The organism is Bacteroides sp. MSK.20.12, assembly GCF_019052435.1.
GTDB lineage: Bacteria > Bacteroidota > Bacteroidia > Bacteroidales > Bacteroidaceae > Bacteroides > Bacteroides xylanisolvens.
Map to the genome: position 1 here is coordinate 230,685 of NZ_JAHQVH010000002.1, position 57,671 is coordinate 288,355.

The 57,671-nt window shown below is 42.1% G+C and carries 35 protein-coding genes (1 of these 35 only partly in view); 24 read left to right on the plus strand and 11 right to left on the minus strand.

The genetic code is table 11. The features are described from left to right. Positions 1-45 precede the first annotated feature (45 nt). Positions 46-480: a hypothetical protein gene (locus tag KTR06_RS02015; protein ID WP_074556730.1), complete on the plus strand. Its 435-nt coding sequence runs from the start codon at positions 46-48 to the stop codon at positions 478-480. A gap of 177 nt (positions 481-657) precedes the next feature. Here the strand turns inward: KTR06_RS02015 and KTR06_RS02020 are convergent, their stop codons facing one another. Beyond that, positions 658-858: a DUF2007-related protein gene (locus KTR06_RS02020; protein WP_004299812.1), complete on the minus strand. Its 201-nt coding sequence runs from the start codon at positions 856-858 to the stop codon at positions 658-660. A gap of 167 nt (positions 859-1,025) precedes the next feature. Then, the gene (locus tag KTR06_RS02025; protein ID WP_074556731.1) at positions 1,026-2,666 is read right to left on the minus strand and encodes a pectate lyase; all 1,641 of its coding nucleotides are present in this window, start codon (positions 2,664-2,666) and stop codon (positions 1,026-1,028) included. A gap of 282 nt (positions 2,667-2,948) precedes the next feature. On the opposite strand from KTR06_RS02025, the gene KTR06_RS02030 reads away from it, so the two are divergent. The 6 genes from KTR06_RS02030 to KTR06_RS02055 all read left to right on the plus strand — a co-directional run bounded on the left by KTR06_RS02030 (position 2,949) and on the right by KTR06_RS02055 (position 15,547). Continuing rightward, positions 2,949-4,568, plus strand: a complete 1,620-nt coding sequence (locus KTR06_RS02030) for a pectinesterase family protein (protein WP_074556732.1) — start codon at positions 2,949-2,951, stop codon at positions 4,566-4,568. A gap of 21 nt (positions 4,569-4,589) precedes the next feature. Then, positions 4,590-7,070, plus strand: coding sequence for a glycoside hydrolase N-terminal domain-containing protein (locus tag KTR06_RS02035; protein WP_074556733.1), 2,481 nt, complete (start codon positions 4,590-4,592; stop codon positions 7,068-7,070). Between the two features lie 111 nt (positions 7,071-7,181). Further along, positions 7,182-10,433, plus strand: coding sequence for a TonB-dependent receptor (locus KTR06_RS02040; protein WP_074556761.1), 3,252 nt, complete (start codon positions 7,182-7,184; stop codon positions 10,431-10,433). Between the two features lie 10 nt (positions 10,434-10,443). Next, positions 10,444-12,519 (plus strand): RagB/SusD family nutrient uptake outer membrane protein, encoded by a 2,076-nt coding sequence (locus KTR06_RS02045; RefSeq protein WP_074556734.1) that lies wholly within the window; start codon positions 10,444-10,446, stop codon positions 12,517-12,519. 16 nt (positions 12,520-12,535) lie between these two features. Continuing rightward, positions 12,536-14,209, plus strand: a complete 1,674-nt coding sequence (locus KTR06_RS02050; protein ID WP_074556735.1) for a DUF5123 domain-containing protein — start codon at positions 12,536-12,538, stop codon at positions 14,207-14,209. A 33-nt stretch (positions 14,210-14,242) separates the two neighbouring features. Next, entirely contained in the window at positions 14,243-15,547 is a 1,305-nt protein-coding gene (locus KTR06_RS02055) for a pectinesterase family protein (RefSeq protein WP_074556736.1), read from the plus strand. 36 nt (positions 15,548-15,583) lie between these two features. Here the strand turns inward: KTR06_RS02055 and KTR06_RS02060 are convergent, their stop codons facing one another. Then, positions 15,584-19,945: a two-component regulator propeller domain-containing protein gene (locus KTR06_RS02060; protein WP_074556737.1), complete on the minus strand. Its 4,362-nt coding sequence runs from the start codon at positions 19,943-19,945 to the stop codon at positions 15,584-15,586. A gap of 212 nt (positions 19,946-20,157) precedes the next feature. Here KTR06_RS02060 and KTR06_RS02065 point away from each other — a divergent pair, with 212 nt between their 5' ends. Beyond that, complete coding sequence (locus KTR06_RS02065; RefSeq protein WP_074556738.1) at positions 20,158-21,699, plus strand: glycoside hydrolase family 28 protein; 1,542 nt, start codon at positions 20,158-20,160, stop codon at positions 21,697-21,699. A 111-nt stretch (positions 21,700-21,810) separates the two neighbouring features. Here the strand turns inward: KTR06_RS02065 and KTR06_RS02070 are convergent, their stop codons facing one another. From KTR06_RS02070 to KTR06_RS02105, 8 genes are all read right to left on the minus strand, one after another. Continuing rightward, positions 21,811-23,466 carry an AMP-binding protein gene (locus KTR06_RS02070; RefSeq protein WP_074556739.1) on the minus strand — a complete coding sequence of 552 codons (1,656 nt, stop codon included), beginning with the start codon at positions 23,464-23,466 and terminating at the stop codon, positions 21,811-21,813. Between the two features lie 7 nt (positions 23,467-23,473). Further along, positions 23,474-24,028, minus strand: a complete 555-nt coding sequence (locus KTR06_RS02075) for a helix-turn-helix domain-containing protein (protein WP_074556740.1) — start codon at positions 24,026-24,028, stop codon at positions 23,474-23,476. 40 nt (positions 24,029-24,068) lie between these two features. Next, a complete protein-coding gene (gene proC / locus KTR06_RS02080) occupies positions 24,069-24,842 on the minus strand; it encodes a pyrroline-5-carboxylate reductase (protein WP_074556741.1) in 774 nt (257 codons plus the stop codon). A 136-nt stretch (positions 24,843-24,978) separates the two neighbouring features. Then, positions 24,979-26,100, minus strand: a complete 1,122-nt coding sequence (locus KTR06_RS02085) for an aspartate aminotransferase family protein (protein WP_074556742.1) — start codon at positions 26,098-26,100, stop codon at positions 24,979-24,981. Between the two features lie 13 nt (positions 26,101-26,113). Beyond that, complete coding sequence (gene argC, locus KTR06_RS02090; RefSeq protein WP_074556743.1) at positions 26,114-27,082, minus strand: N-acetyl-gamma-glutamyl-phosphate reductase; 969 nt, start codon at positions 27,080-27,082, stop codon at positions 26,114-26,116. Further along, positions 27,079-28,287, minus strand: a complete 1,209-nt coding sequence (locus KTR06_RS02095; protein WP_074638841.1) for an argininosuccinate synthase — start codon at positions 28,285-28,287, stop codon at positions 27,079-27,081. Before KTR06_RS02095 ends, argC begins: the two co-directional genes overlap by 4 nt. A gap of 13 nt (positions 28,288-28,300) precedes the next feature. After that, positions 28,301-28,879: a GNAT family N-acetyltransferase gene (locus KTR06_RS02100; protein WP_008762698.1), complete on the minus strand. Its 579-nt coding sequence runs from the start codon at positions 28,877-28,879 to the stop codon at positions 28,301-28,303. Between the two features lie 27 nt (positions 28,880-28,906). Then, on the minus strand, positions 28,907-29,380 hold the full coding sequence (locus KTR06_RS02105) for an arginine repressor (protein ID WP_004310466.1): 474 nt from the start codon (positions 29,378-29,380) through the stop codon (positions 28,907-28,909). Between the two features lie 235 nt (positions 29,381-29,615). Here KTR06_RS02105 and rhaB point away from each other — a divergent pair, with 235 nt between their 5' ends. From rhaB to KTR06_RS02185, 16 genes are all read left to right on the plus strand, one after another. Then, positions 29,616-31,076, plus strand: a complete 1,461-nt coding sequence (gene rhaB / locus KTR06_RS02110; RefSeq protein ID WP_074638842.1) for a rhamnulokinase — start codon at positions 29,616-29,618, stop codon at positions 31,074-31,076. A gap of 46 nt (positions 31,077-31,122) precedes the next feature. Then, positions 31,123-32,379 carry an L-rhamnose isomerase gene (locus KTR06_RS02115; RefSeq protein WP_074638843.1) on the plus strand — a complete coding sequence of 419 codons (1,257 nt, stop codon included), beginning with the start codon at positions 31,123-31,125 and terminating at the stop codon, positions 32,377-32,379. A 3-nt stretch (positions 32,380-32,382) separates the two neighbouring features. Beyond that, positions 32,383-33,402 carry an L-rhamnose/proton symporter RhaT gene (gene rhaT, locus KTR06_RS02120; protein ID WP_004304992.1) on the plus strand — a complete coding sequence of 340 codons (1,020 nt, stop codon included), beginning with the start codon at positions 32,383-32,385 and terminating at the stop codon, positions 33,400-33,402. A 93-nt stretch (positions 33,403-33,495) separates the two neighbouring features. After that, the gene (gene rhaD, locus KTR06_RS02125) at positions 33,496-34,305 is read left to right on the plus strand and encodes a rhamnulose-1-phosphate aldolase (RefSeq protein ID WP_008997894.1); all 810 of its coding nucleotides are present in this window, start codon (positions 33,496-33,498) and stop codon (positions 34,303-34,305) included. Between the two features lie 19 nt (positions 34,306-34,324). Then, positions 34,325-35,479, plus strand: coding sequence for a lactaldehyde reductase (fucO, locus tag KTR06_RS02130; protein WP_120067080.1), 1,155 nt, complete (start codon positions 34,325-34,327; stop codon positions 35,477-35,479). 175 nt (positions 35,480-35,654) lie between these two features. Further along, positions 35,655-36,554, plus strand: coding sequence for an AraC family transcriptional regulator (locus KTR06_RS02135; protein WP_004310460.1), 900 nt, complete (start codon positions 35,655-35,657; stop codon positions 36,552-36,554). Positions 36,555-36,662: 108 nt separating this feature from the next. Further along, a complete protein-coding gene (locus tag KTR06_RS02140) occupies positions 36,663-40,688 on the plus strand; it encodes a two-component regulator propeller domain-containing protein (protein ID WP_217289907.1) in 4,026 nt (1,341 codons plus the stop codon). 335 nt (positions 40,689-41,023) lie between these two features. Continuing rightward, entirely contained in the window at positions 41,024-44,161 is a 3,138-nt protein-coding gene (locus KTR06_RS02145) for a TonB-dependent receptor (protein WP_008018357.1), read from the plus strand. Positions 44,162-44,174: 13 nt separating this feature from the next. Then, entirely contained in the window at positions 44,175-45,644 is a 1,470-nt protein-coding gene (locus KTR06_RS02150) for a RagB/SusD family nutrient uptake outer membrane protein (protein ID WP_120067078.1), read from the plus strand. A 13-nt stretch (positions 45,645-45,657) separates the two neighbouring features. Next, on the plus strand, positions 45,658-46,269 hold the full coding sequence (locus KTR06_RS02155; protein ID WP_004310456.1) for a fasciclin domain-containing protein: 612 nt from the start codon (positions 45,658-45,660) through the stop codon (positions 46,267-46,269). A 28-nt stretch (positions 46,270-46,297) separates the two neighbouring features. Then, positions 46,298-47,836, plus strand: coding sequence for a hypothetical protein (locus KTR06_RS02160; protein ID WP_120067077.1), 1,539 nt, complete (start codon positions 46,298-46,300; stop codon positions 47,834-47,836). A gap of 388 nt (positions 47,837-48,224) precedes the next feature. Beyond that, entirely contained in the window at positions 48,225-49,781 is a 1,557-nt protein-coding gene (locus KTR06_RS02165; protein ID WP_217289908.1) for a hypothetical protein, read from the plus strand. Positions 49,782-49,838: 57 nt separating this feature from the next. After that, positions 49,839-50,852, plus strand: coding sequence for a DUF6528 family protein (locus KTR06_RS02170; RefSeq protein ID WP_217289909.1), 1,014 nt, complete (start codon positions 49,839-49,841; stop codon positions 50,850-50,852). Positions 50,853-50,908: 56 nt separating this feature from the next. Beyond that, the gene (locus tag KTR06_RS02175) at positions 50,909-52,702 is read left to right on the plus strand and encodes a glycoside hydrolase family 71/99-like protein (RefSeq protein WP_217289910.1); all 1,794 of its coding nucleotides are present in this window, start codon (positions 50,909-50,911) and stop codon (positions 52,700-52,702) included. An 8-nt stretch (positions 52,703-52,710) separates the two neighbouring features. Continuing rightward, entirely contained in the window at positions 52,711-55,068 is a 2,358-nt protein-coding gene (locus KTR06_RS02180) for a TIM-barrel domain-containing protein (protein WP_217289911.1), read from the plus strand. Positions 55,069-55,087: 19 nt separating this feature from the next. Continuing rightward, positions 55,088-57,671 carry the 5' portion of a glycoside hydrolase family 2 TIM barrel-domain containing protein gene (locus tag KTR06_RS02185; RefSeq protein WP_217289912.1) on the plus strand. Its footprint extends 92 nt past the window's final position, so 2,584 of the gene's 2,676 nt are visible here — the first part of the coding sequence; the start codon lies at positions 55,088-55,090; the stop codon falls past the right edge of the window.

Here is a 57,671-nt window from a genome sequence, read left to right on the forward strand (position 1 = left end):
AGCACTATTTATTCCTTGTTGTATAACAAATTAAAAACAAACACTATGTCACAATGGATTAGCATAGAAGCGGCAGCCGAGAAATACCGACTCGAAAAAGAGTATATCTGGCTCTGGGTGGAAATGAAAAAAATCACAGTGTCTTATGAGAACGATACAGTTTCCATAGATGATGATAGTATCCAGCAATTCATAAAACGGACTAAGCTGGGAATTACGTCTGAATATATCGATGAGTTAGAGCAACTTTGCATGGAAAAAAACAAAACCAGCAGATTGTATGCTTCACTCTTGAATATGCGGGATCAGGAATTAATGGCAATTAGAGGACAAAGTTCGCGACTGGACGGTTTATGGAAAATGGTGGAGGAACAATACGAAAGACTGCGATCCTTCGAGAAGAATTCTATGTCGGACAACGCTATTTGTAGCAAGTGCTGGATCAGAAAGATATGCAGGAGATTGAAACGAATTCTATAATTCTGCTGTGAATTTAATCTATTAAATAACAGGCTGACAATAAAAGTACGATCTTTTTATTGTCAGCCTATTGTCATAGCTTATTGTCAGGGTGCAATGAGTTGCTAATCACCGTATTATCCAGCCAAAACTCCTGCTGACAATAAGAACCCTCCAATTTATATGTAAACCTAAAACCTATGAAACTTTTCTGTTATTAATTACACGCATGGCCGCAGTATAGTATTCGCAAGGAACAGAAATCAAAATACTGTTTAAACCATTGTCTTTCGTTGACACTTGAATATAAGCTGCATTCAACAAACTCTTTACGCTGGCTACCTCCCAAGGACTACCAGCAAAAACTTTGACTTGAGAAATCTTTCTACTTGTAATCATGATCTTTATAGTGTGTTTTTGTTTTTACTGCGACAAAGATAAGAGAGAAAAGCAACATAGAGGTGCAATATTGTTTCATATATAGTATACAAATGATTCATTGAATCAGGATTTGTATTAATTGACCAGTTTTTTGCGTTAATAAGAGTTGTTTTCCCTCACATCATTCATTTCTTATTTTGCGTATTTGTTATTGTTTCTACAAGGCTATTGATATAAACCTCTATATTATCATAGGCAGTACTTAGATTTCTTCCGTTTGCATCATATTTGTTGGGGTTCAATCCGTTGGCGGTTTCCCATTCGTCAGGCATGCCGTCATTGTCAGAATCGGTAACTTGTGGCAATGATTTTAATGTTGGCCATGCGCTCCAGTCGCTACCAGCTCCGGAAGGCTTTAGGTCTTTCTGACTATCGATAAGTCCGCCCTTAGGATAATTCTGACTTTTCCAATGGATGATACCTTTGTCGCAATGTTCACAAGGACCGTTCGGGCAGGGGGCATCTCCTAATCCGTTGTGTTCGTTCTTTCCGATGAATTGTGCCGTTCCTGTGCGTGTCTCTTCAACGATACGAGTATCTATATCATCTCGTTTGAGACTGCAACCCGCATATTTCAACACCAGTTCGTAAGCTTTTTGTGCCGTGTGGGTAGTTACCGCATCTACTTCTACCGGAGTATCCCGTTTCAGTTCATCGAGAGAGTGACCGGTGTTGTTACGGATACCAGTCCAGTTGTCTTTGTTCACTTTTGCGGCGGCTGCTTCTGTCAGTTGGTTTCCCGCCTCGAAGTAATTCCGGCTGATATGATACTGTCCCAATACCCCTTTGATTGGTGCAAAATCTCCATCAGAAGAGCTGATGTCGATAGCCATCACACGGTTGGCCACTTTGGCATCCGTAGCGGGTCCGGGTTTGTAGTAGTTGTCCACAATGTTAATACCCATTGCTGCGCCGCCATAACATCCGTTACCGCTCCAGTTATAAATAACATTATTACGCATATCAGTACGTTCCTGACCTTGATATTTTACTCCGGAACCGAAACGTGGTGTACGACTGTCATGGTGGGCCATCAGATTATGATGATAGGAAGCGTTGACTCCTCCCCAAATACCGCCATATCCATGAGGGCCTTTGGTATGTCCCGATAAGCGGAGACTTTCTGAAATAATACACCATTGCATGGTAAAGTTAGTATTATCATAGAATGAAGCACATTCGTCAGTGCTCCAACTGATGGAACAATGGTCAATCATGATATTGTTTTTCTGGCGTCCTCCCAGAGCATCTGCACCGTCGGAAGCCGAAGAACCCAGCAAATCCGTATCTCCCATCCGGAAACGCAGGTATCGTAGAATTACATTATCGGCCGATACATTTACTGGAAAGTGAGCCAGGCAGATACCGTCTCCGGGAGCTGTCTGTCCGGCTATCGTGACATCACCGTTCCGAATGTCCAGTGTCGATTTTAGATAAATGGTGCCGGATATACAGAAGACAATTATACGAGGCTCCTTTTGTTCGATGGCATACCGGAGGGTACCCGGTGCTTTGGAGTCTTCCAGGGATCTGACAATATATACCTTTCCACCTCTTCCTCCTGTAGTGTTCATTCCTCCTCCTTCAGCTCCGGGAAAGGCATATGCTGTTTCTTCCACTGGTGGAGATACGGAGGGAGAATCCGGTGGAGTCTCCTGTTCTTTATTATCTTCATTGACTGAAGATGTGGAACAGGAGGAGAACGATTCTACTTGTGTGGCAAACAGTAGTGCCACGAAAATGAATTTTACCTTGTTGTTTTTCATATCTTACCTGATTTTTTATAAAATGTGATGATAGTGATACTGATACAAATGTAAGCGGATAGAATTTGATAGACAACTGGTTGCATAGATAGTGCACCAGATTGCACAAAAAGTCCGCAACTTTTGAATGATATTAAAAAAGTCCACGCAAACAAACAAATAGTGAGAAAGTATTCATGTTGTTCCGTATACTTTTGTAACGTGAAATAGTAACTGCTCAAGGCAGGACGACCAAATAATAATGGAATAAGAATCTATCATTAAGAATATAACAAATAATTTATGAAAGCACATTTATTTTCAAAGATGTCCCAAGGACTATTGTTGTTATCAGCTTTGCTGGCAACAAGTTGCAAGGAAAGTAGCAATAACTTTTTTGTTCCCGACCATGAAGCCCCTTCTTTGGTGTCTGTAACTCCTGCAAATGGTGAAACGGCCGAAGAAAACAATACGATTCTGCTTACTTTTAACGAGTATGTGAAAGCGGGAGAAGGGAAAGCGAATTTTAATGGCGAAGAAGTGGAGTTGACTTTCAAAGGTAAAACAGCGTCTTACGCTTATACTGCTTTGGACTATAATCAGGTCTGTCAGTTCAGCCTCCCCAAAGGTGCAGTCATAGACTTTCAGGGAAATGTATTCGAAGGTGTCAGTATTCAGTTTACAATCAGAGAACGTCCTCAACCGGAAGCACGCATATTTGATGCGGTGGTCAGTCCTGACGGAAAAGGAAACTATACCAGTATACAGAAAGCAATAGATAATGTCCCCTCGAAAAGAACAGAACCCTGGCTCATTTTCGTGGCGAACGGAACGTATGAAGAACAAATTATTATTCCTGAAGACAAACCGTATATTCATCTCATCGGACAGGATGTGGACAAGACAATTGTCAAGTTACGAATTAACAGCTCAACCGAAGCCAGTGCGACTGATCCGGATGTGTGGAAGTACTCTTATAAGAACTTAGGAAAAACGGAAGCCGCTATGGTATCAGTGAAAGCTACGGATTTTTACGCAGAGAATATATCTTTTGTAAACGGATATGGCAAAGAATTACAGAAAGGTCCTATGGCATTGGCAATGTATACCCAGAATGACCGCAACTCATTCAATAATTGCAAATTCCTCTCGTACCAAGACACTTGGCAGACTGGGCCTAAATCGGATAACGGCAGACTGTATGCACAGAATTGCTGGATTGAAGGAGCCGTTGATTACTTTTATGGAAATGGAAATTGCTTTCTCGAACATTGCACCTTTTATAATATGAGGGATGGCGCAATTATTGTTGCTCCTTCTCATAAAGTAGGAACACGTTGGGGATATGTGTTGAATAATTGCATAGTGGATGGAAATGAATTGGCTGATACAGAAAGAGTCAAGTTGGGACGTCCCTGGCATAATTCTCCGATAGCTGTATATCTCAATACGATTTTTAATATAAAGATAGCTCCGGAAGGATGGACGGATATGGGAGCTATTCCTCAAATGTTTGCTGAATATAACAGTAAGGATAAGGAGGGGAATACTGTAGATTTAAGCCAGCGTAAAACGCAATATACCTATCAGGATGAACAAGAGAATCCGGTGACAGGCATTTGTCAGGCTGTCCTTACGGCAGGTGAAGCAGCTCGGTATACGTATGAAAACGTTGTTCGTGAGGGCGATAATTGGGACCCGAAGAAATATATGGAACAAATATCCGCACCGGAAAATCTGAAAAGAGAAAACGGTATATTAAGTTGGGATGCTTCAAAATATGCAATTTGTTATTTGGTAATTGCGAACGATGAAACTGTACAAATAACCAAGGAAACGTCTTGTAATGTTGAGGAAGGAAAGACATATCAGGTGAAGGCCGTTAGTGAGTATGGGTCTTTGAGTGAACCTTTAAAAGAGTGATGACAATTAAAACTTTAAAATATGAAAATGATAAGTAAAGTATTCAGTTGTATGTTGGCTTTTTCTTCTCTGTTGGGGAATGTGGAAGGACAAAACATCTATAGAATATGGTATGACAAACCCGCTTCTTATTGGGAAGAGGCACTCCCGGTTGGTAATGGACGGATTGCGGCAATGGTGTTCGGTGATCCTCAACTGGAACAAATACAGTTGAACGAAGAAACAGTGTCAGCGGGCTCTCCTTACCAGAACTATAATGAAGAAGCAAAAACGGCTTTGCCGGAAATGCGCCGGTTGATTTTTGAAGGAAAGTACGAAGAAGCGCAGAACATGGCGGCAACGAAGATTCTTTCACAAGTGGGGAATGAAATGCCTTACCAGACAGTGGGTCGTCTGAATATCCGTTATCAAGATCACAAAAAAGTAAATAATTACTATCGTGATCTGGATATAAGCAATGCAGTAGCTGTGACTCGCTACGAAGTAGACGGAGTGGAATTTACCGAAGAAACATTTGCATCATTTACCGATCAACTGGTTATCAGGCATATCAAAGCATCCAAACCGGGAACAATCAATTGCGAATTGTTTTTTAATACCCCGATGAGAGATCCGAAACGTAGTATTTATGGAAAGAAAGGTTTGCGGCTGGAAGGTATTACGCATGGCAGCCGTTATTTTCCGGGTAAAGTGCACTATTGTGCCGATTTGGATGTGAAACATAAAGGTGGGAAAGTGATAACTGCCAATGACACGTTGCTTAGCGTTCAAGGAGCCAGTGAACTTACATTGTATATCTCGATGGCGACTAACTTTGTCAACTATAAAGATATATCGGGCGATCCGTATCAACGGAATAAAGCTTATTTGAAAAATGCAGCGAAAGATTATAGTAAAGCGAAAGCCGCTCATATTGCTGCTTATCAGAAACAATTCAATCGTGTAACTTTGGATTTGGGTGAAACTTCCCAAGCCAATAAGCCGATGGATGTACGTATCAAGGAATTTTCTTCATCCTATGATCCGGCATTGATAGCATTGTATTTCCAGTATGGACGTTACTTATTGATTTCATCTTCACAGCCCGGATGCCAGCCCGCCAACTTGCAGGGCAAATGGAATCATAACCCGGGACCTCCCTGGAGCTGCAATTATACAACGAATATTAATGCTGAAATGAATTACTGGCCGGCGGAAATCACCAACTTGGCCGAACTTCATAAACCATTCATCCAGATGGTACGTGAATTGAGCGAGAATGGGCGTGAAGCTGCCAGTCGAATGTATGGTTGTCGTGGCTGGGTGTTGCATCATAATACGGATTTGTGGCGTATGACGGGTGCAGTGGACCGTCCTTATTGTGGGACATGGCCTGTGGCTAATGCATGGCTTTGCCAGCATTTATGGGACCGTTATTTGTTTTCCGGTGATAAGAAGTATTTGGAGGAAGTATATCCGATGATGAAAAGTGCTTCGGAATTCTTTGTCGACTTTCTGGTACGCGACCCGAACACGGGTTATCTGGTTGTCACTCCTTCCAACTCACCCGAGAATTCTCCGCACTGGATAAAGAAGAAAAGTAATCTTTTTGCAGGAATCACGATGGATAATCAGTTGGTTTTTGATTTATTTTCAAATACATGCGAAGCTGCCAAAGTGCTGAACGCAGATACCGATTTTTGTGATACATTGAAGAATATGCGCCGGCAGTTACCTCCGATGCAGGTAGGGCAGTACGGACAATTGCAGGAATGGTTTGAAGACTGGGATCATCCTAATGATCGTCACCGGCACATCTCTCATCTTTGGGGGCTATATCCCGGTTATCAGATTTCTCCTTATCGTTCTCCGGTACTCTTTGAAGCGGCAAAAAACACATTGATACAACGGGGAGATCCTTCTACCGGTTGGTCAATGGGATGGAAAGTTTGTTTCTGGGCCCGTATGCTTGATGGAGACCATGCTTATCAGTTGATAAAGAATCAGCTGACTTATGTCAGCCCTGAAATACAAAAAGGACAGGGAGGCGGAACGTATCCTAATTTATTCGACGCGCATCCACCTTTCCAAATAGATGGTAACTTCGGTTGCACGGCTGGTATTGCCGAAATGCTGGTGCAAAGTCATGATGGTGCGATTCATCTGTTGCCTTCGTTGCCTTCGGAATGGAAGAGCGGGACAGTGAAAGGGTTGCGTGCCCGGGGAGGTTTTTTGATTGATGAACTGACCTGGAAGGACGGTAAGCTGGTAAAAGCTGTGTTACGTTCGGAAATCGGAGGCAATCTGCGTCTGCGTTCTTACTGGAAATTGGCTGCTGAAGGAGCATCGTTGAAACAGAAGAAGGAAGAAGAAGCGAATCCGAACGCATTATTTAAAGTACAGCAAATCTCACGCCCGATGATTAGTGAGAAAGCACCTTTAAAAGGAGTGGCATTACGTGATACTTATTTGTATGATGTGGATACACGTGAAGGAGAGGTGATAATTATTACAGTAAAATAAGGCATTCTATATAAAAAGTCCACGCTTTTGCATAAATAATGAGTGGAAAACAGATGTAAAAGTGTGACTTTTGTAACATCAAAAATGAAACAAATTAATCAAGATAATACTATGGATGTACAAAGACATTTATTTTTGAGAAGATGCTTTGCGTATATATGTTGCTTGCTCTTGTGCTTTATAACGGCGACAACAGTATATGCACAGAAGGTATCTGTGAAAGGAACGGTGGTGGATACCAACGGCGATGCTATTATTGGTGCTAGTGTGAAGGTGTTGAAAAAGTCCTCCGTCGGTACAATTACCGACTTGGATGGAAATTTCACTTTGTCTGTTCCCGAAGATGCAACAAAGTTGGAAATTAGTTTTGTAGGAATGAAATCAGTTGTTGCGACTGTGAAACCGGGCAAACATCTGAAAGTTGTGTTGGAAGAAGACAATCAGACTTTGGACGAAGTGGTAGTGGTAGGATACGGAACCTCACGTCGCGGAGATTTGACCGGTGCAATTTCTTCAGTGAGTGAGAAGGTTTTGAAGGATATTCCGATAACTTCTGCGGCTGCGGCTATTACAGGAAAACTGGCAGGTGTGAATGTAGTGGCTACTGATGGATCGCCCGATGCAACAATCCAGATTACAGTGCGTGGTGGTGGTTCTATTACCCAGGACAATTCACCGTTATATATTGTTGACGGTTTTCAGGTGAGTAATATCAATGATATTCCTCCCGGTGATATTCAAAGCATTGATGTTTTGAAAGATGCTTCTTCTACCGCCATCTATGGAGCTAAAGGTGCGAACGGCGTTATTCTTGTTACTACAAAAAGCGGTAAGGCGGGAAAAACAGAAATCTCATTCAATGCTCACTGGGGTGTCAGTAATGTGTATAATCTGACGGGGGTACTTTCACCTTACGAATACTACTGTTATCAGAAAGAACTTGATCCGGGCACCTCTCTGACCAGTAGCATTAATTCGATGTATGGACGTTGGGACGATCGCAATATTTATCGTTCGGTAGAAGGCAAGAACTGGCAGGATAAAGTATATGGAAACACCGGATTCAAACAAAGCTATAATGTTGGTATAACAGGAGGAACGGATGCTACATTGCGTTATAATTTGAGTTATACGCGGGATGATGAGAAGTACATTATGCTCAACTCCAATTATGTGAGGGATAACTTGAGTGTGAAGATGGATAAAAAGTTGAGTAACAAATTGAAGTTTGAGTTTTCCAGCCGGTTGACTAGAATGGTGATTGACGGTGCGGGTACCAATGGAGGTAAATTGAGAGATGCCGTTCTTTTCTCGCCAATCAACAGCCTTGCAAGTATAGATGCGGGAGATGCTTTGGGGGGTGAAATTGATTACTCGGATGATGCATTGTTATCATCATTGAATGATCCTGTATATAATACGGTGAATGAGTATAAGAAGCAAAACCAGTTTTCTATGACTTATAATGCCGGCTTTAACTGGGAAATTGTTAAAGGATTGACTTATCAGCTGAAAGGTAGTTACGCATACACTTATAATTATACCGATAATGTCTGGTTAAAGAAAACCGGAGAGTCTAGCTCCAATGCCGGTCAGCCCGTAGCCAAACGTACGGATGAGAAAGGTGCACGATGGAACTTGCAGAACATATTGAGTTACCGGTTCTCTCTGAAAAAGAATCACCGCCTTGATCTGATGGCCGGACATGAAATGGTGAGTAATTACAGAAATCAGATGATTGCCTCATCCAAATATTATCCTATGGATTTTACGGCGAGCGAAGTGTTGGCTATGTGGAACTATGGAGAATCCCAACCAACGTATACCACTATTGGTGAACCTTCCCGTACGGCATCTTACTTCGGTCGTTTAAACTATGCTTTCAAAGATCGGTACATGTTCACTTTTACAGCCCGTGCCGACGGAACGAATGTGTTCGCTCCTGAAAACCGTTGGGGATTTTTCCCGGGTATGGCATTGGCATGGCGTATTTCCCAGGAAAAATTTATGAAGCAGACGGAAGACTGGCTGGATAATCTGAAACTTCGTGTGAGTTACGGGTCAGTTGGTAATGCGCGTGTCAATTCATACTGGAGACAGGATTATAAAATGGAATCTTCTGCCAATAGGCAATATTATCTAAATGAAACAGTACAGAGTGCCCTGAAATTGCAGAACACCTTGCGGAACGAGAATCTGACTTGGGAGACGAAGTTATCCTCTAATGTGGGAATAGATGCCAGCCTCTTTAATAGCCGTTTGAATGTGACGGTTGACTTCTATAATGATATAACGAAAGATTTAATCTTACGCATGGATCTTCCTTCAAATTCGGGATATGAATATCAGTATCAGAATGTAGGCCGCAGCACGAACAGGGGAGTTGAACTTACGCTTAGCGGAACGATTATCAATAGTAAAGATTTCTATCTGGGAGCTAACTTCAATATATCATTCAATAAAAATATAGTGAATAAACTGGATGGAACGGCAACCGTATTGAGTGCGCAATCCAACTGGCGACCGGATATCGGCTCTGATGATTTTCGTGCTATTGTAGGTCAGGCGGTAGGACAGATTTATGGATTCGAAGTAGAGGGCTTTTATTCTGTAGACGACTTTACGTTTGATGAGAATACGAAAAAATGGATACTGAATAAAGGGGTAGTAGACGACAGGGCTTTGTTCTCTAACGACTTGCCTAACTTTGGTCCGGGCTTTATCAAACTGAAGGATCAGAATAATGACGGTGTGATTGACGCGGATAATGACCGTAAAGTGATCGGTAGTGTACAGCCAAAGCATATTGGCGGATTCGGGCTGAATGCTGCATGGAGAGGGTTTGACCTGGCGGCTATGTTCAATTGGTCGTATGGTAATAAAGTATATAATGCCAATAAGATTATGGCATCCACTCATACGAATCGTAAATATAATAATATCAGGGATTTTATGAGCCTGGAAAACCGTTGGTCGATTATTGATCCGGAAACGGGTGCCAATGTAATGTATGGTAATGATGCTAATCCGGAGCGCTTTGTTGAAATCAATTCCAAAGCCTCTATCTGGATGCCTATGATGGGGCGTACGCTTGTGACGGACTGGGCGATTGAAGATGGTTCTTTTTTGCGTTGTAGTAACCTGACGTTAGGGTATACGCTTCCGGTTACTGTGACTCGTAAGCTAGGAGTCAAGAATCTGCGCGTGTATGCTACGGCCAATAACCTGTTTTGCTGGACAGCTTATTCCGGACAGGATCCTGAAGTGAGCACACAACGTTCTACCCCTTTGACTCCGGGTGTGGATTATTCTGCATATCCGAAAGCACATTCTTATGTATTCGGTCTTAATGTTACTTTTTAATACTTGAAAAATGAAAATACAGAAACTATTTTTAGCGGTTTTATCCTCCTCTGTGTTATGCACTTCGTGTATGGATAATTTTTTGGATACCGAAAGTCCTTCTATTCCAAGTGATGAGAATCTGTTTAAATCGACAGCTCTGACGGAAGCAGCCCTGATGGGTGTGTATGCGACAATGACGGACACCTATATATATGGTCAGAAACTGTGTGTCAACTGGCAGGGAGCTTCTGACGTGGAGGTTGGCTCGGGTGCGTTTTCTACGGAAAACTATAATTCGACACTTCGTGATGAAGGTGCTGGCAATTTTTATGACGATAATTATAACCGGAATACCAGATGGAACAAACTTTATTATCTGGCAGAATCCGCCACTACTATCGTAGATGGTATACGTCGGTCCACGTTGATGCAATCTACTTCGGACAAGGCTGCCATGCGTAGATATTTAGGAGAGGCATTAGCACTAAAAGCGTTAGGCTATTTTGAACTGATCCGTTATTGGGGAGATGTGCCATATAAAGAGCATGCGTCTGAAAGCGGATTGGGAAATGTCTATATAGGAAAAGTGGATCGTGATATTGTTTATAATTATATCATAGAGGATTTGAAAGAGGCAATTGAATATCTGCCTTGGATGGGAGAAGAATCATATACGGTAGAACGCATGAATAAAGGTTTTGCCAAAGGACTGCTGGCAAAAGTAGCGCTATTTGCCGGAGGATGGTCTGTACGGGATGGAAATCAGTTTCCGGACTTGGAGGTGGAACATCATCCGACCATTCCGGAAATGAACGGATATTTCGTCGGTCGCCCTAAGAATTGGAAAGATTATTATGAGCTGGCTGCCAAACAGTGTGCGGAGATTTTGGGAGCGACTGATAATCCTCATGAGCTTGATCCCAGTTATGAGAATATTTGGTCTACTGTCAATCATCTGGAATACAACAAGTATAATGAAAACCTGTTTGAAGTTGCTTTTGGTGAAGGACAGAATGGAGATGTGGGGGCCACGATGGGATACAACCTGAACAGAGGGGTTTTTAATACCACCCAAGGTATGGGAGGGGCAGGATATGCGGCTACTACTGCTTACTATTTTTATTCATTTGATCCGGCAGACACCCGTCGGGATGTTACTTGTGTTTTCCAGGAATATATCAATGAGAATGGAAAAAATAAGGAAGTTATTCGCTGTAACCCATTAGGAGTGGCTTGTGGTAAATGGCGTTGGTATTGGATGACTGATAATTATATGAAAGTCCGTTTCCCGAAAGCTAATTCACGTATTGCTACTGGTATCAACTGGATTTTGATGCGATATTCAGATATTTACCTGATGTTTGCGGAGGCTCAAAATGTATTGACAGGGCCGGATGCAGTTAGTCCGATTGCCGGTATGTCTCCCCGACAGGCTTTGGAAAAGGTTCGTGAAAGAGCATTTGGTACTGGTGCTCCCGAAATCACGCAGTATGACGCGGATTTCTTCACGGCTATTGTCAATGAACGGGCATGGGAGTTTGGTTGTGAATCTATTCGTCGTCAGGATTTGACACGTTGGGGATTGTTGGCGGAGAAAATAGAAGAGATGAAAATAGGTCTTTGTATGTTGTATGACTACAAGCCGGTGACTATTTTCGGGAAGACTTATCAAGTGGATGAAATACCGAGAAAAATCTATTATAAATATGAAGATTCTGATAATCCGGAATACATTGATATGTCGTCCGTTAATTTCAATGAGGACATGGGAACCGGTACTGCTTCTACATCAAAAGGACAGTATGAGTGCAACTGGATCAGTATGCAGGTGACATTGAATAAGGATGGTGATATAAATGCAACCCTGAATACTAATTATGTGAAAACAATGGCTAGAATATTGGTTTGCGGTACAGGTCTGAATGCGTCTTACGACTATTCGAATTTGTTTGGCAGGTTGAACTGGGGCGGTGAAGCCGAAGCGGAGTTCCGTAAATATTCTGTTGGTAATGGAGTGTGTAATTATCGCCATGTATTCGCTATTTATTATGAGGATGTCAATAAGACGCAAGGGTATGTTTCTAATTCGTATGGTTATAAATAATTAATGGTAGGAAAAGATGAAAAGACTAGTTAATAGATTATCCGGAGCATGCCTGTATGTACTATTGGCTTTGATAGTGGGTATGTCTTCCTGTGAGGACGATGCCAATGACTGGACAGTTAATAAGAACTATGATGCTTTGTTCCGTCCGTTGACGTTCGATAAGTCGGCTACCGATGCGACTTCGGTTACATTAAGATATTCGCAGATTGTGAATGCAAAAGTCTATATTTTTGAGTTTTATACGGACAGCTTGGAGTTTAATGCGGAAAATTATGTAAGGACAGATACGATTCTGAAAGATACATTGACTGTATTTTCAGAGAGTAATACGCCTATGAGGATGGAATATCGTACTTTGTTTCAGGAGTTCAACGGTTCTACGCAATATTCTGTTCGTATGAAAGGAGAAGATGCGCAGGGAAAGGCAAGCACTTATGTCAGTGTAGCATTTAAAACTCCGGATGAGCAATTATTTACCGGAGTGGAAGTTACAGCTAATTCCGCAACCTTGATATGGGAAGAAACGAACAGAGTAACTCATCTGACGTTGGCTCAAATGGTGGATACGAAATATGGTGAGGAAAAACAGATTGATTTGACTTCGGAAGATATAGCCGCTTGTTCGAAAACACTCTCCGAATTGGAGAATGGAGCGACCTATCGTGTTCGGATTTATAATAATGATGCATTACGTGGTTCGTATGTATTCAAAACACTTGGATTGGGTGGTAGCGAAATCCTTTTTGTGGAGGCTACGGAAACCGGAGTCATTGATTTAAGTACATTGTTATCTAATTTTGTGAAAGAGAAAGAATGTAGCAATGTAACTGTCCAACTTACTCCGGGGGCGGTGTATAAGGTAAGTGAACTAAAGATTCCGGGATTGGATAATATATTATTTACCAGTACGGAAGCTAATGAAAATAATCGTCCACAGCTTATTGTGACTAATAAAATATCATTGGCTTCTCCGATACAGTCTCTGTCATTCGAGTTTGTTTGCCTGAATGGAAATGGCGAGGCCAGTTATATGACGGATTGGAAAAATAGTTCTTATGCCCAGTCTATTTCATTCACAGGCTGTGCTATACAGAACATAAAACGTACGCTTGTACGTATTAGCAACGGAAGTGGTGTGTTCATGACGGATATTACGATTGATAACTGTGTCATATCCGAAGTTGGTACGGACGGATATGGAATGATTAATTTCGGAAAAAATATCGATCAGTTGGAAAAGGTTTCTATAACGAATAGTACATTGATTAATATTGGTGACCAGTTGATGGACGTGAAAGGGGGAATCGGTGATGTGATATTGGAAAATTGTACTTTCTATAATTCTATGGATGCTAAGAAGGAATTGCCTAAAGTTTTCCGTTTTGATAATGCGGCAAGTACTCCGCCTTCTCCGAAATCTGCGACAATGCGGAATTTGATTTTCTCCGGTCCGAACAAAGGAAAGAAAATGAATAGTGGAAATGGTGCTTATGACATTTTGAACTTCTCTGATAATTGTTATATCACCTCCGACCTGCAGGAAGGCAATAACAGGTTTGAAGAAATAACGAGAATAAAACAAAGCTCGGATGACTTGTTCGTTGATCCATTGAACGGTGATTTCCATATTAAACCGGAAGCCGGGTTTGCCGGAACGGGTAATGCTGGTGATCCACGTTGGTATTAATTGATCCTATAATTGTTAGGTATAAAGAATATCATGAAGAATATTGTATTATCAATTTTATTGATGAGTGCCTGTGCAATGATTTATGCACAGGCGGACTCATCGCCTTATCAGGCTATTGTAGCTGTTGATGGTAGTGGAGATTATAAAACGGTTCAGGAAGCAATCAATGCTGTACCTGACGAACAGACGAAACCTTGGTTGATTCTGATAAAGAATGGCTTGTATAATGAGCAGGTGATTATCCCTAAGAATAAGCCATATGTACATTTAATAGGCCAGGATAAGGATAAGACCATTATTTATTTAAACTTGAATGTTGGTAGTAAACTGACCGGTAAAGAAATAGGTGGAAAAACAGCTTATTGGGAACACTCGGTTCATAATCCTTCCTCTCCAGTTTATAAATATGAGGGATCGGTAGTGGTGGTAAAAGGAGACCACTTTTATACGGAAAACATTTCGTATGTGAATGACTGGGGAGTTTTATCAGATAATGGTCCGCAGGCTTTGGCTATGAATAGTCAGGCAGATTGTGCTTCCTTTTATAATTGTAAGTTCCGTTCTTTTCAAGATACTTGGATGACTGCCAATAATGATGTCAGTCGGCACTATGTGAAAGATTGCTGGATAGAAGGCGCGGTAGACTATTTTTATGGTGGTGGTGATGTGTTGCTGGAAAACTGTACGCTTTATAATGTACGGAGTGGAGCAGTAATAGTGGCTCCTTCCCATAAAGATGCTAAATATGGTTATGCTTTTCGTAATTGCACTATAGATGGAAACAGTGAAGCGGCTGACGGACGTTTGAAGTTGGGGCGTCCATGGCATAATAATTCGAAGACGGTATATATCAATACCATCATGCTTATCCCTGTCGCTGATGAAGGATGGACGAATATGGGAACGGTTCCCGGAATTTTTGCCGAATACAATAGTCGTGATGCACAGGGTAATGTGTTGGATTTAAGTAAACGCAAAACGGAATATCAATATAAAGACCGCCAAACCGGTAAGGAAGTATCGGGTACCTGTCAGGCAACTATAACGAAAGAGGAGGCGGACAAATATACGTACGAAAATATGATTCCGGGTAATGATGGCTGGAATCCGCGTATTATGATGGAGAAATTAGGAAGTCCGCGCAGTCTGGTTTATCAGCAAGGCACTCTTAAATGGAATCCTGTGAAAAATGCGATCGGATATATTGTATATGATGGAGAACAGATTCTCGGGACGACTACTGATACCTCTTTTCCGGTGTCGAAAGTGAATTATGCTTTGAAGGTATCTGCCGTGAATCAATATGGAACGCAAGGTAAAAAAGGTGTATTGTAATTGAATATAGAAAACTGGTAAGGAAAGGGGAGGTGCTTATGAGGCATCTCCCTTTCTTTCTTTATATTCTGTAGGAGTGACTCCCATGATTTTTTTAAAGCGCCTGCTAAAGTACTTCGGGTCATTGAAACCGGTCATATAAGCAATTTGGGAGAAACTGTATTCACTTTTTTCAATTAGCTGGGCGGCTCGTTTGATGCGCATTTCACATACGAAATCTACCGGGGTTAATCCGACGATTGATTTTAATTTCCGATAGAATACTGTGCGGCTTAACATCAGTTTGTTTGCGAAATCATCGATGGTGATATCTGCATTATCCATTTGTTCTTCCATAAATGCCATTACTTGTTGCATGAATTGTTCATCGTATGGAGTCACTTGAGGTTGTGAAGGCTCCCACCCATTTATATGATCTTCTTCTTGAGTATGCTCTGACAGTTTCGATAAATATAGCTCTTGTAACTGTTTACGTTGACGGAGCAGCGACAAAATTCTGGTTTTTAAGTACGTAGAGCTGAATGGTTTGGTAATGTAGTCATCGATGCCTTGTTCCAGTCCTGCTATCCGATCATCTAAAGAAGATTTTGCTGATAGTAATATAATAGGAATATGGCAGGTGTTATGATCGGCTTTGATTGCTTTCACCATGTCTAATCCATCCATGACCGGCATCATGACATCACTGATTATCAGATCCGGAATGTACTGCTGTGCATATTTTAATCCTTCTTTTCCATTTGCTGCTTCGAGAACAGTGTAAGTCTCTGACAGGATATTCCATAGGAAATGACGTAATTCATTGTTGTCTTCGACAATAAGAATGGAAGTTTTTTCATCCTCTGCGTCGGTTTTATTTTCATTCTCTGCGTATGCTGCCTTGAAGGATGTACTATCCGAATCTTCTTCAGTAGCTTGTTCACTGTCGGATAAAATAAATTCAGCTTGTTGGTCGTCTGCAAATGCTTTTTCTTCCTTAGGAAGTGTGACAATGAATTCACTTCCAATTCCCGGCTCGCTTTTCACTTGGATATTTCCGTGATGTAATTCTATTAATTCGCGTACCAGTGAAAGCCCAATGCCTGATGAGGGCTGCAAGATATTGTATTGTGCCAGTGTTTCAAATCGATAAAATAGGGATTGTTGCTTTTCGGGAGCAATGCCGATACCTTCATCAGATACGGAGAGGATGACTTGCTCCGAACCTGTTATCATATTTACCGTTACTTTTTTGCCGTTTGGTGTATATTTGAAGGCATTTGAGAGTAGATTGAAGAATATCTTTTCAAATTTGTCACGGTCTACCCATGCGTATATTTTGTCTGTATTAGTTTGAAGTTGGAAATCAATTCTCTTTTCTTTTGCTATAAGGTGGAAGTTTTCCATTATCTTCTGTAATTGAGAAACGAGTTCTGTCTTTTCTACCAATACTTTCATCTTCTTATTTTGGATTTTGCGGAAATCCAGTAGTTGATTAACTAGGCGGAGCATACGCTCTGTATTTTTATGTACCAGATTTAGATGTTCCCGAACTGTCGGGGAGATTGTTTCATGCTCTAGAATTTCTGATACAGGGCTGGATATTAAAGTTAAAGGAGTGCGTAATTCATGTGAAATATCAGTGAAGAAACGCAGTTTGATATTGGATAAATGTTGTTCCAGATCAACCTGATGCCGCAAACGGTAGATATAGAACAGGATGTATACAATGATAGTGGTGAATAAAACGAACATGACAATATAGAATAACCATGCCCAGTATGTTTCCCAAAAAGTGGGTAAAACATGAATGGGGAGAGTGCGTATATTATCGGTCCATACTCCGTCGCTATTGCTGGAACGGATTTGCAGTTGATATTCTCCGGCAGGTAAATTTATGTATGTTGCAGAGCGGTTATTACCGGCTTCGTTCCATTCTTCTTCCAGGCCTTGCAGACGATAGGCGTATTCGATGGCATCGGGATTTACATAATCAATGGCTGCAAATTGAAAGGTGACATTACGCTCCGAAGGATTTAGTTCCAGTTCTTTTATGTCATCAAGCGCTACATGAAGTTGACTTCCTTGTATTTTGAGTCCGGTAAATACAATAGGAGGTACATAAGAACTTTTTTTCATTTGTTCTGTGTTGATTTCAAGTATCCCTTGATTGGTTCCGAGAACGATTTTCTTTTGACTGGTTAGTGTGGGAACTGCTTCGGTGAGGTTCAGTTCTCTCTGAAAGTAATTACTTCCATAATTCTCAAATGTTCCTTGTTGTGGATTGAATTTGGATATGGAGTTTTCGGAGATTACCCATAATTGTTTTTGAGTATCTTCGAGCATTGAAAGTACCAAATCAGAAGCTAATCCGTCTTTGATTGTATAACTTTTGAATTGTATATCTTCCGTGAGCAGATTTTTAGAGATAACCTGGCTGATTCCTCCGGTGAATGTTATTACATAAGTGTTTTTTCGACTGTCAGTAAATATCTGCATGACATCATTACTGCTAAGGCTGGAATCTACATTAGGGATACGGTTGCTGTGATAGAACTTAATTTCTTCAGGCTGATCGAACTTATTGGAGAATGTAAGTAAACCATTGGTTGTGCCAATCAATAACACTCCGTTGGGGGCTTCTGCGATATGTCTTATTTTGAGTGAAGTAGAAACAGGATAGTTTTTCAGCCGGTTGCCGCTATGGATAAAGTTGGTAGAACCATCAGGTGCGTGTGATAATAGGTTGAGGCCACCTCCATAACATGCGATCCATATATTGTCATGACTATCCTGAATAATACTATAGACACTATTGTTACTTAAACTGTATGTATCTTGTGGCTGATGGACGAATTGTTGTAAAAGATAGGAGTGCTCATTTTTCTTCTTTAGAAGGATGAGGCCGTCTTTTTTGGTTCCCATCCATATATTTCCTTGTTTATCTTCCATAAAACAGTACACACTTTTTCCGAAAGTAACCTCTTGAGGGGTGATTATGCCCTGTGGAGAAAGGTAGCCTTCTAATGTCCCATCCGGACGGTAAATTCTGACGTTTCCCTTTTTGGAAGCAACCCAGAGACGTTTCTGTTTGTCGGCAAGAAAAGCACGTATTTCCAATCCATTGTCTATGGGACGTATTTTATATTTATTGGGATAGAAAGATATTTTATCTACGCCCCGGTCATTGGTAATCCATACATTCTGTTGCCGGTCGGTATAATAATAACGAATAGAGGGGGCAAATAGGGAAGCGGGATTGTTTTCATCTGCAAAGTATAGTTTCAGTTGATTACTGTCGCGATCATAATAGCACAAATGCCCTTTTTGAGGACTCATCCATAGTGTACCTTCATGGTCTTCAAAGATCATGTATCGGTTGTCGCGTTCATATTGGATCAGGTTTTGTATAGGAGCTGTGAAGTGCTGTTTATCTCCTGTTTGCAGATTTAGCTTTATCACACCGGAGGTATTGGCAAAGATCCAGACTTCTCCGGTTTTGTCCTGATAAAAAAAATGAGCTTCATTGGATGGCTGGGTGGCTGTCTGTATATTAAAATGCTGGAATTTTTTCTTTTCTGTATCGTATGTTATAAATCCGTTGTCAGTTCCTAAGCCGATCCTGTCATTAGAAGGGGAAATGGAAGATATGGAATAGATATCTGTGACAGGACATGGTAGTTCCTGGAATTTTATATTTCCGTTCTTGGGATCATATATTGCGATTTTTCCGGAAGTTGAGATTAGATATATTTTCTTATTATACTCTTTTACCATTTTAAACGGATAATCGCTGTTGATTCGTTTTTTTCCGATGATGGTTACTCCCTTATCTGTCATGATCCATTCGTCCCCGTCGGAATCTTCGTAAATGTCGAATATCTTGTTTCCTTTTAAATTTTGGTTAAAGCTGCTGTATAATATGATATCTTTTCCTTCTTTGCAGGTTTGCTCATTGATTCTGAAAGCATAACCTTGTTCACAGGTGATCCACGTAATTCCTTTATTTAAGGTATAGATATTGCTGACTATGTTGGTTTGTTGCAGGGATGATTCAATAGGAAGGAGTATGTCAATAAACTTCTCTGTTTGAATATCAAATAGATATGCACGGTTATCATAAGATTTGCACCATATATCTCCGTCTTTGCTTTCTGTAATATAAGAGAAACGGTTAGTCGTTAAAGTACAGCCGTCTCCCGGAAATGCTTTGTAATTTTTAAATGTGTATCCGTCAAATTTGTTTAGTCCATTCCAGGTGGCGAACCAAAGAAATCCTTTTTTGTCTTGCATTATATTCACTACTACTCCTTGCGAAAGACCATTATTGACAGAGAAGTGTTTAATCTGGCAAAGAGGTTGAGCTGCTATAGTCAGACTGGTGTATAAGCATAAAAGGAAAACATAGAGTGTCTTCATGATATTATAAATTATGTGTAGAGCAAAAATAAATAAAACTGGATTAAAAAGGAAATTTAAAATAGTGATTGAACATAAAATGCACGCTTTTGCATATTTAATCCACCTGTCTATCCTCTATCAAGCACAATTATTACCCTATAAGGGGAGAAGATACCTCGTACTTTTGTTTTGACAATTAGAACTAGTAAAATTTTAAATGAGAACTATAAATGAAACGTCTATTTATTTGTGTAGTGGGACTTGTTATAGCCGTAACCGCATGGGCTCGTACCTTTAATATGAAGGAGCTTGGAGCTGATCCCCGAGGTATTGAATCTTGTACGGAGTTAATAAACCAAACGATTGAAAAAGCATCTTCTGAAGGTGGAGGAACTATTTATTTCCCGGCAGGTGTTTATTTGACAGCCACTATCTACATGAAAAGTAATATAACTTTGTATGTGGAGTCCGGAGCTGTTCTTCGTTTTTCAGATCGTTTTGAAGATTATCTTCCTTTTGTGAAGATTCGTTGGGAAGGTACAGTGATGAATACTTTGTCTCCCCTGATTTATGCGCATGATGCGGAGAATTTGACTATAACCGGGCGTGGAACATTGGACGGTAATGGATTTAAATGGTGGAGCTGGGAGAAAGAAACACGGGAACTGATTAAAAAGAACGGAGGAAAACTGCCTGCTTTGAATAAACTACAACGAATGTGGGAAGAGGCTAATGAAGAACTGGAAATCTCGGATTATTATAAACCTTCTTTAGAGCGTCGTATGTTTCGTCCTCCTTTTATTCAGTTTTATGAATGTAACAATGTGTTGATAGAGAATGTGAGAATTGTCAATTCTCCTTTTTGGACCATAAATCCGGCTTTTTGTGATAATGTAACAGTGCATGGAGTGACGATATATAACCCTTCAAAAGATCCCAAAGGTCCTAACACAGATGGAATAAACCCTTCTTCTTGCCGGAATGTACGTATTTCTGATTGTTTTATTAGTGTGGGGGATGATTGTATCACAATTAAATCGGGGCGTGATGCTGATGGACGGAAATATGGAAAGGCATGTGAAAATATAACGATAACTAATTGTGTTATGCTTTCCGGTCATGGAGGGGTAGTTATTGGTAGTGAAATGTCAGGCGGTGTAAGAAGAGTTACAATTTCTAATTGTGTTTTCGATGGCACGGATTCCGGTATTCGCTTGAAATCTTCTCGTGGGAGAGGAGGAGTCGTTGAAGAACTTCGGGTAGATAATATCGTTATGAAGAATATTCAGCGGAATGCTTTCATTTTTGATTTGTTCTATGATAAAGAATCAAAAATGGAGCCTGTCAGTGAGCGGACTCCTGTTTTCCGGAACATTCATTTAAGCAATATTACAGGTTCTGATATTAAGCAAATTGGTTATATTAAAGGGATTGAAGAAATGCCTGTACAAGGCTTGTCCTTTTCAAATATTAATATGAAAGCGGAAATAGGATTTATAGTTGATATTGCTGAAGATATTCGTTTTGATAATGTGGATTTCTCTTCGCAGACTGGTTCACCGTGGCAATTCAGTAAGTGTAAGCAGATTGTTCTGAATAATGTTAGATCGAAGTATCCTGTTACCCAACAACCGATTGTTACTTTTGAAGATGTCGATAATGCTATTATTAATGATTGTTTTCAGATGACTCCTGTGAAGGATTTTTATAAAGCTAATAACAGTCATATTATTGAAGGACATAATTATTGGAAAAAAGAGAGTTTCAAATAAACAGGAACTATCATATTATTTCTGTTGAATTTTATTGTTGGGTAGATATGAGAAGAACGATATTACATCATCTGTAATATCGTTCTTCTATTGATTAGAGTTGTTTATGATTTACTTCTTATCGTTTTCGCGAATCTCCACCCGGCGGATCTTACCGCTGATTGTCTTCGGAAGTTCTTCCACGAACTCAATCACACGCGGGTATTTATAAGGAGCAGTCACTTTCTTCACGTGGTTCTGTAACTCCTTAATCAGTTCTTCTCCGGCACGATTCTTATAGTCTTTAGATAGAACAATCGTAGCTTTTACCACCTGACCACGAATCTCATCGGGTACTCCGGTAATGGCACATTCCACAACAGCCGGATGAGTCATCAATGCACTTTCCACTTCGAATGGGCCGATGCGGTAGCCGGAGCTCTTGATAACGTCATCTGCGCGACCGACAAACCACAGGTATCCGTCTTCGTCTTTCCAGGCAACATCACCGGTATAATAAATTCCGTCGTGCCAAGCTTCGTGAGTACGTTCCGCATCCCGGTAGTATTCTTTGAAAAGTCCGAGAGGCTTGCCGTTGCTGGTACGGATTACGATTTGTCCTTGCTCACCGGCTTCAACAGAACGGCCTTCATGGTCGATCAAATCTACGTCATATTGAGGATTTGGCAGTCCCATACTTCCCGGTTTCGGTTCCATCCACGGCATAGTGGCGATGGTAAGGGTTGTTTCTGTTTGTCCGAAACCTTCCATCAGTTTGATACCTGTCAGTTTCTTGAAAGTTTCAAATACAGCAGGGTTCAATGCTTCTCCGGCAATAGTACAGTATTTGAGTGAAGATAAATCAAACTTTGTCAGGTCTTCGTGAATCAGGAACCGGAAGATGGTAGGAGGTGCACAGAGAGAGGTGACATGATATTCCTGGATTTTTTCCAGAATAGCTGCTGGGGTAAACTTCTCGTGGTCGTAGACGAAGATATTGGCTCCGGCAATCCACTGTCCGTAGAGTTTTCCCCATACCGCTTTTCCCCAGCCGGTATCGGCAATGGTGAGGTGAAGGCTGTTTTCATCTAGATTGTGCCAAAGGCTGCCGGTAACGATATGGCCTAACGGATAAGTAAAGTCATGTGCCACCATCTTAGGCTCACCGGTAGTACCGGAAGTAAAATACATCAGAGAAATATCGTCGTTAGTGTTCGCATGGCGGGGACGTACAAACGGTGCGGCGTTCTCGATGCCCTGATGAAAATCCTCGAAGCCTTCCGGAATTTCCGGACCGACACTGACTAACTTTTCTACAGTGGGACATTCGGAAAGAGCATCTTTGATATGTTGCAGGATGATTCCTTCGCCGGCAGCTACAATCATTTTGATATCGGCAGCGTTACAGCGATAGATAATATCCTTTTTGGTCAGTAGGTGAGTAGCCGGAATTACGGTTGCTCCCAGTTTGTGAAGGGCGATGGTGCTATACCAGAACTCATAACGGCGTTTCAGAATCAGCATCACCATGTCTCCACGGCCGATACCCAGACTTTGGAAGTAAGAAGCGGTCATATCCGTGTAACGCTTCATTTCGGCAAATGAGAATTGGCGGCTTTCGCCTTTGTCATTTGTCCAAAGCAAAGCCTTCTTGTCGGGTTGTTCGGCTGCCCAGGCATCTACTACGTCATAACCAAAGTTGAAGTTCTCCGGAACGTTTATTTTTAAGTTTTTGATAAAGTCCTCTTGTGAGCTGAAAGAGGTCTGTGATAAAAATCTTTCTACCATGATGTTATTACATAATTACTGCCAGAAAACGTACCGTTTTGCCGTCGAGCGCTTTCATGCCATGTGGAAGTTTGGAATTAAAATAAATACTGTCGCCTTGGTTGAGGATGATTTCTTTGCCTTCGATGTTGATAAGCATACGGCCTTCGATGACAAGGTTGAATTCCTGTCCATTATGTTTGTTATAATGGATCGGCTCGTCGATTGCTTTCGGTTCAACGGTAACGATGAACGGATCGGCGGTACGGTTCATGAATCCTGAAGCCAGTGACTGGTATTTATAAGCTTTGGTACGTTCGATGCTGACACCTTTACCGGCACGAGTCACGAAGTAGCTGCTCATTTTAGGTTCTTCGCCAAACATCAGGGCGTCGAGAGCTACATTATACGTACGAGCTATTTTTTGTAACATGCTGACAGAGATATCATAGTCTCCTGTTTCCGCAAGCCGGTATTCTTCAGCAGAAATGTCACTATCGCGGGCGATATCCTCTGCGGTGAGTTCCAATACATCACGTAATCCGCGGAGGCGTTCTGCTATCTGTTTAATTTGTTCATTCATACAAGTGGTTAGTATTTTATGATTAATAATTCTATGGTTGTTATTTGGATGCTTTCATGGCTTTGATAATAGCGGAGGTGAAACCGTTGTGTTCCAATTCATTGATACCTTTGATCGTGATTCCGCCCGGAGTGGTTACCTTGTCGATTTCTACACTGGGGTGGGTGTCGTTGTTCTGAATCAGTGCGGCCGCTCCTTTTAAGGATTGGGCTATCATCTGCATGGCATCTTTAGGACGGAGTCCCATTTCAATTCCGGCTTGCATGGCTGCCTGAATGTATTTCAGTACGTAAGCGATACCGCAGGATGCCAATGCAGTAGCTGCCGCTATTTTATCTTCGGGGATAAGCATCACTGTTCCCATCTCGCTGAACAACCGGAGGATGAAGCTGTCTTGTTCATCATTGGTGTTGCGGGCGGCAACAAGCGTCATGCTTTCCAGTTCGCTGATAGCGGTGTTCGGGATCAGGCGGAACATGGGCATTTCCGGTGCTACGACATAATGAGCCAGTTCTTCAAAACTGATGCCGGCAGCTACCGAGATGAGTATCTGTTTGCTTTTTAATTTCAACTCGCGCATCACCGGTTCCATAAACCACGGTTTGACAGCCAGAATGACGATGTCTGCTCCTGTGGCTGCTTCCAGATTATTGTTGGTGGTGGAGATACCCGGAAATTCTTTTTTCAGTTTCTCTAGTTTTCCGGCACTGGGATTGGATACAATGATATCCGAATCGTTTATCAGACTTCCTTTTGCCAGGCCACGGGCTATTGAACCGCCCATGTTTCCTGCACCGATAATGGCTATTTTCATATACGCTTGTTTTTTATGAGTTGTTACAGACAAAGGTAACAGTTAATTACGAAAAAACAAAAAGCAGCCAGAATAAGAAATAAATTTCTAATAAAGGCTGCTTTTATCGTTGGCTGTTTATTAATCAAATGAGCGGTTAGAGTACTTTTTTGAACCGGGTGAGGAACTCTTTCGCTTCCTCCATGCTGAGACAGAGAGGAGGTAACAGGCGAAGTACGTTCGTGCCGCTTGCTCCGGTAAATACGTGTTCGTCGTAGATGAGACGGCTGCGTAGTTCTTTGATCGGTTCTTCAAATTCGAGTCCGATCATCAGTCCGCGTCCGCGCACCTCTTTGATTTGCGGGAATTTCTTCAGTTCTTCCAGTAAGTAATCACCAACTGCTTTCGCGTTTTCTACCAGATTTTCCTGTTCAATGACATCCATCACAGCGAGAGCCGCCGAACATGCCAGGTGATTTCCTCCGAAAGTTGTTCCCAACTGACCGTATACCGGTTTAAACATCGGGCTGATTAAGACACCTGCCATCGGGAAGCCGTTACCGATTCCTTTGGCTACAGTGATGATATCCGGTTTGATGTCATTATATTGATGAGCGAAGAATTTGCCGCTACGTCCGTATCCGCTCTGAATTTCATCCAGAATCAGGATGGTTCCTGTTTCGCTACAAGTTTTGCGGAGTTCCTGCATAAATTCGGTGGTCGGTATCTTGATACCGCCTACCCCTTGTATTCCTTCAATGATAACAGCACAGGTGTCTCCTTTAGACAATTCCTGTTTCATCGCTTCCATATCGTTGAGCGGGAGATAGGTGACATGGCCGTTATTGTTGATAGGAGCGATAATGGAAGGATTGTGGGTCGCTTCTACTGCAAGAGACGTACGTCCGTGGAATGCTTTGTTGAAAGAGACAATTTTGGTACGTCCGTTGTGGAAAGAAGCAAGTTTCAGTGCATTCTCGTTTGCTTCGGCACCACTGTTAATCAGAAACAGGCTGTAGTCTTCGTAACCGGAAATTTTCCCCAGTCGTTCGGCTACCTCTTGTTGGAGCTTGTTAATGACGGAGTTTGAGTAAAAACCAAGTTTAGCCACCTGGTTACTAATCATCGCTACATAGTGGGGATGTGCATGTCCGATGGAGATAACGGCATGGCCTCCGTAGAGATCCAGATATTCTGTTCCGTTTTCGTCCCATACCTTACAGCCATCACCTTTGACAATGTTGATATTGTATAAAGGATATACGTCGAATAAATTCATAATTCTTCTGTTTTTAGAAAGCTGAAGGCTTCAAACGTAGTCCTACGGTTTCTTCCAGATTGAACATCAGGTTCATGTTATGAACAGCTTGTCCGCTGGCGCCTTTCAGCAAGTTGTCGATACAAGAGATAATCAATAGCTTATCACCATGCTTTTCCAGATGTATCAGGCATTTATTAGTATTAACGACTTGTTTTAAGTCAATATTCTTATCTACGATGTGTACGAAGGAGTCTTTAGCATAATATTCCTCATACATACGAACGATTTCTTCCAATGCTACTTTGGTCTTGACTACCAATGTCGCGAAGATACCGCGAGGGAAGTCACCACGGTACGGTATGAAGTCAATATCCGAATTGAAGCTGTTTTGCAGCTGTTTCAGCGATTGCTTGATTTCCGGAACGTGCTGATGGTCGAATGCCTTGTACACACTCATATTGTTGTTTCTCCAACTGAAATGACTGGTAGCACCCGGTTTCACTCCGGCCCCCGTACTTCCTGTAATGGCATTCACCATCACGTCGTCTGTCAGCATCAGATTTTTGGCAAGCGGAAGCAAACCAAGCTGGATACAGGTAGCAAAACAACCGGGGTTGGCTACGTGCTTCGCCGTACAAGTGGCCCGACGATTCAGTTCCGGCAGACCATAGATAAAGTCGTGGTCATCACTTTTGATACGGTAGTCCATGGAGAGGTCGATAATCTTCAGGTCTTCCGGTATGTTGTGACTTTCCATGAATTTCTTTGTGTCGCCGTGGGCGGTACAGAAGAAAAGCACGTCGATTTCGTCCAGAGGTAACTGGTCGGTGAATCTTAAATCTGTTTCTCCATACAAACCTTCGTGTACGTCGGTAATCTTGTTTCCGGCATTACTGCTGCTGTTGATAAATACGATTTCAGTTTCCGGATGGTTGAGTAGCAGGCGGATTAATTCGCCTGCTGTATATCCTGCGCCACCAATGATTCCTGCTTTAATCATATCTCTTCGTCTTTGTGGTTATTGTAGTAAACACGTAGCGGAGTAGAGGTCACTTTGATAAAGCCTTTTGCATCTTCGGCTGTCCAGCCTTTCTGCATTTCACCGTATTCTCCGAATTTAGTCTTCACCAAGTCATCTTTCGATTCTACACCTACGGTAGAGAAAGAAAGAGGGCGAAGTTCGAGGATCGCTGTACCGTTCACATTACGTTGGCTTTCCTGCAACATGGCTTCGATGTCACGCATGACCGGTTCCAGGTATTGACTTTCGTGAAGGAACATACCGTACCAGTTAGCTACTTGATCCTTCCAATATTGTTGCCATTTGCTTAATGTATATTTTTCAAGGAAACGGTGAGCGCCGATAATCAACATCGGGGCAGCTGCTTCGAATCCTACACGGCCTTTGATACCGATAATTGTATCGCCTACGTGCATATCACGGCCGATACCGTATGCTGCGCCAATCTCTTCCACTTTTTGGATGGCTTTGATCGGGTCGTCAAACTTCTCGTCGTTGACCGCTTTCAGTTCCCCTTTTTCAAAAGTCAGGCGGAGCTGTTCGCTGCCTTCTTTTTCAACATGTTTGAGGTAAGCTGTTTCCGGCAGTCCTTGTGCAGAGTCGAGGATTTCGCCACCACAGATGGAAGTACCCCATAAGCCGACGTTATAAGAGTATTTCAGCTTAGTGAAGTCTGCGCTGAAACCATGCTTGTTCAGGTAATCAATTTCTTCCTGACGGCTCAATGCCATGTCGCGGGTCAATGTGATAATTTCCACGTTCGGAGCCAGTACGAGGAAAGTCATATCGAAACGGATCTGGTCGTTACCTGCTCCGGTAGAGCCATGTGCTACGGCGTCTGCACCGATTTCGTTGGCATAACGGGCGATGGCAAGCCCCTGGAAGATACGTTCGGAACTAACTGAAATAGGATAAGTACCGTTACGCAGTACATTTCCGAAAACCATGTATTTCAGGCTCTTTTCGTAGTATTCTTGAGTAACGTCCAGCGTTACATATTTTACTGCTCCCAGTTTGTAAGCATTTTCTTCGTTTGTTTTCAGTTGTTCTTCACTGAAACCACCCGTATTGGCACAAGCTGCATATACTTCGTAACCTTTTTCTTTGGCGAGGTACATGACGGTGAACGATGTGTCCAGTCCGCCGCTGAATGCCACCACTACTTTTTTCTTCTTCTCTTCCATAGTGCTGTATCTTTTAAATATTATTTCTTTCTTGTTCTTTTTTTATGTTCCGCGGGTCTGTCGGATCGTACAGCATGGCTGTACAGATGCAGAATTTACGGTTCTTCGCTACCAGAATATCATGGTTGGTGCATCCTTCGCATCCTTTCCAGAAAGCTTCGTCGTCTGTCAATTCGTTGAAAGTAACAGGTACGTAACCCAGTTCGGTATTCATCTTCATGACAGCTGCTCCGGAGGTCAGACTGAATATTTTTGCTTTCGGCCATCGGAGACGTGCCAGTTGGAAAGAAGCCTGTTTGATACGTTTTGCCAGCCCTAATCCACGAAAATCGGGATGAACGATCAAACCGGAAGTAGCCACGTACTGCTTGTTTCCCCATGATTCGATATAGGTGAATCCGGCGAAAGTGTCACCGCAAAGAGCAATAATCGCCTTACCTTCTTTCATCTTTGTCGCTACGTATTCGTGTGTGCGTTCCGCAATTCCTGTTCCTCGTACGGCGGCAGCATTTCTGATAGTTTCCAAAATAGTGTCAACGTAAACCTCATGTGAGGCGTCGGCTACCATAACATCTATTTGTTGAGTGTCCATTTCTTTATTATATAATAATAGGTATAATTATTCGATATTGGGAATGATGAGTGACAAAAGCTGACGTATTTTACTGATGGCAACTCCTTCACGCAACACCAACATGATCGTATCGTCACCGGCAATGGTTCCCAGGATTTCACTGAATTCATTGTTGTCGATGTCATAAGCCATGCTGCTGGCATAACCGGGACGAGTGCGGATAACGGCGATGTTACCGGAAAACTGCAAAGAGATAAATCCGTTGTTGCGTAACATTTCACCGGCACTCTGGTCGGTAGAACGTTTATACATAATGTTGTTCGGCAGTACATATACGTACTTTCCATTCATACTGGCAGCCTTGGCTACTTTCAGTTGTTTCAAGTCGCGGGAGAGGGTGGCCTGTGTCAGTTCGAAGCCTTCGCGGTTCAGCTCTTGCAGCAGTTCTTCCTGCGAACCGACCTCCTTGCTTGAGATAATCATTTTGATGGCGTCTAACCGATTTGCTTTCTTCTTCATTGTATAATTATTCTAAGAATGGCGCAAAAGTATGCATTATTTCGGAGAAAAGATGCATAAAACCAAAGTTTTTTTGCATAAAAGTAAAAAATATGCTAAACGATGAGAGCCTGCTTTTCTGTTTTGTGTCAAAATGTATACCCTTTCAATCAAAATACATAAGGAAAAGGAGGAGGGAATCGCCTATCTTTGCCATGTAGGTAAATGGATACCTTAAATATATAGACAGAATACCATGAAACAAAACTTTTTTGCAGTCGACCTGGGCGCGACGAGCGGCCGTACAATCTTAGGAACTTTCATTGAAGGCGGATTAAATCTGGAAGAGATTAATCGTTTTCCTAACCACCTGATTGAAGTGGGTGGACATTTCTATTGGGATATTTATGCATTATATCGTCACATTATTGACGGATTGAAGTTGGTTGCTCATCGTGGCGAATCCATTGCTTCTATCGGTATTGATACCTGGGGAGTGGATTTTGTATGTGTCGGAAAAGACGGTAATTTGCTTCGCCAGCCTTATGCATATCGTGACCCACATACAGTAGGAGCACCGGAGGCTCTTTTCTCCCGTATTTCCCGTAGCAAAGTGTATGGTAAAACGGGTATTCAGATTATGAATTTTAATTCACTTTTCCAATTAGATACTTTACGTCGCAATCACGACAGTGCGTTGGAGGCGGCAGATAAAATTCTGTTTATGCCGGATGCGTTGAGTTATATGCTTACCGGAGAGATGGTGACGGAATATACGATTGCTTCGACAGCCCAGCTGGTGAATGCACAGACACGATGTTTGGAGCCGGAGTTGCTGAAAGCGGTAGGATTAGGTGAGAAGAATTTCGGCCGTTTTGTATTCCCGGGTGAAAAGGTGGGAGTATTGACGGAAGAAGTGCAAAAGATAACCGGACTGGGTGCAATTCCTGTGATTGCGGTAGCCGGCCATGATACCGGTTCTGCTGTTGCTGCCGTTCCGGCATTGGATCGCAATTTTGCTTATTTGAGTAGCGGGACCTGGTCACTGATGGGAGTTGAAACGGATGCTCCGGTGATTAATGCCGAAACGGAAGCGTTGAACTTTACCAATGAAGGTGGTGTGGAAGGAACTATCCGTCTATTGAAGAATATCTGTGGAATGTGGTTGCTGGAACGTTGCCGTCTGAATTGGGGAGATACAAGTTATCCTGAATTAATCAGTGAGGCGGATGCTTGTGAACCATTCCGTAGTCTGATTAATCCGGATGATGACTGTTTCGCGAATCCTGCGGACATGGAAAAAGCTATTGCTGAATATTGCCGGGCTACCGGACAGTCGGTTCCCGAGAAACGCGGACAAGTAGTGCGTTGCATCTTTGAAAGTTTGGCTTTGCGTTATCGCCAGGTGTTGGAGAATTTGCGTTCACTTTCTCCCCGTCCGATTGATACATTGCACGTGATTGGCGGAGGTAGTCGGAATGATTTGCTGAACCAGTTTACTGCCAATGCGATAGGAATTCCTGTGGTAGCCGGTCCATCTGAAGCAACAGCCATCGGTAATGTGATGATTCAGGCCATGGCGGCAGGCGAAGCAACGGATGTTGCCGGTATGCGCCAGTTAATTAACCGTTCTATCCCGTTGAAGACTTATCAACCGCAAGACACGGAAGCTTGGGATGCGGCTTATATCCATTTTAAAAATTGCGTTCGGAAATAAATAGAACGATCGACAGAATAATCATTTTTAAAACTAATAGAATATCATGAAAAAAGAAGAACTGATTCAGAAAGCGTATGAAATTGCTGTGGAACGTTATGCAGCAGTAGGTGTAGACACCGAAAAAGTATTGAAAACTATGCAGGATTTTCATCTGTCACTTCACTGCTGGCAGGCTGATGACGTTGCAGGATTTGAAGTACAGGCCGGTTCATTGACCGGAGGTATCCAGGCAACCGGTAATTATCCGGGCAAAGCTCGTAACATTGATGAACTGCGTGCTGACATCTTGAAGGCTGCTTCTTATATCCCGGGTACTCATCGTTTGAACTTGCATGAAATCTATGGAGATTTCCAAGGTCAGGTGGTAGACCGTGACCAAGTGGAACCGGAACATTTCAAGAGTTGGATAGAATGGGGTAAAGAACATAACATGAAACTTGACTTCAACTCTACTTCTTTCTCTCATCCGAAATCAGGTGACTTGTCACTTTCTAATCCTGATGAAGGTATCCGTCAGTTCTGGATTGAACATACCAAACGTTGTCGTGCAGTTGCAGAAGAAATGGGTAAGGCACAGGGCGATCCATGTATCATGAATCTTTGGGTGCATGACGGAAGCAAGGATATTACTGTAAACCGTATGAAATATCGTGCGTTGTTGAAAGATTCTTTGGATCAGATTTTCGCTACCGAATATAAGAATATGAAGGATTGTATCGAATCTAAGGTGTTCGGTATCGGTCTGGAAAGCTACACGGTAGGTTCTAACGACTTCTATATCGGTTACGGTGCTTCTCGCAATAAGATGATTACGTTGGATACCGGTCACTTCCACCCGACAGAAAGTGTAGCTGATAAAGTATCTTCATTGTTGCTTTATGTTCCTGAATTGATGTTGCACGTAAGCCGTCCGGTTCGTTGGGATTCAGACCACGTAACTATCATGGATGACCCGACTATGGAACTGTTCAGCGAAATCGTTCGTTGCGGTGCTTTGGACCGTGTACATTATGGTCTTGACTATTTCGACGCATCTATCAACCGTATTGGCGCTTATGTGATTGGTAGCCGTGCAGCACAGAAATGTATGACTCGTGCTTTGCTCGAACCGATTGCGAAGTTGCGTGAATACGAAGCAAACGGACAGGGATTCCAGCGTTTGGCTCTGCTCGAAGAAGAAAAAGCGCTGCCTTGGAATGCAGTTTGGGATATGTTCTGCTTGAAGAATAATGTTCCTGTAGGTGAAGATTTCATCGCAGAAATCGAAAAGTACGAAGCCGAAGTAACTTCTAAACGATAAGTTATGGATATTTTAATCGGCTTATTGATTATAGCCATCGGTAGCTTTTGCCAGTCCAGTTCTTATGTGCCTATTAAAAAGGTAAAGGAATGGAGCTGGGAAAGCTTCTGGTTAATACAAGGTGTATTTGCCTGGTTAGTGTTCCCGTTCCTGGGTTCACTACTGGGGGTACCCCAGGAAAGTAGTTTGTTCGACTTGTGGGGAGCGGGAGGTGCTGGAATGAGCATCTTTTATGGTATATTGTGGGGAGTAGGAGGGTTGACTTTCGGACTTTCCATGCGTTATCTGGGCGTTGCGTTGGGGCAGAGTATCTCATTGGGTACTTGTGCCGGTTTCGGAACTCTTCTTCCGGCTCTTTTTGCAGGCACAAACTTATTCGAAGGCAACGGGTTGATTCTTTTGTTGGGTGTTTGCATCACATTGGCGGGTATTGCCATTATCGGGTATGCCGGTAGCTTGCGTGCACAAAACATGAGTGAAGAAGAAAAGCGTGCTGCCGTAAAAGACTTCGCATTAACAAAAGGTTTGCTGGTTGCACTTCTTGCCGGTGTCATGAGTGCTTGTTTTGCTTTGGGACTGGATGCGGGAACACCTATCAAGGAAGCAGCTTTAGCCGGTGGAGTGGAAGGGCTTTACGCCGGTCTTCCGGTGATCTTCCTGGTTACTTTTGGCGGATTCCTGACAAATGCAGTTTACTGTCTGCAACAGAATGTGGCTAATAAATCGATGGGTGACTATGCTAAAGGAAAAGTATGGGGCAATAATTTGGTTTTCTGTGCGTTGGCTGGTGTACTATGGTATATGCAGTTCTTTGGACTGGAAATGGGTAAGAGTTTCCTTACGGAGAGTCCGGTATTGTTGGCTTTCTCCTGGTGTATTTTGATGGCATTGAATGTCACATTTAGTAATGTTTGGGGAATTATTCTGAAAGAATGGAAAGGCGTGTCAAACAAGACCATAACTGTGCTGATAGCTGGTCTGATCGTACTTATCTTCTCATTAGTGTTCCCAAATTTGTTTTAAAAAATTCAGGTATGGATTACATGGATTACGCAGTTTTTTTATAACTTGCGACGAAATCAGTGTAATCCATGCCTAATTAAAATTATATATAGAATGAAATCAATCTTAGAGAATCGTCCGGGACTTGCCAAAGAAGTAAATAAGGTAGCAGAAGTTGCCGGATACTTGTGGCAGAAAGGATGGGCTGAACGTAACGGTGGTAATATCACTGTTAATATCACAGAGTTTGTAGACGATGAAATCCGTCAGATGAAACCGATCAGTGAAGTTAAACCTATCGGTGTGACTCTTCCTTATCTGAAAGGATGCTATTTCTACTGCAAGGGAACTAATAAGCGCATGCGTGATTTGGCTCGTTGGCCAATGGAGAATGGTTCGGTGATCCGTATTCTGGACGACTGTGCCAGCTACGTAATTATTGCGGACGAGGCTGTGGCTCCGACATCGGAATTACCTTCTCACTTGAGCGTGCATAATGACCTGTTGAGTAAAAACTCTCCTTATAAAGCGTCTGTACATACACACCCGATCGAACTGATTGCCATGACACATTGTCCGAAGTTCCTGGAAAAAGATGTGGCTACTAATTTGTTATGGAGTATGATTCCCGAAACAAAGGCATTCTGCCCGCGTGGTTTGGGTATCATTCCTTATAAATTGCCTAGTTCTGTAGAATTGGCGGAAGCTACCATCAAGGAATTGCAGGATTATGATGTTGTGATGTGGGAGAAACATGGTGTATTTGCAGTTGATTGCGATGCGATGCAGGCGTTCGATCAGATCGATGTACTTAATAAATCGGCTCTCATCTATATCGCAGCGAAAAATATGGGCTTCGAGCCGGATGGTATGAGTCAGGAACAGATGAAAGAAATGACTGTTGCTTTCAATCTGCCTAAATAAAACAACAAATAGCACAACCATGAATCGAATTATTTTAAACGAAACTTCTTACTTCGGTGCCGGATGCCGAAGTGTGATTGCTGTGGAAGCAGCTAGACGTGGCTTTAAGAAAGCCTTTTTTGTAACAGATAAAGACCTTATCAAGTTTGGTGTGGCTGCTGAAATCATTAAAGTATTTGATGAGAACCAGATTCCTTACGAACTTTATAGCGATGTAAAGGCTAACCCTACTATTGCAAATGTGCAAAACGGTGTGGCAGCTTACAAAGCTTCCGGAGCCGATTTTATCGTTGCTTTGGGTGGTGGCTCTTCTATCGATACTGCCAAAGGAATCGGTATTGTTGTGAATAACCCGGATTTTGCGGATGTGAAGTCTCTGGAGGGTGTAGCTGATACCAAACACAAAGCTGTACCTACCTTTGCACTGCCTACTACTGCCGGAACGGCTGCCGAGGTAACTATCAATTATGTGATTATTGATGAAGATGCCCGTAAGAAGATGGTTTGCGTAGACCCGAACGACATCCCTGCCGTGGCTATCGTAGACCCCGAACTGATGTACTCAATGCCGAAGGGGCTTACTGCCGCTACCGGTATGGATGCTTTGACACATGCCATCGAAAGTTATATTACTCCCGGTGCCTGGGTAATGAGCGATATGTTCGAATTGAAGGCTATTGAGATGATTGCACAAAATCTGAAAGCAGCCGTAGACAATGGTAAAGATGTGGCAGCCCGCGAAGCAATGTCGCAGGCACAATATATTGCCGGTATGGGATTCTCGAATGTCGGTTTGGGAATAGTTCATTCAATGGCTCATCCGTTGGGTGCATTCTATGATACTCCTCATGGGGTAGCCAATGCCTTATTGTTGCCGTATGTGATGGAATACAATGCTGAATCTCCGGCAGCTCCGAAATATATCCATATTGCGAAAGCAATGGGAGTGGACACTACCGGAATGAGTGAAGCCGAGGGAGTAAAAGCGGCTATTGAGGCAGTGAAAGCACTTTCTGTCAGTATCAATATACCGCAGAAATTACATGAAATCAATGTGAAAGAAGAAGACATTCCTGCATTGGCTGTAGCTGCTTTCAATGATGTTTGCACAGGTGGTAATCCTCGTCCTACTTCGGTAGCAGATATCGAAGCTCTATATCGCAAAGCTTTCTAAAGTTAGTTTTTGCGGAAGTTCTTTTCACCACAGATTACACAGATTTACACAGATTTAATTCTTAAATATCGGCTTCCGATTAGAAAATAATCTGTGTAAATCTGTGTAATCTGTGGTGTTTTTCTGAAAATAATTCCTATTTTTGTCCAACTCAATTACATGAAAACACATCGGTATGATCGAGGATAATAGTTTGGGATTAGAATTTAAATATCTGATTGTAAATGACATGGACCGTAAATTCGGGCTATGGGTAAATACCGTCGGCTATCAATCCATTCCTCCTGATTCACCTTATCCGTTGAAAGAGCATCCTTCCGGTTACTTTTTTAATGCAGAAAAAGGAAGAGTGCTTCGTGAGTATCAATTGGTATATATCACCAAGGGGCGTGGTTTGTTTTCATCTGATTCTACCTCTGAAAAGCAAGTTTGTAAAGGTCGGCTGATGGTATTGTTTCCCGGACAATGGCATACTTATCGCCCGTTGCGGCAGACTGGTTGGACGGAATATTATATCGGTTTCGAGGGGCCTATGATAGACGCCATTGTTGATGATGCTTTTTTGTCGCAGGAACAGCAAATACTGGAAATTGGCCTTAATGAAGAGTTGGTCTCATTATTCTCCCGTGCTCTTGCCGTAGCCGAAGCGGATAAGATTTCCGCGCAACAATATCTTTCCGGGATTGTGCTCCACATGATAGGGATGATTCTTTCCGTCTCCAAGAATAAGGTTTTCGAGATGAGTGATGTGGATCAGAAGATCGAACAGGCAAAAATCATTATGAATGAAAATGTTTCCGGCAATGTGGACCCGGAAGAGTTGGCTATGCGACTCAATATTAGTTATTCATGGTTTCGACGTGTTTTTAAGGAGTATACAGGTTATGCTCCGGCTAAATATTTCCAGGAATTGAAACTTCGTAAAGCTAAACAAATGCTGGTGGGAACTTCCCAGTCAGTAAAAGAGATTTCTTTTTTTCTAGGTTTCCAGTCAACCGAATATTTTTTCTCTTTCTTCAAGAAACGTACGGGACTTACTCCGTTGGAGTATCGTTCGTTCGGGCGGGAAGAATGAATAGGATGAAGTTCATATCTATTAGTTATTTGGCTCTGATTTTGGGAATATCATAAAAACTGTTACTTTTGTGGCGAAGATAATGTGCTATAAACCATCATTCTTGATATGCGCGGACAAAAACTATCTAAGATCCATTTTCTTATTCTGTTATCTCTTTTAGGATTTATATCTCCTCTTCAATCACAGGAATATAAGTTCAGGACATTGGGTGTGGAGGATGGATTGTCGCAAATAACGGTGAGCGATATTTGCCAGGATGAGAAGTCGCGTATATGGATTGCCACGCTGGATGGTCTGAATTGTTTCGATGGCAATCATATCAAAGTCTTTAATCATTTTCATAACGATTCCATCAGTTATGGTAATCTATATGTCACCCAGATGGTGGAGGACGGCCAGGGGAGTCTTTTTCTCTTGACTTCTACCGGACTTTTCCAGTTCGACCTTGAAACGGAGAAATATTATATTCTTCCGGTGTCTTCTCCTTCCACTCTTGCCAAAGGAAAGTTGGGAGTGTGGATTGCAGAAGGGGGAAAACTCTTCTTGTATGATAAGAATACCTGTTCCGTGAAACCAATGTATGCGGAGGTACATTTGCCGGACACCGGGCCGACAATGGTAGAAGGTTCGGAAGGAAATCTTTGGGTTGCTTTGAAGGATGGCGGGGTGATGCGTGTGGATACTTGTGGATCGATGTCGCTTTATTTGCCCGGAATCAAGGTGATGAAACTGATAAAAAGTAACGATCAGAATATTTGGATCGGTTCGCAGGATCATGGTGTTTTCTGTTTTTCACCTCAAGGTGCAGTCATACATCATTATGATTATAACGACAAGAGTGTTTACACGGTCCGGGATGATATGGCAAGAGCGTTATGTCAGGATTTGGAAGGGAATATATGGGTAGGTTACAGAAGCGGATTGAGTAAGATTGAGGTGGCTACCGGGAAAATATTTCATTATCAGGCGGATCCTAACCGGGTGGGGGCTATGTCCAATCGTTCGGTGACTTCTCTTTATACGGACAAACAAGGAACTGTCTGGGTGGGGACCTATTGGGGCGGCGTGAATTTCTTCTCACCGGAATATCAACATTTTGTGCATTATCATGCTTCGGATACCGGATTGTCTTTTCCGGTGGTGGGTGCTATGGCAGAAGATAAATCCGGAAATATATGGATTTGTACAGAAGGTGGGGGACTGGATTTATATCAACCGGAACAAGGAACATTCAAGCATTTTAATGCGCATACCGGATATCATTTTAGTACGGATTATCTGAAAGATGTCGTTTTTGATGAGGCTAATAACTGCTTGTGGATTGCCGCTGACTTTACAAACAAGGTCAACTGTTTTCATCTTGATAACTATCGGAATGATATATATGACCTCGAACCGCTCGGAGAGGAAAGTGTGGGAGAAGCTCTGTTTGCCTTGGCCGACACTCCTCGTAAATTGTATGTAGGTACAACATCTGCAGTTGTTAGTCTGGATAAACAGACCTTAAAAACTGAAGTGTTGTTTCATCAAAAGGAGTTGTTTACACATAATTATAACACTTTGTTGCTTGATTCGAAAAACCGGCTATGGTTTGCTTCCGATGATGGTTGTGTAGCTTATGTGATTGATGAAGGACGGTTTGAAACGTATAGGATAAGTCTGAAGAAGCAGGTCAGATCTCAAAAAGAGCTGGTCAATGTCATCTATGAGGATCGAAAGGGAAACATTTGGGTCGGAACACATGGCAACGGGCTTTTCTTGTTGGATAAGAAAGAGCGTTTGTTTCGTTTGCATACTCCTGAAAGCGTATTATCGGGAGAAAATATCAGAGTGTTGGGCGAAACTCCTTCCGGGAATTTATTGATTGGTACCGGACATGGATTGTCTGTGTTAGAACAGAAAGACGGGAAAGTGATAAACTTCAATTCTAAAACAGGATTTCCGCTGACTCTTGTTAATAGGAAATCCATGCATGTATCCCGCAATCATGATATTTATATGGGAGGAGCTACCGGACTGGTTGCCATTCGTGAAAGTAGTTTGTCCTATCCTCCGAAAATATATGATTTGGAGTTGGCTCATTTGTATGTCAATAACAAAGAGATTACCACAGGCGATCAAACCGGCATCCTAAATAAGTCCTTTGCCTATACCGATCGGATTAAATTGAATTATTTGCAGAATGTGTTTTCTATCGGTTTCTCAACAGATAATTTTCTGCATATAGGCGGTGGTGAGGTAGAATATCGGTTGATGGGGTATAATGATGAATGGAGCGAGAACCGTCTGGGAAATGACATTACTTATACAAATATCTCTCCGGGTGATTATGTCTTTGAGATCAGGCTGAAGAACTTCCCGGAAGTAATCAGATCGCTGGATATAACGATTACGCCACCTTTCTATGCTACTTGGTGGGCCTATACTATTTATGTATGCGTGATTCTGACTATTCTATTCTTCATCGTGAGAGAATATAGAATCCGTCTGTTCCTGAAAACTTCATTGGATTTTGAACTTCGCGAGAAACAATACATTGAAGAGATGAATCAATCCAAACTTCGTTTCTTCACGAATATCTCGCATGAAATCAGAACTCCGATCACTCTTATCCTGGGGCAGGTTGATCTGTTGCTGAATTCCGGCAAATTGTCTACCTATGCTTATTCGAAACTGTTGAATATACATAAAAATGCAGGTAACCTGAAATCATTGATTACGGAGTTGCTTGATTTCCGGAAACAGGAGCAGGGACTTTTGAAACTGAAAGTTTCTCAATTTGACTTATATTCTTTGCTCAAAGAGCATTATGTATTGTTTAAGGAGTTGGCTGCTAACAGGAATATTTCGTTTGTTTTGCATGCCGACTGCGAGCAATGCCTCGTGTGGGGAGACCGGATGCAAATACAGAAGGTGGTTAATAACTTGCTGTCTAATGCTTTTAAATATACTTCAGACGGTGGAACTATCCGTATGGAATTGGCTGATGGAACGGAGGAATGTATGTTTTCCGTTTCCGATAATGGTGCGGGAATATCCGAGGAAGACTATGTTAAGATATTCGAGCGGTTCTATCAGGTTGAGAATATAGGACAGTATGGAGGAACTGGTATCGGGCTGGCTTTGAGTCAGGGTATTGTGAAAGCCCACCAGGGAGATATAACAGTAGAAAGTCAGCTGGGAAAAGGTTCTTGTTTTAAGGTCACTCTGAAAAAAGGGGATGCTCACTTTGATTCTTCTGTCGCCCGGGTTGAACCGGAGCAGGATAAGGAATATATTTATTATTCGGAAGACAAAGAACTGCTGGTTAAAGAGGTGCAGTCAGCCCAAAGTGAAAGCGGGACTACTGACTGTAAATTACTGGTGATTGATGATAATGAAGAAATCAGAAATATCCTTGTAGATATCTTTTCTCCATTGTACACGGTTGAAACTGCAAGTGATGGTGAGGAAGGGTATGAAAAAGTAAAAATGATGCAGCCTGATCTGGTTATTTCGGATATTATGATGCCCGGAATGCCCGGAACGGAATTGTGTGCCAAAATTAAGAACAATATTGAAACTTGTCATATCCCTGTCGTTCTTCTGACTGCCCTTAGTGCGCCCGAACGTGAGTTGGAAGGATTAAGAATTGGAGCGGATATTTATGTGGTGAAGCCATTTAATATGCGGCGGCTGGTGATGCAATGCAATAATCTGATTAATACCCGCAGACTTTTACAGAATAAATATGCCCATCAGCTGGATAGCAAAGCGGAGAAGATTGCAACGAATGAACTCGATCAGAGGTTTATCGAACAAGCGACACAGGTAGTGGAAGATAATATGGAAAATCCCGAATTCAGTGTAGATGTCTTCTCACGTGAGATGGGGGTGGGACGTACTGTCTTATTCCAGAAGATAAAAGGTATCACGGGAAGTACGCCAAATAATTTTATCATGAATCTGCGTCTGAAAAAAGCGGCATATTTTCTGCAGAATTCTCCGGAAATGAATATATCGGATATTGCTTACCGGTTAGGATTTGGAAATCCTCAATACTTCAATAAATGTTTTAAAGAACTTTTTGATATTGCTCCTACGCAATACCGAAAAGCTCATAATACCTCCTCCGAACCCTCTGTGAAGTGATTAAAATAAGTCATCTGAATTTTTAGACTAGATAAAACGAACAATTCGATAGGGTGCAATATATTCAAATGCGATACTTTTGTGGCGTTGGATAATGCCAGCTTGTACTTGAGTTTTCTTTGGTTAGGTGTGTCCGCACACACTTTCATTTGGTAGACCGGGTACTGTGTAATCTTTATTCTAATATAATAATTATTGTGTAGTATTATGAAAGACAAATATCCATGTAGTAAATAAAAGATAGCATCTTATTGGAGAGAATCAATATATTTTTCCCAATTAATTAAGTAGTGAGTAAAACCTTGATAATTAACCAATTTAATTTTATTCTAGTTATGAAAAATTTGCAGAGTAGGACAAAAGTGCGGTTGCTTCAGTCGTTCCTTTTGATTTCCTTGAGTCTCTTTTTCCTTGTCAATCCGGCTTATGCTCAAGGCGGGTTTGCAGTGAAGGGAGTTATTGTGGATAAAACAGGATTTCCTTTGCCTGGCGCCAATGTGATGGAAAAGGGAACATCTAATGGAACAATTACAGATTTAGATGGTAATTTCTCATTGAATGTTTCGAAGAAGGGAGTTACTTTGACTGTATCATTCATGGGATATACCCCTAAAGATGTGGTAGTGAAAGATAAAACAATGAATATTACGCTTGAAGAGAACTCTAAGCTATTGGACGAAGTAGTGGTAGTGGGTTACGGTACGATGAAAAAGCGTGATGTAACAGGAGCTATTACTTCCATCTCAAGCGAGGCCATTGAGCAAAAAATGGCTACTAATGTTTTTGAAGCATTGCAGGGTACTACTGCCGGTGTACAGGTGGTATCCGGTTCCGGACAGCCCGGTGAATCTTCTTCTATCAAAATACGTGGTACTTCCACGTTCTCTGCCGAAGGGGTTACTCCTCTTTATATCGTAGACGGTGTGCCTTTGGAAAGTATCGACGGTATCAATACGAATGATATCACTTCTATGGAGATTTTGAAAGATGCCGCTTCTGCAGCTATCTACGGTTCTCGTTCGGCGAACGGTGTGATTATTATCACTACCAAAAGTGGGCAGGAAGGTAAAGCCCGTATTGATATCAAGTATAATCACTCGTGGGGTACATTGTCTCACAAGGTTCCACAGGCAAACCGTAAAGAACGTTTGTTGTACGACCAGTATCGTAAAGAGTATTTTGAAACATACGGCGGAGGTAATCCGGATGAAAGTAGTGATATACTGAATGATCCGTTGAACTCTTTCTTTAATGTGGATAACGATTATCTGGACATGATTACAAGCACTGCACAAAAAGATCAGGTGGATATCAGTGTAGGGGGTGGTACAAAGAAATTGAAATATTTCATCAATACCGGTTATTATAATGAGAAAGGTATTATTTCCAATACAGGTTTCCAGAGACTAAATACTCGTATCAACTCCGATTATTCACCGACAGACTGGATGAATATGGGTAGCCGTATTTCTTTGACTTATTCTAAAAAGAAAGGTCTGAATGAAGGTACTTTATTGAGCGCAGTGTTGACTCGTCGTCCTTATTTCAATACTTATTATCCGGATGGCTCTTTGGTCGGAGTGTTTAACGGTCAGAAGAACCCTATTGCGCAGGTCAATTATACCACCGACTTTACTGATTCTTATAAGGCTAACTTCTTCCAGTTCTTTGAAATCAAATTCAACAAGTATTTGAAGTTCAGAGCCAATATTAATGCCAACTTCTATCTGGATAAACGCAAAAAACTCGAACCGAGTCTTATCACCGACGAATGGCAGAAACAGAATAAAGGTTATTCTTATAATTACCTGAACTGGAACTGGATGAATGAAGACATCCTTACTTATGCACGCAAAATAAAAGATCATAATTTTACGGCCATGGTAGGTGTTAGTGCACAGCAGTGGCGTTATGAAAACGAAACATTTGTGGGGATAAACTCGTCTACAGATTTTATCTATACAATGAATGCTTTTGCCGCAAACCTGGATTTGTCATCTACAGGCTCCACATTAAGCAATCACTCTATGGCTTCCATTTTTGCCCGTGTGACTTATGATTATAAAGGAAGATATTTGCTCAATGCCATTATGCGTCGTGACGGTTCTTCTCGTTTTGCCAAAGAGAACAAATGGGGTAATTTCCCTTCCGTATCTGTGGGATGGCGCTTCTCGGATGAGAAATTCATGAAATTCTCGAAAAAGTTTCTCGAAGATGGTAAGATCCGTGCAAGTTTCGGTATCACGGGTAACGAAGCAATCGGCAACTACGACTATATCTACTCTTATTCTCCGAATTCTATTTATGACGGAGTGGGTGGCGTTATTCCGACTCGTATAGGTAAAGACAATCTGAAATGGGAGGAAACTAAACAATTCAACCTTGGTCTGGACTTGAATTTCTGGAATAGCCGTTTGACAATCACTGCCGATTATTACGATAAATATACAGACGGTTTGCTGGCAAACTACCAATTGCCTAAAGAATCCGGTTTTGCATATATGAAAACCAATGTCGGTGAAATGAGTAACCGAGGCTTTGAAATAGCTGTTACCGGTGATATTATCCGCACGAAGGACTGGAAGTGGAATGCTTCTTTCAATATCTCCAGAAACGTCAACCGTATTGAGAAGCTGTCTGAAGGTAAGGCATATATGGAAGGTGATATCTGGTGGATGCAGGAAGGTGGCCGTGTGGGTGACTTCTACGGATTTAAAAGCGCCGGTGTCTTTGCATACGACGAATCGAATGCTTTCACTGATAAATGGGAACAGCTGACTCCGGTGTTTGAGAATGGTGTATTCCAGTACAAATATTTGTTGGATGGAAAGGAATATGCAGGTAATATCCGTCAGAAAACGTTGCCGAACGGCAAACCGTTCCGTGGGGGAGATTACAACTGGGAGGAACCGGAAGGAACCCGTGACGGTGTGATTGATGATAATGACCGTATGGTGATCGGTAATGCCATGCCTGATGTAACCGGTGGTTTGAATACAACGGTGACTTGGAAGAATTTGAGTTTATACTTAGGATTCTATTATTCATTGGGAGGACAGATTTATAATGCAGCCGAACATAATCGTAATATGTTCAAATACACCGGAACTACTCCTTCACCGGAAGTCATCCATAATATGTGGTTGCATCCGGGTGACCAGGCAATCTATCCGCGTCCGTATAATGATGATTACAACAATGCCCGTATGGGTAACTCGTTCTATCTGGAAGATGCTTCATTTATTCGTTTGCAGAACATACGTGTAGCATACGATCTTCCTGAAAACTGGATAAAGAAGCTGATGTTGAAGAATATAAATATCTACGCTTTTGTAAACAACGCCTTGACATGGACCAACTATTCGGGATTCGATCCTGAATTCTCTACCAACAATCCTCTGCAGGTAGGTAAAGACTCTTACCGTTATCCGAGAAAGAGAGAATATGGTATTGGTTTTTCTGCAAACTTTTAATTGAAGATATCGTATGAAGAATATAAAATATTTTGTTGGAGCTGTATGCCTGGCTCTATCATTGAATAGCTGTTCAGACTTTCTGAATGAGGAACCGGTAAGTGAAATTCCGGCAGGTGACATGTGGCAGACTGCCCGTGACGCTAAGGCAGGTATAAATGAAATCTATGGATTGTTACGTTCCACTTTACGGGAGAACTATTTCTATTGGGGTGAGTTCCGTTCGGATAATGTAGCTCCCGGAGCACCGGTAATGGCCGATCAGGCACGTGTTATCAACAACCTGATGTCTACGGATGAGAAATGTGCAAAGTGGACGACTCTGTATCAGATGATTAACCAGGCAAATCTGGCTATTAAATATGTTCCTAATATCAGTATGCCTGATGTGGCAGACCGAAATGACTATCTTGGACAAGCTTATGCATTGCGTGCTTTGGCCTACTTCTATGCTATCCGTGTTTGGGGAGACGTACCTTTGTTTACAGAACCTACTGAAAAGTATTCGGAAGCCATCTACAAAGAGCGTACGGATAAAAACTACATTCTTGATAATGTCATTCTTCCGGACCTGAAGAAAGCGGAAAGCCTGATTAACCGTAACAAGAATTATGAGCGCAAACGTATCTCTATCTGTGGTGTTTGGGCTATCATGGCTGATGCTTATATGTGGGCTAAAGAATATAATCTGGCCGATCAGACCATTGATAAGATGGCAACTATTGCTTCCAAAAAAGGCGGTCGTTTTGTAGACTTCGAACCTAACATTGCTACTTGGCATACCATGTTTACGGAAGAGCTGACTAATAAACCTTCTGATGATACACCGGAAAATGATGAATATAACTCCAGAGAGTTTATTTTCCTTGTTCATTTCAACATGGATGAAGTCGGCACGAATGGTTACAGTTACATGTATCAATGGTTTTCCGGTTCAGGGAATCGTGCGGCAGTCATGTCTGATAAGTTTATGAGTATCTTTGATGAAAAGGATATGAAAGGTGATTTACGCAAAGATTATACGGTGAAGAATTACCAAAACGGAAATGAATTGCGTAAATATATGGCAGGTGACATCAGTAACTCTTTGAATAAGACATGCGAAGTAGCCTATCCAATCTATCGTTACACAGATATGATGTTGTTGCAAGCTGAAGCTCGTGCTCATCAGGGAAAATGGGGGGAAGCTTTGGATTTAGTAAAAACTGTACGTGACCGTGCCGGATTGAATACACTGACTGAAAATGATTTTGCTTCAGAAGAAGAGGTAGTCAATTATATCTTGCGTGAACGTCAGGTGGAGTTAGCCGGCGAAGGACGCCGTTGGTTTGATTTGCTACGTACCGAAAAGTGGAAAGAAGTGATGAAACCTATCAACGGAATGGAGCAGGACGGCAATGAACTTTTCCCGATCCATTATTCACATATCTTGGAAAATCCGAAGATTGTGCAGAATACGTATTATGGTAATACTAACAACTAAAAAGGTAGAAGCAATGAAAAAGACAATATTATATAAGACTCTTTTCTTTTGTTGGACAATTTTGGCATTGACCGGTTGTGATCTGGACTTGCAAAAGAACTATGATTATGAGCCTTCGGTGGATGATCCGTATGTAAAAGTGACAGCGTGGGAATATTTTCAGGATCACAAAGATATGTTCTCGGAGTTGATAGCAGCTATCGAGTATACAGGTTTGAAGGACTATTATACACAGACTGATAATAAATATACTTTTCTGGCTTTGAATAATGCCGGTATGCAGCTTTATCGGGAGAATGAATTTGCTGGTGTAGCTTCTATTACAGATTGTGATAAAGAAAAGGTGAAGAATATGTTGCTTTATCATATTGTAGATGGAGAATATAGTTCTTATGGGCAATTGCAGGTAGAACCGATGTTCGTTTTGACTATGCTGAAAGGTGAGACTGGATTGATGACAATGTCTGTATGGAAAAATCCATGGCAGGCTGCAGTTGGTAAGATTCTGGTGAATCAGACCGGAAGCAACGGAAAATCTCCGCAACGGCAAGCTAAGACTAGCAATATTCTGCCGACAAACGGCGTGATTCATATATTTGAGAACTATTGCAAATATTCCAAATAACCACAGTTAATTAAAAAGAGAACTAATTATGATTCGTAAAATATATACCTTATTAATATTAGGACTTTGCTTGGGCTTTGCTGCCTGTGGCGACGATAATGATGGACTGGATCCTAATGCAGCGGCTCCTGTGATTAATTTTCCTATGGAGCAGCTGGACGTTGATTTGAATAAAGTAGACAATCTGCCGGTAGTGGCTGTTATTAAATCACAGGCAGGGCTTCAGAGCGTGACGATGAAATTGCAGACGGTGGAGGGAGTGACAGAATATAAAACTGTAACCGACTTTTTTAACCCCAACTCTTACAGCTTGTCTGAAAACTTGGAGTACAATGCAAATTACGAAGCTTTTATCATTGAAGCTACAGATAAACTGAATCATGTTACGAGTGGGACTTTACCAATTGCTGTTACCGATGTAATGGCACGTCCTGTCATTACATTCGATCCGGAAGAGATTGTATATGATGAGATGGATGAAAACCCGGTAATGCCTCGTACCACTTTTAAAATTGTTTCGGAAGCTGGTTTGAAGAAAGTAGAAAGATTCTTGGTTTCTGTAGACGGACAAACATCGAAAGGTGGTGATATACTGAATGGCGACAAAACGTATGAGTATGATGAATTGATAGAATATAAAGAAGGTGATAAGGGCTTTAAAGTGAAAGCAGAAGATATATATGGTAATATCACAATTTCTACTTTGCAGGTGTCATATAAGACAGTTCCGGTTCCTGTATTGACCTTGGGTAAAGAGCTAATTACTACTGATGAAGGAGTAGATACGGAAGTTCCAATGCATATCGAATCGGTTCGTGGCGTAAAATATGTAGCTATATCCCGAGTGGAAAATGGTATAAGTACAGAAATATTCCGTGAGGAGATAGGTGGTGACAATAAAAACTTTGATTATACACCTAAAGTACAATTAACAGAAGAAACGTCCCAATTAAAAGTGGTTGTTTCTGACGGTCGAGAGGGTAAAGAAGTAGTAGGGATCGTAAGGACTTATGTGAATATGGAAGTTGTCCAGCTCAAAGTCGGTAGCCAAGTTTTGGCAAATGCGGAACCGTTTGCTCTGATTTCATTGAAGGATATGAAGACGTATTCGGTGGATGAAGCTATTTCCAGTGTGGAAAGTGCTAGGAATGTTGATATAAAGTTCTTTATAAATTCTAAAGATGGTGTTCTTTCTTTCCGCTTTTATTCTATGGAAAATGTAGAAAGTAAAAATCCTTTATATAAAGGGTCAGGTGGAAAAACATTGAGTAACTTGCCGGCAAAGAATATGACTAAATACGTCCTATTCCCTACAGATTTTGATTATGATACAGCTTCCCGTTCCTCTATTCAGAATGAATATTTGAAAGGAAATGCAGATCAGAAAGTATATATGACAATTGATAACTTTGTCGGTAGTGTGATTGGATTTAAGACCGGTGGTGCCTCAAGTGCTGGTGGAGAAAGATATGGTGTCATGAAAGTTCTTGATGTCTCCGGTAAGATGGATAATAATACGATGAAACAGATAGCAACTGTTGAAATCAAATTCCCTAAGAAGAAGTAAGTAGGGTAGTATTACCTACCGTCTGAAGTCTTAATAGAAAAGTTCTTTTCTATTAAGACTAAACTTCCCTTTCATTGGGAGTAAAGTTGCTCTCTGTCCGATACAAACTATAAACGAAGCTTACGTTTTTATAAATGCAAGTTGCGTTTATAAAAACAAAGCTTGCAATTATAAAAACAAAGCTTGCGTTTATAGTTTATAATAAGGATAAAAGAAGTTTGCAACAAGGGGGAAGGAAGTTCTCCCCTAGTGGAGGATAACTTTTCTATTAATAGCTGACGCGAGAGTTATTAACAGCTATCCCGGTGAACTTAGATAGAATATACGAAAGATGCGATTGATAACAAGCACATTGGTTAAGTAATAATGTGCGGTAGCTGAAAGTAATATGAGAAAACATATAATATATAGGTATTTCCTCTTTTTATCTTTGGTCGGACTGATGCAGTTAACGCTTAGTTGTTCCTCCTCTTCCAACGAAATAGAACCTTTGAAACCGGAAGGAGGAGATACTCCTTTGGAAAAAGATGAATATACTTTTTTGAACGTTGAATACCGGAAATGGCAGAACGGAACATTCCAAGCATGGACAACAGCAGATTCAAGGGAAACCCGTATCATTGATAATATGAATTGGTATACTCCTTCTTCGGATTATAGCCGGACTGCGTGGGGAGGGCGAATCGGTTTGCAACCCTCTTCTGTGGTTGGAAAAGAGGGCTTTTTCCGAGTGGCTAATTGTGGAGGCCGTTCTTATTTACTGGATCCGGATAATGGAGCTGTTATCATTCATGGAATTCAGCATGTTCGTCCGGGAGAATCTACTGCTCATAAGAAGGCTTTCAGTACTCGATACGGTAGTGAGGCGCGATGGAGTGAAGAGACAGGCAAACTGTTGGCAGACAATCATATAAACTATATTTCGTATGGTTCGAACCGTATTGAAGTATTTCCTGCTGCAGTACGTGCTAACTTGTTGACCCCTAAGACGCAAAAGATTGCTTATGCAGAGAATCTGTATCTGCTCCGTACCTTTATGTGGGATATGAGCAAGAATTTGGGATACGCGTTTGATGATGACAAGTATAATCGTCTCGTTCTTCTTTTCGAACCGACATTTGCTACGTACATAGATCGTCTCGTACAAGAGAAGTCAGCTTTATTTGCCGGTGACCGGCATTTTATAGGTTTCTATCTTGACAATGAATTGCCGTTTGCTAGTTATCAGAATACTGACCCTTTGCGAGGAATTGATCTGAAACATTTTTTGTCCTTGCCCGAACGCTATAAAGCGGCTCGTGAGTATGCAGAAAAGTTCATGCGGGATAACGGTATAGCTTCTGCCGGAGCGATCACCAAGAAAAATCAGGAAGACTTTCGGGGGATGGTTGCTGATTATTATTATCAGTTGACCACCGCTACCGTCAGACGATATGATAAAGAGCATTTGATTTTGGGGACACGTCTGCATGACTGGAGCAAATACAATCAGAAAGTGGTGGAAGCTTGTGCCCGTTATTGCGATCTTGTTTCTATCAATTATTATGCCCGTTGGCAACCGGAAGCAGATTTCTTGGCAAACCTGAAAGTTTGGTGTGGAACGAAACCTTTTTTAGTTTCGGAATTCTATACGAAAGCAGAAGATGCCAGTTATCAGGGAACTGGATATGCCAATACCGAAGGAGGTGGCTGGCTGGTGCATACACAGAAAAATAGAGGTGAGTTTTATCAGAACTTCTGCCTGCGTTTGCTGGAAACCCGAAATTGTGTGGGGTGGGTACACTTTGAATATAATGACGGCTACGATTCTAACGGAAAAGCTTCTAATAAAGGAATAGTCTCCATCGAATACGAGCCTTATACATCTTTTTTGTCGCAGATGCGACAGGTAAATCTTGCAGTTCATTCATTGATCGATTATTATGATACAAAATCGGTTCAATAGATTAACGGAAACATTAAAAAGACAAATTGAATATTTAGAATTAAAATAGTTATGACCATGAAGAAGTTTAGTTTATTCGCAATCCTTTTAGGATTTAATATAGCTTTGGGAGCATGTTCCGATGATGATGCCGCTCCTGTAGTAAAAGATCAAATCTTTCAACTTCCGGAAAAGGCTTATGTACTGGCGGAGCAATCCAGACGGGCTATTGTCATCAGGGATGCGGAGACACATCGTAATATTTGGAGTTGGGACCCTTATACGGCTTGTGTTCCTGCTGCCCAACAGGGTTGGTTTGTCAATCCGAGTGAAGTGAAACCTGTTTTCAATAGACGCTATATCTTGATGACTGCCTCCGGCGGAGCTGTGGCTTTAATCCGTTTGTCGGATCATAAATTAATGTTCTATGCAAATTGCGGACAGAATCCTCACTCTGCGGAGGTATTACCCGATGGAAATATTGTGACGGCAGAATCTAAGAACGGTGAAATTAGTACCTTTGTGGTTGACACAGTTAAGGTATTGGGAGCGAAGGCTAATACGGTGAAGCTGGGTAATGCGCATAATGTAGTTTGGGATAAGAAAAGGTCGTATCTGTATGCCACGGCTACAATAACGGGCGGAGTTACCGCATTATTCCGTTTTAAGTATGATGGTAACCAGAGCAATCCTAAACTGACAAATCAGACTCGTATTTATACGTTCGACAAAGAATCGGGCGGACATGATTTGTTTCCGGTATATGGTGAAGAAGATAAATTATGGCTTACAGCTGCTTCGGCTGTCTATAAGTTTGATTTGACAGGAGTTACCGACGCTACGACTAATGACTCTGCCGAACCGACTTGTGAAAAAGTCTACAATACAGCTGATATAAAAAGTATCTGTAACGGACCTGACGGAATCTTGATGCTGAAACCGACTGAAGAGTGGTGGGCTGAAGGACTTGTAAATGAGAAGGGAGAAGAACTCTTCAAGATGGACGGAGCTAAGATTTATAAAGGTCGTTGGATGATAGACAATACTTTCAGTTATCCGGAAAAGCACGATTTCGTATTGGGTGAGGATTGATTAAGTATCGTCGAAGGGTAATAAAATACATAAGTTGAATAATTAAGTTTGGAACAATGAGGAAACTTCTTCTTTTTTTATTGGTATCTATTGCATTACCGGCCTTGGCGCAGAACGGAAAGAAAGTGTATGCTGACTTCCACGGTGTGCGTTATACCCGGCAACATGACGGAAAGTTGGGGCGTTGGGAGATGTATGCCAATACGGAGAAATCAAGTACGGGAAGGAAATCCCTGTGTTATAATGCCGACCTGATAGACAGTGAAGGACGACATGAGATAGCGGCAGTGGCCTATCCCCAAGTCGGAATGCAGTCCAATCTCGATCCTGATTATATCGAATATCAGATATTGTCGGCAAAAGCTGCCAAGATAGACGGATTCTTTATCGAATGGGGATTCAAGCCTCACGAAAATGACATCTTGCTGCGTGAAATGCAGAAAGTGGCAGCGAAATATGACTTTGAAATCGGTGTAAACTGGTGTGACGGTTGGTTGTATTATGACTGGATTACGAAGATTTATCCGGAAGTTAACACCCGTGAGGCAAAGACCGAATATATGGCTAAATGTTACCAATATTTAGTAGACAGTGTCTTTTCCGGTCCGACTGCTCCAATAGTGAAAGGAATGCCTGTCTTTTACCATTTCGGTCCCGGAGTGAAAGTCGATGAATACAAGAAAGTATTATCACTGGTGAAGTTTCCGCAAGGAATGAAGCAGCCCGTTGCCTTACGTCGTTGGGCGGATTGGGGAAAACTGGAAAACGATAAATACATTCCTGTCACCCGCAGTGATGATATGGATGCCTGGAAAAAAGTGGGAGAGATACCGACCGCATGGCTTCCCGCTCGTGTCCGTACAAGAGATCAGGCACATGCTGAATGGGATAATTATGCCACGCAGGATGATGTTATTGAGTTTATGAAACCTTTCCGTGACTCGATTTGGCATAGTAACAATCCTGCTTATACCATTAAGTCGGGATTTGCCATGCCGGGAATGGATAACCGGGGATGTGCAGGCTGGGGACGCGGACACTTCTATTATATCCCTCGCAATAATGGAGAAACTTACCAAAGTATGTGGAAGTTCTGTATGGCGGAGAAAGACAGCCTGGACATGATGTTTATCGCTTCGTGGAGCGACTATACCGAAGGGCATGAAATAGAACCTACCATCGAAAACGGTGACCGCGAACTGCGTACCACTTTAAAGTATGCGGCAGAATTCAAAGGCGAACAGGCGGACGAACGTGGCTTAACCTTACCTTTAATGCTTTTCCGTTTGCGAAAAGAAGCCCGTTTCCTGGAAAAGACGAAGATGGACGTATCTGCTTGTCAACGTTCGCTCGATAAGGCAGCGTTGTTGATTAGCCAGGGACGTTATCCGGTGGCGATAGGTTTGTTGTCACAAATAGAAAATGATGTCAAGACAGCCAAATCCGCTTTGGCGGTTGAGATGATGCGTTTGCGTGAGTCGGACATGAAGATTCAGGGAAAGCGAAAATCAGGTGGTTACAATGCCGAAGAAACGCTTTCTATCTCTTTGCCCAAAGAATTGGTTTCCAAACTGCAAATGAATAACTATGTAGGGTATCTCTATTTTGAATACCTGGACAAAGGAAATGAATCTCTTTTTATACGTTCGTCCACACAGCGCGAACCGAAAGAACCGTTTAAAATTGTATCCCGGATACGTACCGATAATACAGGCGAATGGAAAAGTGCAAAAGTGGAACTGTATAAAGATAATATCGTAAATGGATTCAATATGCCTACGTTCTATTTAAAAGGAAATGTCGTTGTCCGTAATTTGTCATTGGGCTATACCATCTACACTGTCAAATAAATGTATTGATGAAGAGTTTGAAAAATTGGTTATTAGTTTTATCCGTATTATCTTGTTTCGGGTGTTCCTCGCCGGTTCATGAAGACGGCAGGGGATGTGCTTTCGTATCCGACAGTATCCAATACAGGGTTGAGTTTATGTCGGAGGGATGCGTACGGATTCTGTCTTTTCCCGAAGGTGATACGCTGGTAACAAAAAGATTGGTTGTCGATCCGGAAAAACCGGCTTTCAAAGATTATAAATGGGAAGATACGGGAAAGAAGCTGGTCTTTCGTACCCGTGAGCTTTCCGTTGCTTTTGATAAAGAAGATGCGGCTTTCACTTTTCAGGAAGTATCGACAGGAAAGCTGTTACTGAAAGAGAAAGAAGCTAAAAAGGCACGACACTTCAAACGTTCGGTTGCCGGAGGTGAGCAATGCCTCGAAGTAACCCAACGCTTTGTTCCTACTGATGATGAGGCTATTTACGGTCTGGGGCAGTATCAGAACGGAATCATGAACTATCGTGGAAAATCCGTACTACTGTTGCAGGCAAATATGGATATAGTCAATCCGTTCCTTATCTCGACTAACGGATATGGTATCTTGTGGGATAATTATTCTTCAACAAAGTTTGAAGATACGAAAGAAGGATACTCATTTACTTCCGAGGTAGGCGATGCTTCCGACTATTATTTTGTATATGGCAAGAATATGGACGAAGTCGTTGCCGGTTATCGGGAATTGACGGGAGACGTGCCGATGTTCGGGAAGTGGGTATATGGTTTCTGGCAGTCTAAAGAACGCTATAAATCGTTCGATGAGTTGAAAGCCGTTGTAAAGGAGTATCGTAAACGGGGGATTCCGTTGGATAACATTGTGCAGGACTGGGAATATTGGGGAGATAAACCCCATTGGAACAGTCTGACTTTCCATCCGGCGAACTTCGATCATCCCCGGCAAGTCATTGAAGAACTGCATCAGCAGGATCATGTTCACTTTATGCTTTCCGTATGGCCCGGATTCGGACCGGAAACAGCTGTCTATCAGTCACTCGATTCTATCGGTGCCTTATTTAGCGAACCTACATGGGCAGGCTATAAAGTCTTTGATGCTTACAATCCTGCCGCACGGGATATCTTTTGGCAATATCTCAAGAAAGGACTCTATGATATGGGTGTGGATGCCTGGTGGATGGATGCGACAGAGCCTTCTTTCCGTGACGGATTCACACAGTTGAAGCAGGAAGAGAGGACGAAAGCAGCCGGAAATACTTATCTGGGCAGTTTCCACCGTTATCTGAATACCTATTCTTTGGAGATGCTGAAGGACTTCTATCAACGTCTTCGAGCCGAAAGCGATCAGAAGCGCATATTTATCTTAACCCGTTCCGCCTTTGCCTCACAACAGCATTATGGTACGGCGGTATGGTCGGGGGATGTCTCGGCTTCATGGGAAAATATGCATAAGCAACTGGTTGCCGGTTTGAACTTATCCATGTCCGGTATTCCGTATTGGACTTCCGATACAGGAGGATTCTTTGTCACGGAACGTGATGCAAAATATCCTGATGGGTTGAAAAGCAATGATTATAAAGAGTTGTATTCCCGTTGGTTCCAGTTCAGTGCATTTACTCCTGTCTTCCGTGCTCACGGCACGAATGTGCCGCGTGAAGTTTGGCAATTCGGTGAAAAGGGAACATCTTACTATGATAATCAGGTGAAATATATACATCTGCGTTACCGTCTGTTGCCTTACATTTACTCGATGTCCCACCAAGTCACAGCCAACAATTATACCCTGTTGAGAGGCTTGGCAATGGATTTCACCACAGATACCCGGACTTTTGATATTGATAACGCCTATATGTTCGGCACCTCTTTATTGGTACGCCCGGTATTTCATCCGCAATCGGAAGAAAAGAACATCAGTGTCTATCTGCCGGAACACAACGGCAAATATTGGTACGATTTTTGGACCGGAAAGGCCTTTGAAGGAGGAAGAGAACAAATGCAGGCAAACACCCTCGACATCCTTCCCCTGTATGTAAAAGCCGGTTCTATCTTGCCTTTGGCAGAAGTGAAACAATATGCGATGGAATACCCCGACCGTGAATTGGAACTGCGTATTTACGGAGGAGCGGACGCTTCTTTCTTATGGTATGAGGACGAAGGCGACTCCTACCGCTATGAAGACGGCGTATGTTCCAAAGTACCGATGCAATGGAAAGATTCGGAACGGACATTGACGATCGGGCTGCGTGAAGGAAGTTATCCCGGTATGCCGGAACAAGTAAAAATGCGTGTGAAGTTATATCTGCCTGACGGTGCTGCTCTTGAGAGTAAAGAGTATGTCTACACAGGCAGAGAGGTAAAAATAAAGTTTTAATTAGATGCATACATAGATTATGAAGAAGTTATTCTATATCTTTATTCTATTGTTTATTGTGGGATGGGCGCAGGCACAGCAACGCGTGGTATACACCATCAACGACGGATGGAAATTTACAAAAGGATCTCCATTTGAAGCACAACTGACTGGCTGTGACGATTCTTCATGGGAGACGGTCAATATACCTCATACCTGGAATGATAAAGATGCAGACGATGAAACTCCGGGATTCTATCGGGGGCCGGTCTGGTATCGAAAACAGTTGTTTATAGACAAAAGCCAGGAGGGACGTCGGGCAGTGATCTATTTTGAAGGAGCCAATCAGGAAGTACGATTCTACCTGAACGGGCAGTTCGTTGGAGAGCACAAAGGAGGGTATACCCGCTTCTGTTTTGACATCACTCCCCATTTGCGTTATGGACAGGAAAACCTGTTTGCCATTTATGTAAACAATGTCTATAATCCGAATATTCCCCCCTTATCTGCCGATTTTACTTTCTTTGGCGGTATCTACCGGGATGTCTATTTGCAGTTTATGAATCCGGTGCACATTGCAACGAATGATTACGCTTCGTCGGGAGTTTATATCCGTACCCCCGAAGTGAATAACTCCGCTGCTTCGGTAGAAATCACTACGCTACTGACGAACGATATGCCCCAGGCTGCGGAAATCAGGGTGGAGAATATAATCTGTGATGCGGATGGCAAGGAAGTGAAAAAAACGCAGGCAGAAGTAAAACTGGCAGCCGGCGAGACGAAGACGGACATCTCCAAAAAGATAAAAATAGATTCCCCTCGTCTGTGGGATATAGACGATCCTTATCGCTATATGGTATATACCCGTATTCTTGATAAAAGAAAGGGTACTTTGCTGGATGAAGTGGTGAATCCGTTAGGTTTGCGTTGGTTCAAGTTTGATTCGGAAAAAGGTTTTTTTCTGAATGGCAAAGGACGCAAACTGATCGGGACTGCCCGCCATCAGGATTATTTTCAGAAAGGAAATGCTTTGCGTGACGAATTGCACGTACAGGATGTATTGCTATTGAAGGAGATGGGAGGAAACTACCTGCGTGTATCACACTATCCCCAAGATCCGGTAATCATGGAAATGTGTGATAAACTGGGCATTGTGACTTCGGTTGAAATTCCCGTCGTTAATGCTGTTACAGAAACCGAAGAGTTCCTGCATAATTCCGTTGAGATGGCGAAAGAGATGGTACGTCAGGACTTCAACCGTCCTTCCGTAATGATTTGGGGGTATATGAATGAGATTTTCCTGCGTCGTCCCTATACCGAAGGCAAACAGTTGGAAGATTACTACCGTTTCACGGAAAAAGTAGCCCGTGCCTTGGAGGCGACTATCCGTGAGGAAGATCCTTCAAGATATACGATGATGGCTTATCACAATATGCCTCAATACTACGAAGATGCTCATCTCACCGAAATCCCGATGATTCAGGGATGGAACTTGTATCAAGGTTGGTATGAACCGGATATCAATGAGTTCCAGCGTTTGCTTGATCGTGCCCATAAAGCATACAAAGGGAAAGTGCTGATGGTAACGGAATATGGACCGGGAGTGGATCCGAGAGTTCATTCGTACCAGCCGGAACGTTTTGACTTCTCGCAGGAATATGGACTGGTATATCATAAACATTACCTCAATGAAATGATGAAACGTCCGTTTATAGCCGGTTCCAGTCTGTGGAATCTGAATGATTTTTATTCCGAATCCCGTGTAGATGCTGTTCCTCATGTAAACAATAAAGGCGTTGTCGGGTTAAACAGAGAGAAGAAAGATGTTTATTGGTTCTATAAGACAGCCTTGTCACGTCGTCCGATACTTGTCATTGGTAATCGGGAGTGGAAAAGCCGTGGGGGAGTGGTGAATACGGCGCAGAAAGAATGTATTCAATCCGTTCCTGTATTCTCTAATGCGGAAGAAGTCGAGCTGTTTGTGAATAACAAGAGTCTGGGAAAGAAAAAGATAGAAGATAATTATGCTTTGTTTGATGTACCGTTTGTGGGTGGAGAGAATTTGCTGGAAGCTGTTGCTGTGACTGGTGATAACAAGTTGCGTGATATGCTTCGGATTCAGTTCCAGTTAGTAGGCTCGCAGTTGAAAGACGAAGCTGTGCCATTTACGGAATTAAATGTAATGTTAGGTTCTCCGAGATATTTTGAAGATCGTGCGGCAAACGTAGCATGGATTCCCGAACAGGAATATAAGCCCGGTAGCTGGGGATTTATCGGTGGAACATCCTATCGTCGTCAAACAGGATTCGGCACCATGCTTGGTTCGGATATTGATATTCACGGAACGGACATGAATCCAATCTTCCAGACCCAACGCGTTGGAATAAAATCTTTTAAGGCTGATGTGCCGAATGGAGAATATTCCGTATATTTGTACTGGGCAGAATTGGAGTCAGACAAAGAAAGAGAAGCATTGGTTTATAATCTGGGAGCTGACTCGGAACAAACATTTGCCGGAAATCGCAGCTTTGGTATTTCAATCAATGGAACAACCGTTTCAGATGATTTCAACGTAGCCCGTGATTACGGATATGCCCGTGCTGTTATCAAAAAGTTTGTAATAA

What these genes read in the sequence shown, in the direction of transcription:
- KTR06_RS02165 (WP_217289908.1), top strand. Translation starts at nt 48,225, where the DNA reads ATGAGAAAACATATAATATATAGGTATTTCCTCTTTTTATCTTTGGTC.
- KTR06_RS02020 (WP_004299812.1), bottom strand. Translation starts at nt 858, where the DNA reads ATGATTACAAGTAGAAAGATTTCTCAAGTCAAAGTTTTTGCTGGTAGT.
- KTR06_RS02070 (WP_074556739.1), bottom strand. Translation starts at nt 23,466, where the DNA reads ATGGTAGAAAGATTTTTATCACAGACCTCTTTCAGCTCACAAGAGGAC.
- KTR06_RS02030 (WP_074556732.1), top strand. Translation starts at nt 2,949, where the DNA reads ATGAAAGCACATTTATTTTCAAAGATGTCCCAAGGACTATTGTTGTTA.
- KTR06_RS02025 (WP_074556731.1), bottom strand. Translation starts at nt 2,666, where the DNA reads ATGAAAAACAACAAGGTAAAATTCATTTTCGTGGCACTACTGTTTGCC.
- KTR06_RS02115 (WP_074638843.1), top strand. Translation starts at nt 31,123, where the DNA reads ATGAAAAAAGAAGAACTGATTCAGAAAGCGTATGAAATTGCTGTGGAA.
- KTR06_RS02180 (WP_217289911.1), top strand. Translation starts at nt 52,711, where the DNA reads ATGAAGAGTTTGAAAAATTGGTTATTAGTTTTATCCGTATTATCTTGT.
- KTR06_RS02095 (WP_074638841.1), bottom strand. Translation starts at nt 28,287, where the DNA reads ATGGAAGAGAAGAAGAAAAAAGTAGTGGTGGCATTCAGCGGCGGACTG.
- rhaB (WP_074638842.1), top strand. Translation starts at nt 29,616, where the DNA reads ATGAAACAAAACTTTTTTGCAGTCGACCTGGGCGCGACGAGCGGCCGT.
- fucO (WP_120067080.1), top strand. Translation starts at nt 34,325, where the DNA reads ATGAATCGAATTATTTTAAACGAAACTTCTTACTTCGGTGCCGGATGC.
- KTR06_RS02170 (WP_217289909.1), top strand. Translation starts at nt 49,839, where the DNA reads ATGAAGAAGTTTAGTTTATTCGCAATCCTTTTAGGATTTAATATAGCT.
- KTR06_RS02135 (WP_004310460.1), top strand. Translation starts at nt 35,655, where the DNA reads ATGATCGAGGATAATAGTTTGGGATTAGAATTTAAATATCTGATTGTA.
- KTR06_RS02035 (WP_074556733.1), top strand. Translation starts at nt 4,590, where the DNA reads ATGAAAATGATAAGTAAAGTATTCAGTTGTATGTTGGCTTTTTCTTCT.
- rhaD (WP_008997894.1), top strand. Translation starts at nt 33,496, where the DNA reads ATGAAATCAATCTTAGAGAATCGTCCGGGACTTGCCAAAGAAGTAAAT.
- KTR06_RS02175 (WP_217289910.1), top strand. Translation starts at nt 50,909, where the DNA reads ATGAGGAAACTTCTTCTTTTTTTATTGGTATCTATTGCATTACCGGCC.
- rhaT (WP_004304992.1), top strand. Translation starts at nt 32,383, where the DNA reads ATGGATATTTTAATCGGCTTATTGATTATAGCCATCGGTAGCTTTTGC.
- KTR06_RS02150 (WP_120067078.1), top strand. Translation starts at nt 44,175, where the DNA reads ATGAAGAATATAAAATATTTTGTTGGAGCTGTATGCCTGGCTCTATCA.
- KTR06_RS02055 (WP_074556736.1), top strand. Translation starts at nt 14,243, where the DNA reads ATGAAGAATATTGTATTATCAATTTTATTGATGAGTGCCTGTGCAATG.
- KTR06_RS02060 (WP_074556737.1), bottom strand. Translation starts at nt 19,945, where the DNA reads ATGAAGACACTCTATGTTTTCCTTTTATGCTTATACACCAGTCTGACT.
- KTR06_RS02145 (WP_008018357.1), top strand. Translation starts at nt 41,024, where the DNA reads ATGAAAAATTTGCAGAGTAGGACAAAAGTGCGGTTGCTTCAGTCGTTC.
- argC (WP_074556743.1), bottom strand. Translation starts at nt 27,082, where the DNA reads ATGATTAAAGCAGGAATCATTGGTGGCGCAGGATATACAGCAGGCGAA.
- KTR06_RS02140 (WP_217289907.1), top strand. Translation starts at nt 36,663, where the DNA reads ATGCGCGGACAAAAACTATCTAAGATCCATTTTCTTATTCTGTTATCT.
- KTR06_RS02040 (WP_074556761.1), top strand. Translation starts at nt 7,182, where the DNA reads ATGGATGTACAAAGACATTTATTTTTGAGAAGATGCTTTGCGTATATA.
- KTR06_RS02100 (WP_008762698.1), bottom strand. Translation starts at nt 28,879, where the DNA reads ATGGACACTCAACAAATAGATGTTATGGTAGCCGACGCCTCACATGAG.
- KTR06_RS02050 (WP_074556735.1), top strand. Translation starts at nt 12,536, where the DNA reads ATGAAAAGACTAGTTAATAGATTATCCGGAGCATGCCTGTATGTACTA.
- KTR06_RS02160 (WP_120067077.1), top strand. Translation starts at nt 46,298, where the DNA reads ATGATTCGTAAAATATATACCTTATTAATATTAGGACTTTGCTTGGGC.
- KTR06_RS02045 (WP_074556734.1), top strand. Translation starts at nt 10,444, where the DNA reads ATGAAAATACAGAAACTATTTTTAGCGGTTTTATCCTCCTCTGTGTTA.
- KTR06_RS02015 (WP_074556730.1), top strand. Translation starts at nt 46, where the DNA reads ATGTCACAATGGATTAGCATAGAAGCGGCAGCCGAGAAATACCGACTC.
- KTR06_RS02105 (WP_004310466.1), bottom strand. Translation starts at nt 29,380, where the DNA reads ATGAAGAAGAAAGCAAATCGGTTAGACGCCATCAAAATGATTATCTCA.
- KTR06_RS02155 (WP_004310456.1), top strand. Translation starts at nt 45,658, where the DNA reads ATGAAAAAGACAATATTATATAAGACTCTTTTCTTTTGTTGGACAATT.
- KTR06_RS02065 (WP_074556738.1), top strand. Translation starts at nt 20,158, where the DNA reads ATGAAACGTCTATTTATTTGTGTAGTGGGACTTGTTATAGCCGTAACC.
- KTR06_RS02075 (WP_074556740.1), bottom strand. Translation starts at nt 24,028, where the DNA reads ATGAATGAACAAATTAAACAGATAGCAGAACGCCTCCGCGGATTACGT.
- proC (WP_074556741.1), bottom strand. Translation starts at nt 24,842, where the DNA reads ATGAAAATAGCCATTATCGGTGCAGGAAACATGGGCGGTTCAATAGCC.
- KTR06_RS02085 (WP_074556742.1), bottom strand. Translation starts at nt 26,100, where the DNA reads ATGAATTTATTCGACGTATATCCTTTATACAATATCAACATTGTCAAA.